The sequence below is a fragment of the Mucilaginibacter sp. P4_E8 genome (genome assembly GCF_056401495.1).
In genome coordinates, this window is sequence record NZ_JBFUJG010000014.1 from 1 (window position 1) to 57671 (window position 57671).

At 40.8% G+C, this 57671-nt stretch carries 50 protein-coding genes (1 of these 50 running past the window's edge); 23 read left to right on the forward strand and 27 right to left on the reverse strand.

From position 1 onward, the window contains the following. Both AC1DRQ_RS08455 and AC1DRQ_RS08460 read right to left on the reverse strand, forming a co-directional pair. A partial coding sequence (locus tag AC1DRQ_RS08455; RefSeq protein WP_477423590.1) for an NIPSNAP family protein occupies window positions 1-776 on the reverse strand: 776 nt, incomplete at its 3' end. Window positions 777-959: 183 nt separating this feature from the next. Continuing rightward, complete coding sequence (locus AC1DRQ_RS08460; RefSeq protein WP_477423592.1) at window positions 960-1313, reverse strand: winged helix-turn-helix transcriptional regulator; 354 nt, start codon at window positions 1311-1313, stop codon at window positions 960-962. A gap of 160 nt (window positions 1314-1473) precedes the next feature. On the opposite strand from AC1DRQ_RS08460, the gene AC1DRQ_RS08465 reads away from it, so the two are divergent. Both AC1DRQ_RS08465 and AC1DRQ_RS08470 read left to right on the forward strand, forming a co-directional pair. Continuing rightward, on the forward strand, window positions 1474-2472 hold the full coding sequence (locus tag AC1DRQ_RS08465) for an aldo/keto reductase (protein WP_477423593.1): 999 nt from the start codon (window positions 1474-1476) through the stop codon (window positions 2470-2472). Between the two features lie 128 nt (window positions 2473-2600). Beyond that, window positions 2601-3569: an alpha/beta hydrolase gene (locus AC1DRQ_RS08470; protein WP_477423594.1), complete on the forward strand. Its 969-nt coding sequence runs from the start codon at window positions 2601-2603 to the stop codon at window positions 3567-3569. Window positions 3570-3603: 34 nt separating this feature from the next. Here AC1DRQ_RS08470 and AC1DRQ_RS08475 read toward each other — a convergent pair whose 3' ends face one another. The 3 genes from AC1DRQ_RS08475 to AC1DRQ_RS08485 are packed head-to-tail and all read right to left on the reverse strand — an operon-like array spanning window position 3604 to window position 5932. After that, entirely contained in the window at window positions 3604-4176 is a 573-nt protein-coding gene (locus AC1DRQ_RS08475; protein ID WP_477423595.1) for a hypothetical protein, read from the reverse strand. A gap of 58 nt (window positions 4177-4234) precedes the next feature. Further along, on the reverse strand, window positions 4235-4684 hold the full coding sequence (locus AC1DRQ_RS08480; protein WP_429400048.1) for a c-type cytochrome: 450 nt from the start codon (window positions 4682-4684) through the stop codon (window positions 4235-4237). Between the two features lie 3 nt (window positions 4685-4687). Next, window positions 4688-5932 carry a PQQ-dependent sugar dehydrogenase gene (locus tag AC1DRQ_RS08485; RefSeq protein WP_429400049.1) on the reverse strand — a complete coding sequence of 415 codons (1245 nt, stop codon included), beginning with the start codon at window positions 5930-5932 and terminating at the stop codon, window positions 4688-4690. A gap of 587 nt (window positions 5933-6519) precedes the next feature. Here AC1DRQ_RS08485 and AC1DRQ_RS08490 point away from each other — a divergent pair. The 6 genes from AC1DRQ_RS08490 (at window position 6520) to AC1DRQ_RS08515 (ending at window position 19935) form a co-directional block, all read left to right on the forward strand. After that, window positions 6520-8130, forward strand: a complete 1611-nt coding sequence (locus AC1DRQ_RS08490) for a DUF6377 domain-containing protein (protein ID WP_477423598.1) — start codon at window positions 6520-6522, stop codon at window positions 8128-8130. A gap of 492 nt (window positions 8131-8622) precedes the next feature. Further along, a complete protein-coding gene (locus AC1DRQ_RS08495; RefSeq protein ID WP_477423600.1) occupies window positions 8623-11655 on the forward strand; it encodes a SusC/RagA family TonB-linked outer membrane protein in 3033 nt (1010 codons plus the stop codon). Between the two features lie 12 nt (window positions 11656-11667). Beyond that, on the forward strand, window positions 11668-13203 hold the full coding sequence (locus AC1DRQ_RS08500) for a RagB/SusD family nutrient uptake outer membrane protein (RefSeq protein WP_477423602.1): 1536 nt from the start codon (window positions 11668-11670) through the stop codon (window positions 13201-13203). Between the two features lie 68 nt (window positions 13204-13271). Then, window positions 13272-15998, forward strand: a complete 2727-nt coding sequence (locus AC1DRQ_RS08505; protein WP_477423604.1) for a VCBS repeat-containing protein — start codon at window positions 13272-13274, stop codon at window positions 15996-15998. A gap of 45 nt (window positions 15999-16043) precedes the next feature. After that, the gene (locus AC1DRQ_RS08510; protein WP_477423606.1) at window positions 16044-16580 is read left to right on the forward strand and encodes a hypothetical protein; all 537 of its coding nucleotides are present in this window, start codon (window positions 16044-16046) and stop codon (window positions 16578-16580) included. A gap of 40 nt (window positions 16581-16620) precedes the next feature. After that, a complete protein-coding gene (locus AC1DRQ_RS08515; RefSeq protein WP_477423608.1) occupies window positions 16621-19935 on the forward strand; it encodes an FG-GAP repeat domain-containing protein in 3315 nt (1104 codons plus the stop codon). A 10-nt stretch (window positions 19936-19945) separates the two neighbouring features. On the opposite strand, the gene AC1DRQ_RS08520 is transcribed toward AC1DRQ_RS08515, so the two are convergent. Next, complete coding sequence (locus tag AC1DRQ_RS08520) at window positions 19946-20878, reverse strand: GyrI-like domain-containing protein (protein WP_477423610.1); 933 nt, start codon at window positions 20876-20878, stop codon at window positions 19946-19948. A gap of 242 nt (window positions 20879-21120) precedes the next feature. Between AC1DRQ_RS08520 and AC1DRQ_RS08525 the strand changes: the two genes are divergently transcribed. Next, window positions 21121-22449 carry a vanadium-dependent haloperoxidase gene (locus tag AC1DRQ_RS08525; protein ID WP_477423612.1) on the forward strand — a complete coding sequence of 443 codons (1329 nt, stop codon included), beginning with the start codon at window positions 21121-21123 and terminating at the stop codon, window positions 22447-22449. 148 nt (window positions 22450-22597) lie between these two features. Here AC1DRQ_RS08525 and AC1DRQ_RS08530 read toward each other — a convergent pair whose 3' ends face one another. The 9 genes from AC1DRQ_RS08530 to AC1DRQ_RS08570 form a co-directional block, all read right to left on the reverse strand. Beyond that, complete coding sequence (locus AC1DRQ_RS08530) at window positions 22598-23653, reverse strand: alpha/beta fold hydrolase (RefSeq protein WP_477423614.1); 1056 nt, start codon at window positions 23651-23653, stop codon at window positions 22598-22600. A gap of 92 nt (window positions 23654-23745) precedes the next feature. Then, window positions 23746-24204 (reverse strand): organic hydroperoxide resistance protein, encoded by a 459-nt coding sequence (locus AC1DRQ_RS08535; protein ID WP_477423616.1) that lies wholly within the window; start codon window positions 24202-24204, stop codon window positions 23746-23748. Between the two features lie 191 nt (window positions 24205-24395). After that, a complete protein-coding gene (locus AC1DRQ_RS08540; protein WP_477423618.1) occupies window positions 24396-25685 on the reverse strand; it encodes an epoxide hydrolase family protein in 1290 nt (429 codons plus the stop codon). A 157-nt stretch (window positions 25686-25842) separates the two neighbouring features. Continuing rightward, window positions 25843-26298: a hypothetical protein gene (locus AC1DRQ_RS08545; protein ID WP_477423620.1), complete on the reverse strand. Its 456-nt coding sequence runs from the start codon at window positions 26296-26298 to the stop codon at window positions 25843-25845. Window positions 26299-26341: 43 nt separating this feature from the next. Beyond that, the gene (locus tag AC1DRQ_RS08550) at window positions 26342-26530 is read right to left on the reverse strand and encodes a hypothetical protein (protein ID WP_477423622.1); all 189 of its coding nucleotides are present in this window, start codon (window positions 26528-26530) and stop codon (window positions 26342-26344) included. Window positions 26531-26540: 10 nt separating this feature from the next. Beyond that, window positions 26541-27338 (reverse strand): DUF1223 domain-containing protein, encoded by a 798-nt coding sequence (locus tag AC1DRQ_RS08555; RefSeq protein ID WP_477423624.1) that lies wholly within the window; start codon window positions 27336-27338, stop codon window positions 26541-26543. 336 nt (window positions 27339-27674) lie between these two features. Beyond that, the gene (locus tag AC1DRQ_RS08560) at window positions 27675-28436 is read right to left on the reverse strand and encodes a LytR/AlgR family response regulator transcription factor (protein WP_429400063.1); all 762 of its coding nucleotides are present in this window, start codon (window positions 28434-28436) and stop codon (window positions 27675-27677) included. Continuing rightward, window positions 28417-29379, reverse strand: coding sequence for a sensor histidine kinase (locus AC1DRQ_RS08565; RefSeq protein WP_477423627.1), 963 nt, complete (start codon window positions 29377-29379; stop codon window positions 28417-28419). The genes AC1DRQ_RS08560 and AC1DRQ_RS08565 overlap by 20 nt, the downstream gene beginning before the upstream one ends. Before the next feature lie 362 nt (window positions 29380-29741). Then, window positions 29742-30947, reverse strand: coding sequence for a CehA/McbA family metallohydrolase (locus AC1DRQ_RS08570; protein ID WP_477423740.1), 1206 nt, complete (start codon window positions 30945-30947; stop codon window positions 29742-29744). Between the two features lie 212 nt (window positions 30948-31159). Between AC1DRQ_RS08570 and AC1DRQ_RS08575 the strand changes: the two genes are divergently transcribed. From AC1DRQ_RS08575 to AC1DRQ_RS08605, 7 genes are all read left to right on the forward strand, one after another. After that, window positions 31160-31858 (forward strand): formylglycine-generating enzyme family protein, encoded by a 699-nt coding sequence (locus AC1DRQ_RS08575; RefSeq protein ID WP_477423629.1) that lies wholly within the window; start codon window positions 31160-31162, stop codon window positions 31856-31858. A gap of 259 nt (window positions 31859-32117) precedes the next feature. Further along, complete coding sequence (locus AC1DRQ_RS08580) at window positions 32118-33146, forward strand: YncE family protein (RefSeq protein ID WP_477423631.1); 1029 nt, start codon at window positions 32118-32120, stop codon at window positions 33144-33146. A 95-nt stretch (window positions 33147-33241) separates the two neighbouring features. Continuing rightward, window positions 33242-34264: an SDR family NAD(P)-dependent oxidoreductase gene (locus AC1DRQ_RS08585; protein ID WP_477423633.1), complete on the forward strand. Its 1023-nt coding sequence runs from the start codon at window positions 33242-33244 to the stop codon at window positions 34262-34264. Window positions 34265-34347: 83 nt separating this feature from the next. Continuing rightward, a complete protein-coding gene (locus AC1DRQ_RS08590; RefSeq protein WP_477423635.1) occupies window positions 34348-35181 on the forward strand; it encodes an AraC family transcriptional regulator in 834 nt (277 codons plus the stop codon). Window positions 35182-35283: 102 nt separating this feature from the next. Continuing rightward, window positions 35284-35928, forward strand: coding sequence for a Crp/Fnr family transcriptional regulator (locus AC1DRQ_RS08595; protein WP_477423637.1), 645 nt, complete (start codon window positions 35284-35286; stop codon window positions 35926-35928). Between the two features lie 118 nt (window positions 35929-36046). Continuing rightward, window positions 36047-36463, forward strand: a complete 417-nt coding sequence (locus AC1DRQ_RS08600; RefSeq protein WP_477423639.1) for an ABA4-like family protein — start codon at window positions 36047-36049, stop codon at window positions 36461-36463. After that, the gene (locus tag AC1DRQ_RS08605; protein WP_477423641.1) at window positions 36460-37224 is read left to right on the forward strand and encodes a hypothetical protein; all 765 of its coding nucleotides are present in this window, start codon (window positions 36460-36462) and stop codon (window positions 37222-37224) included. Before AC1DRQ_RS08600 ends, AC1DRQ_RS08605 begins: the two co-directional genes overlap by 4 nt. Window positions 37225-37229: 5 nt before the next feature. Here the strand turns inward: AC1DRQ_RS08605 and AC1DRQ_RS08610 are convergent, their stop codons facing one another. The 8 genes from AC1DRQ_RS08610 to AC1DRQ_RS08645 all read right to left on the reverse strand — a co-directional run bounded on the left by AC1DRQ_RS08610 (window position 37230) and on the right by AC1DRQ_RS08645 (window position 43215). After that, window positions 37230-37811, reverse strand: a complete 582-nt coding sequence (locus tag AC1DRQ_RS08610; protein ID WP_477423643.1) for a YdeI/OmpD-associated family protein — start codon at window positions 37809-37811, stop codon at window positions 37230-37232. Between the two features lie 29 nt (window positions 37812-37840). Further along, a complete protein-coding gene (locus tag AC1DRQ_RS08615) occupies window positions 37841-38407 on the reverse strand; it encodes a DUF4256 domain-containing protein (RefSeq protein WP_477423645.1) in 567 nt (188 codons plus the stop codon). A gap of 29 nt (window positions 38408-38436) precedes the next feature. Then, window positions 38437-38838, reverse strand: a complete 402-nt coding sequence (locus AC1DRQ_RS08620) for a DoxX family protein (protein ID WP_477423647.1) — start codon at window positions 38836-38838, stop codon at window positions 38437-38439. A 79-nt stretch (window positions 38839-38917) separates the two neighbouring features. Then, a complete protein-coding gene (locus AC1DRQ_RS08625; RefSeq protein ID WP_477423649.1) occupies window positions 38918-39355 on the reverse strand; it encodes a VOC family protein in 438 nt (145 codons plus the stop codon). A gap of 26 nt (window positions 39356-39381) precedes the next feature. Beyond that, entirely contained in the window at window positions 39382-39849 is a 468-nt protein-coding gene (locus tag AC1DRQ_RS08630) for an SRPBCC family protein (protein ID WP_477423651.1), read from the reverse strand. Window positions 39850-39855: 6 nt separating this feature from the next. Beyond that, window positions 39856-40179: an ArsR/SmtB family transcription factor gene (locus tag AC1DRQ_RS08635; RefSeq protein WP_477423652.1), complete on the reverse strand. Its 324-nt coding sequence runs from the start codon at window positions 40177-40179 to the stop codon at window positions 39856-39858. A 163-nt stretch (window positions 40180-40342) separates the two neighbouring features. Beyond that, entirely contained in the window at window positions 40343-41086 is a 744-nt protein-coding gene (locus AC1DRQ_RS08640; RefSeq protein WP_477423654.1) for an adenylate/guanylate cyclase domain-containing protein, read from the reverse strand. A 512-nt stretch (window positions 41087-41598) separates the two neighbouring features. Then, on the reverse strand, window positions 41599-43215 hold the full coding sequence (locus AC1DRQ_RS08645) for a DUF6377 domain-containing protein (protein ID WP_477423656.1): 1617 nt from the start codon (window positions 43213-43215) through the stop codon (window positions 41599-41601). Window positions 43216-43740: 525 nt separating this feature from the next. Between AC1DRQ_RS08645 and AC1DRQ_RS08650 the strand changes: the two genes are divergently transcribed. Continuing rightward, entirely contained in the window at window positions 43741-46659 is a 2919-nt protein-coding gene (locus AC1DRQ_RS08650; RefSeq protein ID WP_477423658.1) for a SusC/RagA family TonB-linked outer membrane protein, read from the forward strand. Window positions 46660-46677: 18 nt separating this feature from the next. After that, a complete protein-coding gene (locus AC1DRQ_RS08655; protein WP_477423660.1) occupies window positions 46678-48420 on the forward strand; it encodes a RagB/SusD family nutrient uptake outer membrane protein in 1743 nt (580 codons plus the stop codon). A 250-nt stretch (window positions 48421-48670) separates the two neighbouring features. On the opposite strand, the gene AC1DRQ_RS08660 is transcribed toward AC1DRQ_RS08655, so the two are convergent. The 4 genes from AC1DRQ_RS08660 to AC1DRQ_RS08675 all read right to left on the reverse strand — a co-directional run bounded on the left by AC1DRQ_RS08660 (window position 48671) and on the right by AC1DRQ_RS08675 (window position 50931). Beyond that, window positions 48671-49105, reverse strand: a complete 435-nt coding sequence (locus tag AC1DRQ_RS08660; RefSeq protein ID WP_477423662.1) for a VOC family protein — start codon at window positions 49103-49105, stop codon at window positions 48671-48673. 45 nt (window positions 49106-49150) lie between these two features. Further along, window positions 49151-49642, reverse strand: coding sequence for an SRPBCC family protein (locus AC1DRQ_RS08665; RefSeq protein ID WP_477423664.1), 492 nt, complete (start codon window positions 49640-49642; stop codon window positions 49151-49153). Next, entirely contained in the window at window positions 49639-49959 is a 321-nt protein-coding gene (locus AC1DRQ_RS08670; protein ID WP_477423665.1) for an ArsR/SmtB family transcription factor, read from the reverse strand. The genes AC1DRQ_RS08665 and AC1DRQ_RS08670 overlap by 4 nt, the downstream gene beginning before the upstream one ends. A gap of 546 nt (window positions 49960-50505) precedes the next feature. Beyond that, a complete protein-coding gene (locus tag AC1DRQ_RS08675; protein ID WP_477423666.1) occupies window positions 50506-50931 on the reverse strand; it encodes an SRPBCC family protein in 426 nt (141 codons plus the stop codon). Between the two features lie 459 nt (window positions 50932-51390). On the opposite strand from AC1DRQ_RS08675, the gene AC1DRQ_RS08680 reads away from it, so the two are divergent. The 5 genes from AC1DRQ_RS08680 to AC1DRQ_RS08700 form a co-directional block, all read left to right on the forward strand. Beyond that, window positions 51391-51969, forward strand: a complete 579-nt coding sequence (locus tag AC1DRQ_RS08680; RefSeq protein ID WP_477423668.1) for a Crp/Fnr family transcriptional regulator — start codon at window positions 51391-51393, stop codon at window positions 51967-51969. Window positions 51970-52072: 103 nt separating this feature from the next. Further along, entirely contained in the window at window positions 52073-52669 is a 597-nt protein-coding gene (locus AC1DRQ_RS08685) for an isochorismatase family protein (protein WP_477423670.1), read from the forward strand. A gap of 50 nt (window positions 52670-52719) precedes the next feature. Continuing rightward, on the forward strand, window positions 52720-53457 hold the full coding sequence (locus AC1DRQ_RS08690) for a pirin family protein (protein ID WP_477423672.1): 738 nt from the start codon (window positions 52720-52722) through the stop codon (window positions 53455-53457). Between the two features lie 982 nt (window positions 53458-54439). Next, window positions 54440-56326 carry an SGNH/GDSL hydrolase family protein gene (locus AC1DRQ_RS08695; RefSeq protein ID WP_477423673.1) on the forward strand — a complete coding sequence of 629 codons (1887 nt, stop codon included), beginning with the start codon at window positions 54440-54442 and terminating at the stop codon, window positions 56324-56326. Window positions 56327-56355: 29 nt separating this feature from the next. After that, window positions 56356-57671 carry the 5' end (the start) of a glycoside hydrolase family 78 protein gene (locus AC1DRQ_RS08700; RefSeq protein WP_477423675.1) on the forward strand. 1399 nt of this gene lie beyond the right edge of the window, so only the first 1316 of its 2715 coding nucleotides appear in the window; the start codon lies at window positions 56356-56358; the stop codon falls past the right edge of the window.

Sequence of the window (57671 nt, forward strand, 5' to 3'; positions counted from 1 at the left end):
TACTCAGCAGGATGTAGGAAAATAATATCCGCGTGCGAAACATTATTTTTGAATTCAGCTTTTGCAGTAAGTGTTTTCCATTGCGCGTCATTGCTAAATGCTTCCCAATGTTTATCCCTGTCTTCTTTACTGTTAAAAGTTGTCATATACATTAGGTTAGGCATGTGGCTGCCGGCTATCACTTCCGAATAAAAAACGGCATTAAATCCTAATCTTTTAAAAAGCCCTATTTCATCACCAACGTTAAACATCCTTACTTTGTTAAAATTGTATTTTTCAGTAGCGCTCTCATAGCTGCGCAGTTCATAAACCCTGTCGGCCTTAGCTGCGGTAAGGTTTGGAACAGCAGGAGCTGGCATACCTGGGAAAGCTTGCAAGACAATGGTCTCTATACGGCTATATGGCGCATCCTTATAATCAGCATCAATATAATCTTTACCATCAGTCAGATATTGAGCATCTTCCTGTAATTTCTCGTTTATTCCGGCTAATTTATCCAACGAAGAAAACGGGGTGAAAACATAAATAAGTTTGGCAGTATCCTGTTGTGTAACTGGTTTAAATACCCCAATATTTTTAACACCTGCACGATGCAATGCCGGTATGTATGCTTGCTGCAAGTAATGCTCAATCTTACTTTCCTGCTCCTGCGTTTTATAATGATATATTTTTAATTGGTAGTAATTTTTGGCCGGCGCCTTAGCAAAAGCGGTTGAAGCGGCGGCTACTAAAAGGCAGGCACAATAAACCAGCCTTAATTGTTGGGATAACTTCATAATAGTCTTTTATTTATTATAAAAATGACGATTTATTGGTGAATACCTTTGCGATATTTTGCCATAAAAGTAAGTTAATGATACTTTAATAAATAAAATATGTTAACTAACAAATCAATTAGCTGCTTTGGGTATGCTTTGACAGGTAGAAGTTAATACTTGTAAGTTTGATTATGCCAGATATCAAAATTGCATTTGGGTTTCTGCGAAGTGGCATAAACCCTCTAATATCTGGCTAAGTTCTGTCCCTTTACCAGTTAAGGTATACTCAGTTCTTGGAGGATTGCCCGGTACAATGCTTTTATGAATCAGTTCATGCTGTTCCAAAAATTTCAGCCTGTCGGCCAGGATATGATCACTTATATGTTCCAAATCTTCCTTTAAACTTGTAAAACGGGTATTGCCCTCTTCAATACTAAACAGTACTTCAGTCATCCATCTTTTACTCAATAAATATATAAGTTCATTAAGCGCGCATTTTTCCTCCAGGAATGACTGGTTATGGTAATTGGTGGAGCTTAGTTTTCTTTCTGCCATGCTAACTGATTAATGAGTTACTAATTACTGGGTAAGTTATTGGTCTTCATGACCTTTTGTTGTTCCTTTGTGGCTGTTGCAACAATGTATAAAGTTAATAAAACGATTTAATTTGTTGTATGGTGCATAATAAACAAAAAAAGTAATTAAAAACAAAAGAATGATGAAGTATCGGAAATTAGCAAATACAGATTTATTACTCTCCGAAGTAACTTTTGGTGCATGGGCAGCCGGTGGCTGGATGTGGGGTGGTACCGAACGCAAAGAGGCTATTGATGCCATAAGGGTTTCATATTCGCTCGGCGTAACATCTATTGATACGGCCCCGATCTACGGCCAGGGTACAAGTGAGGAAATTGTTGGTGAAGCGATCAAAGGACTGCCCCGTGACAAATTTCAGATCCTTACTAAATACGGAATGCGCTGGGACCTTAAAAAAGGTGATTTTGGCTTTAGCAGTAAAAATAACAACGGGGTAGATATTGACATTTATAAGTATGCGGGTAAGGAAAGCATTATAAAAGAGTGCGAAGACAGTTTAAAACGCTTAGGGACTGATTACATTGACCTGTACCAAATACACTGGCCCGATTCAACAACGCAGATAGCAGAAAGTATGGAAGCTGTTTCGCGGTTAATTGAGCAGGGAAAAGTGCGTTACGCGGGCGTTTGTAATTATGACGCGGCACAAATGGCCGAAGCCGAAAAATATGTCGCGGTTGTATCTGATCAGGTACCTTATAGCATGGTTAAACGTTCAATTGAATCAGAATTAATTCCTTATTGCCTGGAGCACAATAAATCCATCCTGGCTTACAGCCCATTAGAGAGGGGACTTTTAACCGGTAAAATGAAACCGGGCTATGAGTTTTCAAAAGGTGATCACCGCAAAGAGGTGTCATTTTTTAAAGATGAAAATTTAAAAAGGACCAGTGAGTTCCTTAATCTGATAAAACCCATTGCCGATGAAAAACATTTGACATTAGGGCAATTGGTTATTTTATGGACCCTTGAGCAACCCGGTATAACCATAGCGCTGGTTGGTGCACGAAATAGTGAACAGGCCATTGAAAATGCCAAAGCTATTGACAGCAAATTAAGTATAGATGAAATAGAAGTTATAAAAGAATATCTTAATCGGCTTAAGTTAATAGCTTAATTGTTAAATGGAGTATAGCAAATTACCGCCCCTAATTTCCATATAATACCCAGGGATGCTGATTTATTTTTAGATCAGTATCCCTTTTATCTTTTTAGTAACCTATTTATTTATTCCCTATTTTTTGAATGTCACATAAAGTTCAATTGCATCCTGTGATCAATGAGCTTCTCAATACAAAATTTAATGAGGTTCATAAGCTTCCGTTAAATGTTACCGCATTCAGGTCATTGATCAGTGATTTTGCGCGTATTGCTACTTATTCTGCCGGGGGATGTGTACCGGTTATGGAGTTTAAACTTACGCCTGATAAAGTACCGGCTTTTAATTTCAGAGTATACCGCGGCGGGTCGTCAGGGTTGAAACCGGTTTTAGTTTATTTTCATGGTGGTAATTGGATTGGTGGCAATATGGAAACCTGTGATTCAATATGCGATACGCTTGCTGAGGGTAGTGATTGTGTAGTAATATCGGTTGATTATGCCCTTGCGCCCGAGTACCATTTTCCGGTTCCGTTATACCAGGGGCTGGCCGTGCTTGACTGGATCAAGGAAAAAGGGTTTAATTTTGATATGGATAGCGAAAAGATAATTGTTGGAGGAGATAACGCCGGAGGAAATATTGCAGCAGGGTTGGTACACTTAGTTGACCAGGTCAGAGAGTTCCAGCTGTTTGGCCAGATACTCGTATGCCCTGCCTTACATTACCGGTTTGATACACCTTCATATCATACTTATGAAAAGGGTTATCTGCTCTCGGGCGAAATAATGCGGTTGACCTGGAAAACCTACCTTAGTAATTTAGATGAAGCCTTTAACGAACTTGCCTCTCCATTTTTGACCGGGCATGTTAAGCATGTACCGCAAACATTAATTTACACGGCCGAACATGACCCATTACGTGATGAAGCCGAACATTATGCAGCACGTTTACAGAGGCAGGGTATAGAAGTGTCTTTTCGCAGGTTTACAGGAGTAACTCATTATTTCTGGCAGATGGATGCCATATTAGACACGGCCCGTGAGGCTCATCAGGAAGCCATAACATGGCTAAAAGCGATCCATAAATTTGTTGATGCGAATAAGATCGGTATTTAATCAACAATCCCCTTTCTTTTACCTGGGCAATGTATTATTTCCATGTTTTTAGTAGCCCACCTGCGTTTCCAAGAAGCGGATCAGTATCGGGAAAAGGAACCGCGGCAATATGCTTATCAGCCAGTGGCCTATCTCCCGGTTCTCCTTTAAGCAGGTCCCATTCATGGCCGTTGGGATAAGCGCCAACTACGCCAAACATTTCGTTATCCCCCAGGTTTTTATGCCCTACACCGGCTGGGATAATCAAAATATCGCCTGCATTAACTTTTAATTTCTTTCCCTTTTCGCCTCCAAGATGCAACGTAGCCGAACCCGAATATATACCTAAAACCTCATGTGATATGCTATGGTAGTGATGAAAGGGGTAAACGCCGTTACGCCATGAATTACTCCAGTTGTTTTTGGCAAACCTTTCCTCAAGCCAGGAAGCACCCTCACTTCCGGTTTCRGAAAAAGCCTTCCGGTAAATTATTAAGGGATATTTACTGTTGGGGATTACCCCGTCGTCCTGAAAATAAACAACCTCCATTAATGGAGGTTGTTGTTTGCTGAAAGCTTTTAAGCTTATAAAGGCTGATAAGCCCATTAAAAATCTTCTTCGCCTCATACACTCCCCGATTTAATATTTACACTACTTAAGGCATAATTATTAAGAAAATGCGCGCCTAACTTTTTTTAAGCGTTGCCCGCACTTTTGCTACCTCGGCAATTTTAACAGCGCTTGCCTTATTGCCAAAACTATTCCGCACATAGGTTAAAACATCAGCAATTTGTTGATCTTTTAAATCATCATGTGAGCTCATGGAGTTAGAATATCTCTGCCCGTTTATTTCTACATCTTCGTTAAATCCATTTAATACAATTTTGATTAAAGTGGTTTTATCTCCCAGTACATAACTTGTTTTAACCAAAGGCGGATTCATGTTTGGTACACCTCCGCCATCTGCCATATGACAGGGCAAGCATATACTTGTATATACAATTTTTCCGCGTGCAACAGATGTTGCTGAAACTGCACCGCTGCGCGGTGTTTGTTTACGTTTTACCTGAGCATGTAAATTGGTAATTGATAGTGAGCATAATGCCACCAATAAAACGGTTATTTTGATCTTCATTTATTATTTTTTATAGCTTATTTTATAAATAGTTCCTTTGTTGTCGTCACTTACATAAAGTGATCCATCTTGTGCCTGAGCAAGACCGCACGGGCGGTGTTCTGCACGACCTGAAGCTTCCTGCTCTGGTGTGCCTGCAAAACCATCGGCAAATATTTCCCATTTACCATCGGGCTTGCCATTTTTAAAAGGTTGAAAAACCACAAAATATCCTGCCTGAGGTTCGGGTGCCCTGTTCCATGATCCATGGAATGCTATAAAGGCCCCGTTTTTATATTTTTCAGGGAACTGGTTACCGGTGTAAAACAGCAAGCCATCAGGTGCCAAATGGCCAGGATAAGCAGCTACAGGATCAGCATACTTAGCATCAGCTTCTTTTACGCCATCGCCACCATATTCTGGGCCTTGCATCTTTTTTTGCTTTACGTCGTCATAATACATATATGGCCATCCGGCGTTATCACCTTCCTTAAGAGCGTACATACATTCGGCCGGTAAAATAGCAGATTGATGAACGGTATAAAGTTTTGGGAAAAGATCATGTAATGCATCGCGGCCATGCTGCATTACAAAAAGCTGGTTGTTCTGCTGGTTCCAATCAAGCCCTACAACGTTGCGTAAGCCGGTTGCATAACGTATACCATTGCCCTGGGTTTGATTTAGCTTATCGGCTTTAAACCTCCAGATACCTCCTGCCGAATCCAAAATCGGGCATCCCTTTTTTTGTGGATCTAACTCGCTGCAAATATTTGAATATGCGCCTATGTTCACATACAGATTTCCATCATTATCCAATGCTATGGCTTTGGGTCTGTGGGCTCTTTTAGTAACCAAATTACTAACTACTGTTTCAGGATGTTCRGGATCAGCAACTTCGTTATTGTTATTTAATTTATAACGATAAACAGCCTGGTCAGACGATGCATACAGGTATCCGTTTTTAATGCTGATCCCCGTACCGCTAAAGGTACCAAAAGTGGTTTTTACATCGGCTTTATCTCCATTGTCATGTAAAACAACAATGCCTTTCCCATTTTTGAGTCCTCCAAGGTGTACAAAAATATCACCCTGTGGTGTAGCAACAAGGTGCCTTGCACTACCTAAATTATCAGCAATTATACTTGCTTTAAAGTTCCCGGGTAATTTTAAGCCGGCATTTTCTACTTCATTCTTTATTAATTTGAATGATAGTAGTCCCCCCACCGCAATAACGGACAGGCAACATGCAAGAATTGTCTTTTTGTTCATAATACGCTCAATTGATTAGGCTAAATTAACTATAAGCTGCTTCAGTAAAAAGCATGCATTAGCTAATAAATAAGTTAGTTTCCTATTTTTTAGCTAAGCTGCTATCAGGAACTGTCCTCTTGTAACGAAGTTCTTACAGAAATTCAGGGGTGATTTCTATAACTAATATAACGTAATTTTTAAAGCAGGGTATTATAAAGCTTAAGAAATGCAAAATGAAGTATAAGAGAAGTAGTAAAGCCGAATTAGGTTACTTTTTTGCTGAGCAGGATAAATGTCCTCTAAAAAGGCGCTACGGACCCCAATTATTAAAATAAGTTTAGCAATAATGATTAAATTTATAATTACTTATTTAATATTTTTTAATAAGCGTTGATGGTGGATATTTCGCGAGTAGGTTATCCAAACACCGGATAGGGATTTGGAAAAAGTAGAATTTAAAAGTTAATTCCTTATTACAACGATTGTTTGATTTTTATGAGTTAAATTAGTAATGACTTAATTATGAATTTAAGAGAGCATGTAACCTGCCTGGGTAATTGCTTTTGTTAATGTAAATATTTACTAACCAGAATTAACCATAAAATATGAAACATTTTTTACTCATTATTTTTATTTCGTTGATAAGCGTTACAGCATATTCAAATGCAACCAGCGATTTGTTAGATAAATTAAAAAGTGAGATAAACAAAAAAAGCGAATATGATAAGAATAAAGAATTACGCATAAAAAGCTTAAAAGCCCAGCAAACGAAATTATCAAAAACAGACTATGATGGTCAGTTTGATGTTTTGAACAATTTATATAATGAATATAAATCATATCATTCTGATTCGGCTTATGTTTATGCACATAAAATGATTGCTGTTAGCCTAATAACAGGTAATAAAACACAACAGCATTATGGCTATGTTAAACTGGCCTATATCCTGCTATCATCCGGAATGTTTATGGAAACGTTAGACCTCCTGCATAACGTTGATTTGAATGCGCTGAGTAACCAAAACAAAGTTGACTACTATTTATCTTTAAGCAGGTGTAATTATGAACTTGCTAATTACAGCGATGATAATCACTTTAGCCCTGTTTATGTACAGGCAGCTAATAAATATATGGATTCGGCCATATTGTTTTGTGGTAAGGAAGAAATAAACCGCACCTATTTGCTTGGATTGCAAAAAATGCAGCATAACAACTTTAATGAGAGCCGGTTCCAGTTTGAAAACCTATTAAATCATGATAAACCCATCTCCATGCACATAAGCTCCATGGCATCCAGTTCTATAGCTGCCGTATGTTTAGCTAACGCGGAGAGAAAAGAAGGGCTTGACCTGATGATACATGCGGTTATTTCAGATATTAAATCGTCAACAAAAGAAACCGTGTCACTTTATACCCTTGCGCAGTTATTATACCAGGAAGGAAACATTGATGATGCTTATAATTTAATTAAGCTGGCTAAAGCCGATGCTGATTTTTACGGTGCACGCCAACGAAAACTTCAAATAGGCAAAATTTTGCCTTTAATTAGTGAAGCCAAGCTTGGTCATTTAGAGCATCAAAAAAATAAATTCTGGGTTTACCTGCTTGTGTTAGCAGCATTAGTATTATTGGGGTTATTTGTTTTCTTAATACTTGTTAAACGACTTAGAAAAATAAAGGACAGGCAACATAAGATCAGTGCAGATAACCTGCAGCTTAGCCAAATTAACGGACAACTTATAAAGGATGCTAAGATTAATGTTGAATATTTAGGGCAGTTCTTTAAAATAATATCTGATTATATATCAAAACTTGAAAACTTAAAGTTTTCTTTAAAAATAAAGCCCGCTGCTAATAGAAATGAGATTATTTACGATTTAATAAATAACCTAAACATCAAAAAAGAAAGAGAAAAAATGTACTTTAATTTTGATCATATTTTTACACAGCTATTTCCCAATTTTATCACGGTCTTTAACAGTATGTTCGATGAGAAGGACCAGATATGGCCCGTAAAGGATCAAACCTTAAATACCGACCTTCGGATATTTGCCTTAATAAGAATGGGTATTACGGATAATGAAACCATTGCCAAAATCTTAGAGTATTCTGACAGTACTATATATGTTTATAAAATGAAGATAAAAGCCAAATCCCATTGCCCTGATCAGTTTGAGCAACGGATAATGAATATTAAGGTTACAGATTTTAACTGAGGTTTTTCCCTAAAATCATACTCCTTTTTAATATTAAAAAATAATGTTTTAGTATTCAAAAGGTATTAAAAGTATTAAAAAATGGTAAAAATCGATTATATTTTTTATAGACCATTCTAACTTAAGTATTTGATTATCAAATAATTTAATTTAAAAATCAAATAAAAAAGTTATATAATTATTAAAATAACTTCAAACCGCCTTTTCAAAGGCATAATCAGTGGCTTTCTGGCTTGATAATAGTTAAATTGCATTAGATTTTAACACACAGTATTATAAACCAAATACAACCTGCGATCTCTCGATAATTACTTCGTTTTTTTAAGTTCTGAAGCTAAAAAGGCTTAGTGCTATTTCTGGTAGTGCACTGCTATTTAGCCGATTTAATAATCGAAAATTTACCAACAGCCCCGTAGGAAAGTTCAGGTTAATATGATTGTTGTTTAAAATTTAACCAAGTATAAATCTCAATATCAACTAAATCTCAACATTATGCAATTTAAACACTTACTCAACGTATGTTTCTTTGCTGTTATGCTCTTTTTTTCGATGCCCTCTATGGCTCAAAATAAAGTAATAACAGGAAAGGTAACTGACAAAAAAGATGGGTCTCCTTTAATAGGGGTTTCAGTGGTTACAGCCGTAGGAGCTTCCGGAGGCGCAATAACCAACACGGATGGCGCTTACCGCATATCGGTTCCGGCAAGCGTAACAAGCCTTACCTTTACTTATGTAGGGTATAACAACGTAACTGTTCCCATCGGCGGCCAATCAACCGTAAACGCAAGTTTAGAATCAATCAGCAAAGCGTTAAACGAAGTAGTTGTAATCGGTTACGGTTCGCAGCGGGTAAAAGATGCTACCGGCTCGGTGGCTTCGCTCGGTACTAAAGATTTCAACAAGGGCGTTATAGCAACTCCAGAGCAATTGCTGCAAGGCCGTATCGCGGGTGTGCAGGTAACCCCTGCAAGTGGTGAACCTGGTGCCGGTGCTACTATTAATATTCGTGGTGCCAGTTCTATCCGCGCAGGTAGTTCTCCTCTTTATGTAGTAGATGGTGTGCCATTGGACAACGGTGGTACAGCAGGTGGTTTTGACAGCGGTGCTGGTATGTCATCGGCCCGTAACCCTTTAGCATTTATTAATCCTTCTGATATAGAAAATATCAGTATTCTGAAAGATGCATCAGCATCTGCTATTTATGGTTCACGTGGTGCTAATGGTGTTATATTGATCACTACCCGTAAAGGTCGTAAAGGCCAGGGAATTCAATTTAGTGCTAATACCAGCGTTTCAAATGCAGCTAAACGGTATGACCTGCTTAACCGCGACCAGTTTTTAGCTGCTGTAGCCAGCGTAGGTGCTGATGCTGCTGCAGTTGATTATAAAGGTAATACAGACTGGCAAAAGGAAATTTTGAGAACTGCTGTTTCTCAAAATTATACGCTTGGTTTTGGCGGTGCATCTAACTCTGGTGGTACTTACCGTGCTTCCTTTGGTTATGACAATCAAAACKGTATTATTAAAAATACCAGCCTAAAGCGTATTTCCGCACGTATCAATGCATCGCAATCCTTGTTCGGCGACAGGTTGAAATTTGATCTTCAATCATCATATTCAAATGTTAAGGATCAGTTTGCGCCTATAACTAATAATGCGGGTTTTAATGGTAGTTTAATTGGAGCTGCAATACAGCTAAACCCTACCGCGCCTGTTTATGATGATCAGGGAAGGCTATTTAGCCTGAATGGTTATGATGATAATGGTTTTCCAAAAAATAACAGCTTCAGGAACCCGGTTTCTTTATTAACTCAATTAGACGATAGGGATAACATCAACCGTTATCTGAACAATATAACCGCTACAGTTAGATTATTTCAAGGCTTATCATATAAAGGAAATTTTGGTGCCGATATATCAAGAGGTTTGAGAAAAACATTTTATGACCCCAAGATCATAGGTTTTACCGATGCTACCAATATAAGGGATTATAATATTCCTTCGGCTACAGTAAATGGTCGTGCTATTTTGGTGCATACCGAATTAACCAATTTTACTACTGAGCATACTTTAAACTACGAAAAAAAATGGAATAATAACAGTTCCATTACCGCTTTATTAGGTTATTCATATCAAACCTTTAAACATTTTGACCGGGCTGATATTGCCTGGGGTACTTCTACCCCCGGTGTATTAAAAAAGGACTATAATGATTTTAAAAATCATTTAGCTTATCCTGTTGGTAACATTAATGGGCTTGATAGTAGCCGTTACCAATTGCAATCATATTTTGCCCGTGTTAATTATTCTTATAAAGACCGTTACATTTTAACAGGTACAATAAGAAGAGATGGTTCATCACGTTTTGGTAAAAACAATCAATATGCTAATTTCCCTGCTTTGGCGGCTAAATGGCGTATCAGTGGCGAAAGTTTTGCACCCAAAGGTATATTTGATGACTTGAGCTTAAGATTAAACTACGGTCAAACAGGTAACCAGGATTATCCATCTTATGCTTCTATAGCGCTTAGGCAACTAAACTACTTAGGTACTGCAAACCCACCTCAAAATGCTGCTAACCCAGATTTGAAATGGGAAACGCAAACGGCGTATGGTGCTGGTATTGATTTCACCATATTGAATGGGCGCTTAACCGGTACAATTGATTACTTTAATAAATCTCAAAAAGATCTTTTATTCTTCCAGGACATTGCGCAGCCTGCTGCAACTCCAAGATTTTGGACCAATCTGCCGGGTAATGTAAGAAATAAAGGTGTTGAAGTAGGGTTGAATTTACAGGCCATACAAGGCAGTATATTTTCCTGGGATGTTTCCTATAACATGACCTTTATTAAAAATAAGATCGAGAATTTTGGCTCACGTAACGTAATTACCGGTAATATTGATGGCCAGGGCTTATCTGGTGCTTATGCGCAGTTTTTTGCTAATAATTACCCGCTTTATAGTTTCAACGTGCCAAATTATGCAGGTTTAGATGCTAACGGTTTCGGTATCTATCCACAAGGTATTGACGTTTCAACTCCGCAAGGTAGTCCTCTCCCTAAATTTACTGCAGGGTTAACCAACAGCTTTACTTACAAAAACTTTAGCTTAAGCTTCTTTTTAACCGGAGCTACTGGTTTCTATCTATATAACAACACCGCCAACGCATTTTTTTACAAAGGCAACCTTGTTAGCGGTCGTAACGTAACTAAAGAAGTAGCAGCAACCAATGAAAATCCACTTAACTCCGCAGAGGTATCAACACGTTTCTTAGAGAAAGGCGATTTCCTTAGATTAAGCAATGCTACTGTTGGTTATACATTCCCGGTAAAAGGCAAAACAATTAAATCACTCAGAGTATCATTAACCGGACAGAATATATTTTTGATCACAAGCTACAGCGGTTTAGATCCTGAAATTAATACTGATAAACAAAGAGACAATGTACCTTCAAGAGGTATAGACTATACCGCTTATCCAAAGGCACGCACATTCACATTAGGATTAAATGCAGGTTTTTAAAAAAATATGATCATGAAAAAAATAACTTCAAGAGCAGTAATATGCGGCTTAATTTTTTTAATAGCTGCAGGCTGCAAAAAATTAACAGAAACCCCATACGGCTCAAAAACAATTGACGCGGGAGGTGCATCTTCATCGGCAGATCTTAATGGTGTTTACTCACAACTTTACGGGCAGGCCGATCAGGCAAACACATACGCTTTACAGGAGCATCCAACGGACGAAATGATGGGACCGACCCGTGGTACTGACTGGGGCGATTTTGGTACCTGGCGTAAATTACACACCCATACCTGGACACCTACACATAACCAGGTTAATGATACCTGGGATCAGTTAAATATTGGTGTATACCGGGCAACACAGGTTATAGTAAGGGCTACTGATACAAAGATCAAAGCAGAAGCCAGYTTTTTGCGCGCCTGGTATATGTTTCAGGTAATTGATTTGTATGGTCAGGCACCGTATCGTGACCCTAATGCACCAAACTCATCAATACCAATTGTTTACAACCGTAGTGAGGCAACCGATTTTATTATTAAGGATCTGGAATTTGCCGAGGCAAATTTAACCACATCTGCTAACATTGGTATTGCAAGCAAAGCGGCTGCACAAGCATTACTGGCTAAAATTTATTTAAATAAAGCGGTATACAAATCAGCAGTTGTGGGCGGTCCATTCACCTTTGTTAAAGCAGATATGGATAAGGTAATTGAATATGCCAATAAAGTAACTGCAGCTGGTTATACATTAGAGCCTGCAGGTAAATATTTTCAGGATTTTGCGTGGGATAATAGTGAGCAATCACATGAAAACATCTTTGGTATTTACAATACAACAACCAATGCGCCGGGATCAGCTAAAAACCGTTGGAGAATGGGCTTACATTACAACCAAACTCCTGATGGCTGGAATGGATTTACAACTTTAGCTGATTTTTATAAATCTTTTGAAGCTACGGACGAGCGCAGAGGTGTTGCTTATCCTGGTTTAACAGATAAGATTGGTTTAAGAGCTGGTTTTGCTGTAGGTCAGCAATTCGGCCCTGGTGGCGTGGCTTTAAAACAAAGAGGTGGTAAACCACTTATCTTTACTGAAGATGTTAACCTGAATTACTCTACCGAGGCCCAGGGTATAAGGGTGTTTAAGTACTTCCCTCAACCAACCGGTAATACCGTTAATGATGATAATTCATCTAATGACTATGTATTTTTGCGTTATGCTGATGTATTGCTTGAAAAAGCAGAAGCTATTATGCGTGGCGGTAGTGATCCAAACGGGCAAACAGCTTTGGCAATTGTAAATTCGTTACGTGTACCACGCGGTGCAACTCCATTAGCAAGTGTTGACGCTACTGCTATGCTTGCCGAAAGAGGGCGTGAACTTTATTACGAAGGCTGGAGAAGAAATGACCTGATCAGGTTTGAGAAATTTAATGATCCTGTTGATCAGCGACCAGCAAAAACCGACAAGTCAAAAACAATATATCCTATACCACAACGTGCTGTGGATACAAATCCTAACCTTAAACAAAACGCAGGTTATTAATATTGAGATTATTTGATTAAGAAAGAACGTAGCGGAAATTTTCCGCTACGTTTGTTTTTTCTAAGTATATGATGCTATTTAAAAAAACTAAGTTTTTTGTTTTTGCGGTAGGGATAATGTTAGGTGCCTGTAATGGAGGGGACAATAAGTCGGCTTTATTTACATTACAGTCAAATACAGATATAGGTATAAATTTTATTAACCAGCTAAATGAGCAGGACCGTACCAATGTATTTACCTTTCGCAACTATTATAACGGTGGAGGGGTAGCCATTGGCGATGTTAATAACGATGGGCTTAATGATGTTTATCTTACTTCAAACATGGGTGGTAACCAGCTTTATATTAATAAAGGTGGCTGGAAATTTGAAAATATTACTGATAAAGCAGGTGTAAAGGGTACAAAGTATTGGAGCACAGGTGTTACCATGGTTGATATTAACGGAGATGGCTGGCTTGATATTTATGTTTGCCACAGCGGTAACGCGCGCGGTAATGAAAAAGGAAATGAATTGTTTATTAACCAGCATGATGGCACATTTAAAGAAGAAGCCGAAAAATATGGACTGGTTGATAACGGGTTATCAACCCAGTCCATATTTTTTGATTATGATAACGATGGGGACCTGGATTGTTTCATACTAAACAACTCCTTTAGGCCCATTGGGTCATTTGACTTTAATCAGAACCTGAGGGCTGTAGTTGATGAATTGGGTGGCGCACGCCTATATCGTAATGATAATGGCCACTTTAACAATGTAACCAGGCAGGCAGGTATATTCTCCAGTGATATTGGCTTTGGTTTGGGTGTTTCAGTTGTTGATATCAACCAGGATGGTTACCCTGATATTTATGTGTCCAATGATTTTTTTGAACGCGATTACCTGTACATAAACCAAAAGAACGGAACTTTTAAAGAAGATATTCAGAGCGAAACCGGCCATTTGAGCCTGGCCTCAATGGGATCAGACATCGCGGATATTAACAACGATGGGCAATATGATATTTTTACTACCGAAATGCTGCCCGAAGGTGATAAGCGTCTGAAAAAAATGACCTCCTTTGAATCGTTTGATGTAATTAAAGCCAAACAACGCGATGGTTACTACAACCAGTTTATGCAAAACTGCCTGCAGATAAACAATGGCGACGGTACATTTTCTGAGACTGCATTTTACTCGGGTGTGGCTGCTACTGATTGGAGCTGGGGCGCACTAATGTTTGATATGGACAATGACGGTTGGAAGGACATTTTTGTATCAAATGGTATATATAAGGACTTAACCGACCAGGATTATATAGAGTTTTTGGGGAACCGGGACAATATGGCAAAAATTGCAGAGGGGCGAAAGAAGTTTGATTATAAGGATTTTACGGATAAAATGATCTCAACACCCTTGTCAAACTATGCTTATTTAAATAACCATAATCTTACCTTTTCTAATAAATCGGTTGATTTTGGCCTGGATAAGCCATCGTTCAGTAATGGCTCAATTTATGCCGATCTGGACAATGATGGTGATAATGACCTCATAGTTAATAACGTGAACTCACCGGTTTACGTTTATAAAAGCAATGCCGAAAAGAATGGCAACCATCATATACAAATAAAGTTGAGGGGGGCAGGTTTAAATACCTTTGGTATTGGCGCTACCGTAAAAGTATTTATGAAAGGCAGCTCGCTTATTTATTATAATCAGCCAACCCGTGGTTTTCAAAGCTGTACTTCGCCCAACCAGCTTCTTATTGGTTTAGGTAAGCATAAAAAAATTGATTCCTTGCAGGTTATTTGGCCCGGAGGCAATTATCAGCTTATAAAAAATGTAAATGGCGATAGTACATACACCTATAAACAGGCTGATGCAAACCTTAAATATAGTTGGGCTAAACCTGTAATTAAACCATTGTTTGCCGATGTAACAAAATCAGTTTTTGATAGTATACCTAAACATAAAGAGGACGATTTTATTGATTTTGATAATGAGCGCCTGATGTTGCAAATGTTGTCGACCGAAAATCCTTACATGGCACCGGGTGATGTGAATAATGATGGATTAACTGATTTTTATTTTGGAAGCTCAAAAAATAGTTTTGCAGCTATATATATTCAACAAAAGGATGGTAAGTTTAAGCAAACTATTCCCGAAGATTTGAAAAAGCAGGAATATCTTGAAAATGCCGGTGCCGCATTTGCCGATTTTGATGGCGACGGCGATCAGGATCTTATAATTGGGGTAGGAGGCAATGCCGATGAGGCTGAAACTCCGGTTTACAATCCGCGATTTTATGAAAACGATGGTAAGGGGCATTTTCACCGCGATCCTGACAGAACTTTACATGCCGCGGTTAACGCATCGGTAGTCATATCCTGCGATTATGATGGCGACGGTCACCCTGATTTGTTTATTGGTGGCAGGAGCGTACCGGGGCTTTATGGATGTTCGCCCCAGTCATATGTGTTGCATAATGAAGGAACCGGGCATTTTACGGATGTATCAACAGCCGTATTGGGTGGCAATGCAAAATTGGGAATGGTTACAACAGCTAAATGGGCCGATATTGATAAAAATGGCTATCCAGACCTGATTGTAGCCGGCAACTGGATGGGCATAAGGATATTTAAAAACAACAAGGGTAAATTTACAGAAGACAAACAACTAGCCAATTACAAAGGCTGGTGGAACAGCCTTGAAGTTGCTGATGTTGACGGCGACGGCAATCCGGATATTATAGGTGGTAACCTGGGCCTAAATTCCAAGTTCCGTGCATCATTTACCCAGCCTATGAAAGTTTAGGTTAAGGATTTTGATAATAACGGTACAAAAGAATGTGTAACGTCAATGTATAAAAGTGATGGAGTAGATTATGTTTTTCATATGAAACCTGACCTGGTTGGGCAGCTGCCTATATTGAAGAAACGCTTTTTACGATATATTGATTATGCCGGCAAATCGTTTAAAGAGGTGTTTACAGATGAAATGCTTGGAGGTGCCGAAACACATGAAATGAATTTTTTAGCCTCGGCTGTGTTTTTAAATAATGGCAAAAAGTTTAGCTGTAAGCCGCTCCCGGCAGATGCGCAATTATCAGCAATAAATACCATTTTATGTGATGATATAGATAATACGGGTGCCGAAAAGATAATATTAGCGGGTAATTTTTATGGTTTTAAACCAGAAGTTGGCCGGCTTGATGCCAGTCGCGGGCAGGTTTATCAATACCATAAAAATGGGTTTAACTACCTGCCGGCCTCAAAAACCGGATTTGATTTATACGGACAAGTACGGTCATCATTAGTGATCAAAAATGCCAGCGGCGGTAAATATTACCTGTTTGGCATTAATGACGAACCGCTTAAAGCTTATAAATTACGTTAACCCTTAACCTTAATTAATGCCGTTGCTTACCCAATATATTATGAGATCCTTTAGGGCCTTTTGCTGTCTGTTTTTTATCGGTATTGTTTGTTTAAGTGCTTGTAAACCCAAAAAAGCAGGCGAAGGTGTTTTTAAGTTACTGCCCGCAAATGAAACTGGTGTTGGCTTTGTAAACAGAAATATAGTGTCTGATTCAGTTAATATTCTTGATTACCTGTATTTCTACAACGGTGCTGGTGTGGCATCGGCCGATTTTAATAATGATGGACTGCAGGAGCTGTACTTTGTTTCAAACCAGGGGGCAAATAAGCTTTACCTTAATAAAGGCGGTTTAAAGTTTGATGATATAACCGCCAAAGCGGGTGTTGCTGGTACCGGCAACTGGAAAACCGGCGTTACCATTGTTGATATTAATGGTGATGGCTTAAAAGATATTTATGTAAACGTGGTATCCGGGTATAAGCATTTCAAAGGCAAAAATCAGCTGTATATTAATAATGGCGACCTTACGTTTACAGAAAGTGCCGCTAAATATGGGCTTGACTTTGCAGGGCTTTCAACCCAGGCCTCATTTTTTGATTATGATAAGGATGGCGACCTGGATATGTTCCTGCTCACGTCATCTGTACACAGCAATGATACTTATGGCGATTCGACCTTAAGGTTTAAATATAGCCATGATGCCGGCGATCATCTTTTCCGTAATGACGGTGGTCATTTTACCGATGTTACAACCAGTGCCGGTATTTACAGCGCGCCCATTGGCTATGGGTTGGGCTTAAGTGTTGGCGACTTGAATAACGACGGCTGGGACGATATTTATGTAAGTAATGATTTTTTTGAACAGGATTATTACTATATCAACCAGCACAACGGCACCTTTAAGGAGCAGCTGAAAAGCGCCTTTGGGCATACCAGCCTGTTCTCGATGGGGAATACGATCAGCGATATCAATAAGGACGGCCATCTTGATTTGCTTACTACTGATATGTTACCCGAAGACATAAAGGCGCTGAGATCAACCATTAACGATGAGCCTTTGGATATTTACAACCAGGAGGTAAATGCCGGGTATTACTACCAGTATTCAAAAAACTGCCTGCTACTGAATGTTGGCAACGGTAATAAATTTGTTGATATGAGTTTGTACAGCGGCGTATCAGCTACCGATTGGACATGGTCGCCCCTGGTGCAGGATTTTGATATGGATGGCCTCAAGGATATGTTTTTTTCCAACGGGATAAAAAAACGTCTTAATGATATGGATTATCTCAAATACCTGGGCGATCCGGGTGTTATGCAGGAATATAAAACAAGTCGGGTTTTTGATAAGGATAAGATCAACATGATGCCTGATGGCGCTGTGCACAACTTTTTTTATCATGGTGGCGATCAGCTAAAATTTACTGACCAGTCTTTAAGCAATGATATGCAGCAGCCATCTATTTCTGCCGGTTCGGTAGCGGTTGATCTGGATAACGACGGCGACCTTGATATTGTGACCAATAATATGGATGAATCGGCTTACATCTATAAAAATACCACCATGGAAACCCGCAAGGCTGATAAGCCGGGTTATTTAAAATACGCTGTAAAATATACAAAAGGCAACCCTGATGGTATTGGAACAAAGTTTTTCCTTAAATCAGGCAAGCAGCTTGATCATCAGGAAATACAAACCAGTACTGCTTATGAAAGCAGCCAAAGCACCGACCTGACTTTTACCTTTTTACCTGGTGATGCGCCTGCAGAACTATTAATAGTATGGCCGGATAATACATGGCAAACCATAAAGGATTTTAAAGCCGGACAAAAAGTTACAGTAACTTATAACGGCAAAAATGTTCAGCAGGCAGGTGATATATCATCAATAATAAATGCATTTATCAGCAGTAAAAAACAGTTTGATTATAAGCCGGTACAGGCGAGGCTTTTGGCCGCGGTAAAAACTTTTGATACGCCTGATTTTAACTATTATTCCCTGCTTCCGCATACCTATTTGCCACATACACCTGCCATTGCGGTTGCCGATGTTAATGGTGATAACATTGATGATATTTATGTAGGCGGCTTTGCGGCAGAAGAAAAGTATCTGCTTGCGGGTAATAAAACTGGTGGCTTCACAAAGGTTAGTGTTCCACAATTTGAACAGTTTCGTGAATATGGCGATGAGCAAGCTGTTTGGACTGATGTAAACAACGATGGCAGGCCCGATTTGATAGTAATAAGCAGCAATCACCCGTTTATTGAGGCTAATAAAAAATTGCCACCCCGCTTATATATCAACAAAGGGAATTTTAAATTTGAATATAAGGAATTGCCAAAATTGAATAGCCTGATATCAAAAATAGCTATGTTTGATTTTAATGGCGACGGGTTAAATGATATTTTATTTATCAGCAGTATATCCTACAAAAATTATACGGACAAAATCCCTTCGAGCGTATTAATAAATAAGGGGGACGGCAATTTTGTTATCAGTAATGATAAAATGTATAATGATATTACAGGTATCCCCTACATTACAAGTATAACCACTAGCGATATTGACCGCAATGGTAAACCTGATCTGCTGATTACTGCCGAGTGGCAGCCTGTTTACATTTTCTTAAATGATGGCAAAAAACTAAACAGGTTTTCGTCATCTGTTCTGGATAGTGAAAAAGGCTGGTGGCAATCGGCTATTATAACCGATATGGACGGTGATGGCAAGGCCGATCTTATAGCAGGTAACTGGGGCACAAACAATAAATATAATGTAACAGCCGATCAACCGCTATATGCCTACAATGATGATCTGGATAAGGATGGAAAAAATGACTTGATACTTTCCTATTGTTATAAAGGTCTATATTATCCGTTCAGGCCAAAAAATGATCTTGAACAAGAATTGCCTTACCTGAAAAAAGAATGGCTGAGCTACCAAAAAATGGCCGATAAAACAACTGACGAGATATTTAAGGATAAACTTGATGATAATACCCGCCTAAGCGCCAACCAGTTTAATAGTATTTTTGTAAGTGATGTGTTGCATGCTACCTCCTTTAAGGAGCTGCCTTACCTATACCAGCAGGCCCCTATACGTTCCATAATACAAGATCATGAACAACCAGGTAATATATTATTGAATGGGAATTTTTGGGGTGTAGTACCGTACGAGGGGAAATATGATGCATTGGGTTTAGTTGGTTTACGCTACAATAAACAGCAAAAGGAATTCGCAGCGCCATTATACTTTATAAGCCCGGCATTTAATTTTCAGGAGATACCCTATTTTTCGTCAATAAAACGGGCCGCATCAACAGATTACCTTATTGTTACTTACGATGGCAGGCTAATGCTGGTGTCAAAATAGTTTATAATAACTAAAATATAGGATAGTATATTTTAGTTATCCATTTTGCAGTATCTTTTTCAACATACCTATCGGTAATCAGGGATTCAAATGGCATGGCCGGCGATATAAGCCTGTGATCCTTCATGAAAATTTTAACCTGTGCTAAAGCATTGCTGATGGTATTGGGTCCTCCTTTTACGTCTGCTACCAACAAATTACCGCCCAGTACCATGTTATTAATGTATGATTTTCCGGTTGGGGTAATTGCTTTATCAATCGGAATGGCGAGACTTATTTCATATTGTTTATCGTCGGTTTTATGGATATTGAGCATTGGGAAGTTTTTTTCTATAGCCCCCTGTACTTTTGCCTGTTTCCTTAATTCTTTTATGGTTTCATACACATGCTGCATATCAGGATAGTTTTTTGAGGCCATGGTTGTGGTAAGTAAAATAGGATATTCTATCTTGTTTATATATATCTTATAGCCATATGCATTTTTTTCATCCTCTAAAAAAGTCTTTAGGTGATGTAAAATAATGGCTGTTTGATCTTTCAAATCATCTATTTTTATGTAATTCGTTACCTTTTGTATGGGATTTAGGTTGCTCTCTGTTGTGGCATACAGGGTTATCTTTACCATATAATCACTATTAGGTAAATAACTGATCTCGCCATTCAGCTTTAAATTATTTTTTTGAATTGACAGGTTTACACCGCTGTTAGTGGTTTTACTGATGTGATACTGTACCCCGTTATAGCTAAACTGATCATCAGCCATTTTGGTGCCGGGCCACCATTTATCCCATCCGTTTTTTTGGATCAGAAACCGGGATATAATTACATCAGATGTTTCAATGGTGACCTGATTTGTGACTTCTAATTTAGATGGAATTATAAAGTAAACGCCAACGGCAATAACTAAGGCAGAAGCTAAAATTATAAGGATGATCTTCTTCATTTGGGTTATAAATACAGAAATAACTGGAGGTTAAATCTAATAATATTGGCTCATTTGTTTAGCATATAGTAAGTAAAATAGTCAATAACATTTTCGCATTAAAAAAGGGAATTTTCATATAAAAACAAGTGATCATATGCTGCGGTGTTTCGTGAAAAAAGCTTATATTGGCTGTTGATCAATATAAAAACAAACGAATTTTGCCTTCATCACCGTTTGCTTTTTAACCTATATTTTAAGTTATGAGACCCTTTCTATTTTGTATTGCTGGATTATTGTTCTTAATGGCATCCTGCAAAGAAAAAGACTATCAAAAAGTTTTACATGATCCTGAGCTTTATCGTGTTACAGTAAAAAAACTAAATGATATTGTGTTGGAAAATAATTTTCCGCCGGTTACTGCATCACGTAATTATGCCTACGCTAACATTGCGGCTTATGAAGTTATTGCTGCCGGCGATCCTGAACACTTCAAATCATTATCGGGGCAAATAAAACATTTACCACCGGTACCCAGGGCCTCAAAAGATACAACTGTTGATTATCAGTTTGCCTCCCTGCTTGCCTTTTGCCATGTGGGGAATGCGGTAACTTTTCCGGAAGGCAGTATGGACCAGTATGTTGATGGCTTAAAGCAAAAGGCCAAAGATGCCGGGATGCCATCTGATGTGTTTGAAGGCTCGGTAAATTATGCTAATAAGGTGGCTAAATTTATCATGAAATGGAGCAAAGGCGATCATTATGCCCAAACCCGCTCTGCAAGTAAATACACAGTAAAACAGCAGGATGGTCGCTGGATACCAACACCACCCATGTATGCCCAGGCCCTGGAAGCACATTGGGGCGAGATAAGGCCTATGGTACTTGATTCAACCGCGCAATTTATACCGCCTGATCCGCCGGTGTTTAATGTAAAAGATAAAAACAGCGCGTTTTATAAACAAGCACTCGAAGTAAAACTTATAGTTGACAGCCTTACCAAAGAACAAAAACACCAGGCCGATTTTTGGGATGATAACGCTTTTAAGCTAAACGTTGTTGGCCATGCATCATTTGCCACAAAGAAATTTTCGCCGGGAGGCCATTGGATGAATATTACCGCTATCGCCACAAAAAGCAAAAAAATGGATTTTAATACCACAGTTAGCGTATATACTGAAACCGCTATTGCTTTATTTGATGGCTTTATTAATTGCTGGTACCTGAAATACCGGTCAAACTATGTACGGCCCGAAACGGTGATTACTAAACATATAAATGCCGATTGGCGGCCATATATTCAAACACCGCCTTTCCCCGAATACAGCAGCGGGCACGCGGTGATCTCATCTGCAGCAGCCGAGGTACTTACCATTAAAATCGGTGACGATTTTGCCTATACAGATTCATCCGAAATGGAATTCGGAATTGAACCGCTATCTTTTAAATCCTTCAGGGAAGCCGCTAAATCAGCTGCTATGTCAAGAGTTTACGGAGGCATACATTTTAAAAATGCCTGTGTGGTTGGTAATGAACAAGGCATGAAAATAGGGCAGCTGGTAGTAGAAAAATTGAAACTTAAAACTAATTAATACACTTTATTACTATATATAACCAAGTGTTTTGGTAAACCGAGCTACTTAGTTGTAGCCTGTGCCAAAACACCTGGTTTGTTTACGGAAATTCTTCATCATTTCAGGCTCCATTATATCACCCGGATAGCCTGTAATGTTATCAATATCAGTAGCTATCTACCTCGATGATAGCGTCCGCAAAGGCCTTAGGGGCTTCCTGAGGCAGATTATGACCAATGCCACCACTGATGTTCCGGTGTATATATTTGCCCGAAAATTTATTGTGATAGGATGCGGGATCGGGGTGCGGGGCTCCATTGGCATCACCTTCAAGCGTGATTGTGGGCACAGTAATCGCCGGACTTGCTGCAAGCCGTTTTTCCAAATCATCATATTGAGGCTCGCCTTCGGCCAAACCCAGCCTCCAGCGGTAATTATGGATCACGATGCTCACGTGATCAGGGTTGTTTAAGGATGCAACACTACGATCAAGCGTGGCCGCATCAAAGTGCCACTTTGGCGAAGCAAGCTCCCAAATGAGCTTCGCGAAATCGCGACGGTATTTATCGTAACCCGCACGGCCGCGTTCTGTGGCAAAATAATATTGGTACCACCAATCATGCTCAGCAGTTGGCGGCAGCGGGCGCTTGCCGGCTTCAAGATTGGTCATCAGATAGCCACTCACAGAAACCAGGGCCTTGCAACGTTCCGGCCATAAAGCCGCGATAATGCAGGCTGTCCGTGCTCCCCAGTCAAAACCGGCGAGAATTGCCTTCTGGATCTTGAGTGCATCCATCAAAGCGATAATGTCAAGAGCTACGACAGATTGCTGGCCGTTGCGGATAGTTGCACTTGAAAGAAAACGTGTAGTACCGTGGCCGCGCAAATGCGGAATGATAACCCTGTAACCCTTTGCCGCTAATAAAGGAGCTACATCAACAAAACTGTGAATATCATAGGGCCAACCATGCAGAAGAATTACCGGAGTACCGTTTGCTGGGCCAACTTCAGCATAGCCAACATTCAGTGCACCGGCATCAATTTGTTTCAGCGTGCCGAATGAGGTATTTGTTCCCGGTTTAATCCTGGCTGTAGTATCGGCCGGATTTATCTTGCTGGTTTGTGCATTTGCTGAACCGATCATAACAAGCGGACCGGCGGCAATGGTGATGGCTGCTGTACTCAAAAAGCGGCGGCGATCATATTTAAGTTCTTCTGACATATGCTATCTATTCAATTTTTCATTAATATTTTAACACTCTCCCTGATCATAAAATAGCCTGCCCGGGGAAACCAGGGCAGGCTATTTTGGGCTTAGATCAGGTTAATTTCAACGTTGATGTTACCGCGTGTAGATTTAGAATATGGACAGGTTTGGTGGGCAGCTTCTGTCAAGGCCTTTGCTACCTCAGGTTCCAAACCTGGCAGGCTAACGTTTAGGCGAGCCTGGAGGAAGTAACCTTCACCTATTTGGCCCAGGTCCACTTCGGCGTCAACTGCACCATCAGCAGGGAACCTTACTTTCATTTTACCGGCTGCTATCTTCATTGCACCRATAAAACAGGCTGACCAGCCAGCGGCAAACAGTTGTTCTGGATTGGTGCCGGTTCCAGAGGTGCCTGGAGTTGAAAGTTTAATGTCCAGATGGTTATCAGAGCTGCGTGATGAGCCGCCGTCACGGCCACCTGTGGTATGAGTTTTACCTGTGTATAATACTTTTTCAATTTGTGGTATGGTGATTTCTATTGAATCTCCGATTTTGTTATTTTCCATTATTTTAATTTTTAATTGTTTAAATTGTTAGTCAAATGTACCCTCACATTGGGCTTTGTCCAATCACTAAATATGTCAAGTGGACGATGTTGATCCTGAGTTAGACATTTTTTAACCTGACTAATACGCCGGTTAAATCATGTTTTACATTTTCTTTTAAACCCAGGATACGGTTTAAAGCCCTGCTCTGGTTAGCGTAGTGTTTTGAATGCCGCGCGAAGCTCTTCGGCAAAAATTTGTGGTTGTTCCCATTGGGCGAAATGACCACCATTGTTTGCCTCGTGGAAATAAATAAGCTTACGATAAGCACGTTCGGTCCAGCTTTTAGGCGCCTGATAGATCTCACCAGGAAACACGGTTACAGCAACAGGGATCGAGATCTCAGCTGTTCTTTGCTCCACAACGTTAAAGTTGTTGTTGTTATTTTCCCAGTAAAGCTGTGCTGAAGAAGCTCCGGTATTGGTTAACCAGTAAAGCGTGATATCATCCAGTATCTCATCTTTTGTAAGTACTTTCTCGGCGTTCCCTCCGCTATAGGTCCAGTCGTTGAATTTGTCTAAGAAAAATGAAGCAAGGCCAACAGGTGAGTCTGCCAAACTGTAACCCAGTGTTTGCGGGCGGGTCACCATTATGCCGGCATAACCAGCGCCTCGGGTGTATAAGTAATTAAGTGACTTATAGGCAGCTTTTTCCTTATCAGACAGCCCTGCCGGTGCGGGGGCACCACTGTTAAGCGCCTTCGCTATGTCTGCGGGTACTGTTGCTGGCATATTAACGTGGATACCTAATAAACCTGCAGGTTTTTGACGGGCCATCGCATCTGCAACTACCGAACCCCAGTCGCCACCCTGTGATACATAATGTGTATATCCAAGGCGTTTCATCAGCACATCCCAGGCGCGGCCAATGCGGTCAGGACCCCAGCCGGTAGCCTTTGGTTTTTCTGAAAAACCATAACCTGGCATCGACGGTATCACCACATCAAAGGCATCTTCCGCGCGGCCACCATAAGCTTCAGGATCGGTAAGCGGGCCAACGATTTTCAGAAGCTCAAATACAGAGCCTGGCCAGCCGTGGGTGATGATGATTGGCAGGGCTTTTGGATTTTTGGAGCGGATGTGCAGGAAATGAATGTCGAGCCCATCTATATTAGTTACAAACTGCGGTAAAGCATTTAACCTGGCCTCCGCTTTACGCCAGTCATAGTCAGTGCCCCAATATTTTACAAGGTTTTGAATCTGATCCAGCTTTACACCCTGTGAGCGGTCGGTAACAGTTTCTTTGTCGGGCCACCTTGTTGCCAGCACACGCTGGCGAAGATCACTCAGGGCCGCTTCGGGAATGTTGACGTGGAAGGGACGGATGGCATCAGATGCCTGGCTGCCGGCAGCAGGAGTGGTTTGGGCAAAACTGGAACCGGTTAGCAGGATAAGTGCTCCAGTAATAAATTTACTGACAAGCATGTGTTTGTTCTTTTTCATTGTTTTTAAGTTGATTCGTTTAAGTGCGTGTGATGGTTATTTATATGAATTATTAAAACTATACCTATTGCCATGTTGACCACTGAATTTCATTTTTAGCTGAAATGGAATTCATTTATGGAGATAGAGATAATTCCTTCTTGTTTTTTAAAGGAAGTTATTTGTCTGCAGGAATTATGAAGTCAATAGTTGGTGGTGGTGGTAGTTTTTTATTGTCCCAGGGTATGTAATTAAGCTTATCAGACACATTGATCGCTTTTGGCGATTTCCATGTTATCCCAGGTTTTAAGACTGCTTGTCCTTCAAAATAAGTAACGGTGGAGTTGAACGCGTTTTCGAATTTAGAAAACGAGGCCGGCTCTATAACAGTGCCCTTTGTTCTGTATTGGTTTGGTTGTGAAAGCTCAAATGAGGTTTTATAAGGCGCAGTATTACCAACATGAAGTGAATTGATGTGCCAGCCAGATCGTATAGATATATTTAAAGATACAGCTTCTTCTGTGCAATTTAGTGTCCTGGTGTTATTAGAATACCATTTCACTGGTGTTTCGGTCTGAGCATAAGCTCCAGCTCCTAAAAATGATGCTATTGCAATTAAAAACAGTTTTTTCATGATGGTAATTACAAATGGTTATTGTTTAATTAATGCCTTGTTATTAATTCTGCAGAAACTTTTCATCATCCTCTGCCGGGTATGCATCCTTATTCTTTTTTCCTGCAGAGCTTATCATCCCGCAAGCTTGTGGATTGCTTTCAAAAGGCGCACTGGTAAGAAATGACATGGACATTAAGGATATTAATCCGATAATTAACCTGTTCTGCCCGTACTTGCTAAGTTTGTTCATGATGTTAATTTTATTTTAGAGCACTGGTGTTCAGGTCGGCTTTGGCAACCGCTAAAATTTCGCCCCTGGTCTGATCCTGTACCATACCTAATACTTCCCAGTTTTGAGCATTGAAACCCTTTGGTAATGTGATTGTACTGCTACCATTTCCTGTAGCATTTAACGCATCACTTTGTAGTTTGCGAACGATCTGTACATGTGATAGTGTGCGTCCGGCGTTTTCGCCGCTCTCTACTTTGCTTTGGGCTGTTTTTTGTACTATGGCAATTAGGAAATCACTACCCTTGAGCGCCCCGGCAGACTGGTATTGTACCACGAGCTTTTCTCCGTCCTGGTGAGCCTGGAGTGCCAGGGTTGCATTTGGTTTAGTTGTCAGCTCGCCCGAGATGGCATTACGAAGTGCTGACTCATCCGACCCTACAAATTCGGCTTTTCCGTTTACAACAACCTGCGGTGTATAAATCTGTGATCCGCCAAACCAGCGTCCGTACTGAATTTGCCTGTTTGAAAAATCGGCGCTGCTAAAAACATCTTTCCAGCCCTGGCGGTTCCAATAATCAACATGATAAGCCAATAAATAAACATCCTTGCCTTGTGCCTCTTGCTGTATTTTTGCCAGCAGCTCGTCGGCAGGAGGACAGCTTGAACAACCTTCAGATGTAAATAACTCTAATACCGCGAAACCTTTTCCATCAACTTTAGCAGTAGCTTTTTTAGCTGGTGTTTTATCAATGCCTATAAATGCTGCAAGGGATAACGCACTGATAATAAAGCTTGTGGTTAGTCCCCAGATTTTAATATTTTTCATAATTTTTTCTTGTTTGTTACTCAAAATTATCTCAAAAGCGCGCGACCCGTTAGTTAAAACTGGTCCAGTTAGGCATAATTTAGGGTGAGTTAGACCTTTTTAATCCCGAAGACGTATTGATGAAGACGTTTAAAGTGCGCTTTGTAAGTGCTGCCAATAAACAGGCGCAATCAATAGGCCGGAGGCTTGTTTGCCGCTCCTGTAATAGCGCAATACATCGGCATACAAAAAGGGATTTGAGGAAGGCATTTCGCGCGGATTACGCGGCCCATGGAGTAAGCAGAGAACAGATTTTATGAACGCTTCGCAAAATCTGTTCCCGCGCTATGTGCAAGATTAACGGTTTTCAAGCCAGCTTAAAAAGCTGTTTATTTTTTCCTTGTTAACCAATAATTTATCGGGTGTGGGGATAACCAGCCTTACGAACAGTTTGCGGGCGAAATACCGTTCTATTTCCTTTACAGCTGCAAAGTTTATGAGGTATTGCCTGTTTAACCTGTAAAACTGGTTTGGTGAAAGAAGGCTGTGTACATGATCCATAGATTGAGCGACAGCATATTCCTGCTGATCAAAACTCATGATTGTAGTTGTTTCGTTCCTGATATAAAAAAAAGCAATATTATCAGTTGGTACCGTTATATATTTATTGAGCTTAGAAACCAAAAAGCTTTTTTTTCCCTCCGGGTTGCCTAATTTTGCCAGCAGGTCGCTGATATTTGGGGTGAGGCTTTGCTGAAAAAAGTTTTTAAGCTCGTCAACCTTTTTAAAAGCAGTTACAATATTTTCTTTTGAAATGGGCTTAACCACGTAATCAATCCCATTTGATTTGAAGGCCTCCAATGAATATTCATCAAAAGCGGTACAAAAAATAACCGGGCAGGTAATTTTAACCGCCTTGAAAATTTCAAAACATATCCCATCGGCTAATTGAACATCCATGAAAATCAGGTCGGGCTGTTCGTTTTCAGAAAAATAACTTACCGCACGTTCAATACTTTGAATTTGTGCTAAGATTTTAGCGGCCGGCTTAATTTCTGTTATCATGGCAGCCAGTGATTTAGCGGCCTTGATCTCGTCTTCAATGATTATAATATTCATAGATTACAGGAAGTTTTACTTTAAATATCTTTTCGTTAGCCTCAATATCAATTTTCTGATTTAACAGGTGAATATAGCGCTGATTGATGTTTTCAAGACCTACTTTGGTCGAAAACTCCTGGCTTTTTTTAAGCTGTATCGGGTTTTCGACAATTATTTTTTCGTTCTCGGTATAAAGTCTAATTTCAAGCGGATGATCAAGGGATACAATATTATGTTTGATACAATTTTCAATCAGCAGCTGTATCGTAAATGGTGGTATAAGTGACGAATTATACTTGGATTTGACAGTATTTACAAGATTTATCCCATCCTCAAACCGCGCTTTCAATAAAAACATGTAAGCGTTTAATATTTCAATCTCTTCTGAAATATGAATCAGATCGTGCTTGCGGCTTTCTAATGTAAATCTATAAAAATCAGATAGTTTAAGAATAAAATCAACCGTATGTTCATCATTGGTTTCAACCATTGCTTTCAGTGTGTTCATATTATTGAACAAAAAGTGAGGGTTTACCTGTTGTTTAAGCATTTCGTATTGCGCGCCAAGATTGTCAGCCTTTGTTCGTTCCAACTCTATGCCAACCTGCTGGTTTTGGTGACTTTGGTACAGCAAATGAAGAAACATATAGAATGTGAGGTTTATGAGTATACCGCGTACTTCTATCATTAGCATATTTGGTCCAAAATCTAAATGGGAGAGCAGTAATTGCTGCACATAAGCCAGCAGGAACATAACCGCCAGTCCGAGCAGCAAACTGCGCATAAGCCGGAACAGGGAAAGCCCTTTGCTTTTATCATGTGCAATGTAAGCGGGAAGGGTATAGATATTGTAATACCAGGCAAATAATGCAAATAAAAATGTGACGCCCGAGTTAACCAACGCCTCCGAAGCACTAAAGTGCCGCTCGGCAATTTTAGGTACAGAAGCTAATACACCCATGAAAAACGAGCTTAGCCAAATGAGCCAGGGAGATACCCGATATGTAATTTTAGTTGTTGAACTATACATCATGTTTATGAAAATACTGATAGTTTCTGGTTAAGGATAAAGCTAATTCTAATTTCGTGACTTTGCCTGATTATTACACTAAGCTATATCAAAATAGATGTGGAGAGGTAGTAATAACAAGTTTAATTAGACAATGGAGTTGCTCAAATAGACATTTTCAATGCTGACCTGCCATATAAATAATATTTTCAATTTTCGACAGGCCAGTACTTGAAACAAAAATGCCGCTTATAAAGCGGCATTTTTTGTTTTATAGGAAAGCCTTAATTAAGCAATTGCCGGACAACAAACTATCAAAAGTTCGGGTCGAAATTAAAGCAGATAGGATTTGATAACCCAACCATTTTGCCGCTGAGTGCCATTGATTCAGGAACCTGCGGATAAGGTGTAGGCGGCCCTTCAACCACAACACGGTAGTAAGTGCGGCCCTGTGTTGCCGGTGTATCGGTGAATTCGATAGCGGCTGTTTTACCATTGGTTTTAAAAGTGCCGAATGGATTGCCATTCTTCACAACGCTAACCGTATAATCTCCCTCCGGAACAGTATTTCCGGTTAATTGAACACGGAATTTAACGGGTTTGCCCGTTGATTTTGCATTGTCGCCCATCATCATGTCCATCTTGCCATCCTGATTGAGATCAGCATAGAATTCCACCCGGGGGGCGTATGGGTTTGAGCTAATGGAAACCCGTCCGTTGGTAAGGGCGTCTATGACCGCTTGCGAGGTCCGCGCAGTAGCAAACACCCAGGTTGTGGGGGTGCCCACATAGTTGGCCTTTGCCTGGTAGCTGTTTCTTGTTGCCTTGTCTGGTGTTTCCGGAACGCCATGGTGCGCGTCGCTTCCACCCCTGCCGGTCAGCTTGCGGCCCGATGAAAGCATATCGTCCCAAATCATGATCGCATTGGCATTTTTAGGCCATACCGCAGAATTCCATACTTCGATAGAGTTGACCATATCATAGGAGTATCCAAAATGGTCTTTTCCGCTGGGGTGATTAGCCGACAGATGAATTCCAAGCTCCTTTTTTACTGATCCTACCACCACGTCGCGCTGATCGCGAACGTCATATAGCCGCTGGTGATCATAAGGTTTGGCCGAAAACGCATTGCCATGTCCACGGGTTGTTGTCCATTCTGCACCATACAATAACAATACAGAATCTGACTTAAACTCTGGATCTGTCCAGGTGTTATGCGCAACATCGCCATCTACATGGTTGTCGTGGTCGGTGATGCAGAGATAATCCATACCTACAGAATTAGAAAAAGCTATAATTTTTGCAACAGGATTGTTTGATGATTCTGTGCTGTGCCGGGAGTGCACATGGAGCTCGCCCTTTAGCCACACGCCGTTAGTAAGGCTGGCGATAGGTGGCAGCGTTCCTACATCCTTTGTAGCCCAGGGATTTTTGTGAGCTGACTGGCCCAATGCAGAACCGCTGATGCAGCAAGCTGTAATCAACAGTAATCCTGTACAGGCCCTGCTCATAAGTAGCATCAATTTTTTGTTATTTTTGATTGTCATACCAAATTTTAATGAGTTATATATTTTGGCAAGCAACATACCTCATTGATATTAGTAAATTGTTAACATCAGTAAAATGAAGTAAAAATGTGACAATCTTTGTCTCCGCCCAATCAAGCAAAAAGGGGGCGACAAATTAATTTTGTCAAATCAGCATTGGAAGCTGTGAACAAATCATCAACTTAATGGAAACAAAAAATAACAATATTGATATTGCCCAATTACTTAACAGCCAAATGATACAAATTCCAAATGGAAAAATAACGTTAAGAGATGATAGGATAAAACATAGCTGGGAGGTTGAAATACAAACATTCAGTATTGCAAAATTTCCAGTGACTCAAGACCTTTATTTTGAAATCACACAAGAATGTCCCAGCTTTTTCAAAGGCAAGAAAAAGCCTGTTGAAGGCGTGTCGTGGAAAGATGCCTTATGTTTTTGTAATCTACTCTCTATTAAAGCTGATTTAAAGCCATGCTATGAACTAAATAACGATAATGTATTATTTGATTCGATGGCTAATGGCTATCGGCTTCCCTCGGAAGCCGAATGGCAATACGCTTGCCAGGCAGGCACAAACAAAATCAGATACGGTGAACTTGATGATATTGCCTGGTATAAAGAAAATTCCAATAATGAAACGCAGGAAGTAGGAAGAAAAGCCCCAAATGAATGGGGACTTTATGATATGTTAGGAAATGTTTGGGAGTGGTGCTCAGACTTGTATGACACGGAAGTTTATGGTTCATATAGAATTTTCCGTGGTGGGGGTTGGTGCGATGAAGAAAGGGGCTGTATAGCAACCAACCGCAGACGTAGCCACCCAACCTTTAAAATTGATGACCTTGGATTTCGCATTGCAAAATCTCTTAACCAGGAGTAGTTGAATATTAAAAGATCGGGTACTGCTTAAAGGTTAATCATTCGGCCTAAAACAAATTAAGCTTTGGGGTATTCAGGAGGTAAAATAATGCAAAAAAGATAAAACAAGCTGAGGTTCAGTATATTTGTTTTAGAGAATGGTCATTGCTTATGATCGGCTTCTGTAGTTATATATAAACCAATATTACCTGTTTCTCTAATCTGTGAATAATATGGACAAAGCCTCGTACAACCAAATCTTTAAAGCTAAAAAAATCAGCTTGATCAAATTACTTGCTTTGAGCTTTTTATGCATACCATTAGTTTTTGCGGCAACAGGATGCGCCGCGCAGTCAACACCAAAGCGTTCCCTGCTTGCGCTTTCAAAAAGCGATCATATTCTGGCGATCATTGACCCGGTTACGCTGAAGGTTCTCGCACGTGTTCCTGTGGGTTCCGATCCTCATGAGGTTATCGCGTCGGCTGACGGAAAGACAGCCTATGTTTCGATCTACGGCGGTGGGAGTTTGCACGAGCTTAGTGTGATCGACCTTGTAGCGCAAAAACCTTTACCCACTATTGATACCAGGCCACTGATGGGACCGCATGGGCTAACGTTTGCCGATGGTAAGGTGTGGTTTAGTGCCGAAGGTTCTAAAGCCGTTGGCCGTTATGACCCGGCAACGGGTAAACTCGATTGGAACATGGGAACAGGCCAGGCCAGAACGCACATGATTTACGTAACCAGCGATGGGAAAAAGGTATACACCACAAACGTTACGGCAGGAACAGTAAGCATTTTGACAGATAGCCTGATCAAGCCTGCCACCTCTCCGACGGGGGTTGTGCCTCCGGCGCGTCATGACTGGGCACAGACCGTTATTCCGGTGGCTAAAGGTTCTGAGGGGATTGATGTATCGCCTGATGGCCGTGAATTGTGGACCGCAGGTGCTGACGAAGGGATCATTTCCATCATCGATATCGCCGCCAAAAAGTTAACCGGTAAAATTGACGCGAAGGCTGTGGGGGCCAACCGGCTCAAATTTACGCCGGATGGCAAGCGTGTGCTGATTACGAGCCTGAGAACCGGCGATCTGTTTATTTATGATGCGGTATCGCACAAGGAATTGAAACGCTTGAATACTGGTCGTGGCGCGGCAGGCATCCTGGTAGACGATGATGGAGCACGTGCGTTTATTGGCTGCACCGGCGATAACTATGTGGCTGTAATAAACCTAAAGACATTAGAAGTAACCGGGCATATCGCTATACGCGGAGCAGACGGGTTGGCCTGGGCTGTTCGACCTTAGATTGAAAATTGACGTTTTAAACAAAGTAAATTGACGTTTTAAACAAAGTAACTTTATTATAGTGTCGTTAGTTTTGTCTTTTAAAAATTTAAAAGATGAAATTGAAAGATAATTACAACGGAATTTTACAGAAACCTGTTAATTCCGGGTTTGGCACAACGTCGACCGTTCACGATGTTATAAAAGGAATTGATCTTCATGGTAAAACAGTTATTGTTACCGGAGGGTATGCGGGTATAGGATTTGAAACTGTGAAAGCTTTTGTAGCTGCAGGGGCGAAAGTGATCATACCGGCGCGTGATATCCATAAGGCCGCAAACAACTTAAAGGATGTGAATAATGTGACGATTGAGGAAATGGACCTTATGGATCCGGAATCTATAAATACTTTTGCAGATAAATTTCTTGCTGCAAATAACACCCTTCACATCCTTGTTAATAATGCCGGTATTATGTGGGTGCCATTGCAGCGCGATAAACGCGGTTATGAATCGCAGCTTGCTACCAACCATTTGGGACATTTTCAACTAACGGCAAAACTTTGGCCGGCGTTAAAGAAAGCAAATGGCGCCCGGGTGATCAATGTATCTTCATTCGGTCATCAGATGGCTCCATTTAATTTTGATGACCCAAATTTCATGAACCGGGAGTACGAAACACTGCAAGGTTACGGACAATCCAAAACAGCCAATAATCTTTTCGMGGTAGAACTTGACTATCGCGGCAAAGCTTTTGGTGTACGGGCTTTTTCTTTGCATCCCGGATCAGTAATTGGTACCGACCTGGGGCGTGTTGCTCCCATGGCTTTATTTCAGCAAATGGGCACTCATGATGAAAAAGGAAATATAAAACCAGAAGTAGCTGCCAAACTCAAAAATGTAGAGCAGGGTGCAGCCACATCGGTTTGGTGTGCTACCAGTCCTCAGTTAAACGGCATTGGCGGTGTTTACTGCGAGAATGCAGATGTGGCCGAATTGGACGAAGGAAATATTGAACATAATTATGATGATCCTTCATCCCTGAGAGGAGTAAAACCGTATTCGGTTGATGCTGAAAATGCGAAAAAATTATGGGCATTAACCGAAGAAATGACGGGTGTGCCATTTCCCGCCAACTGATATACATGATAATACAGATTTGTTATGACAAGCCGAACACATTTATTCGGCTTGTTTTATTTTGTAAATTTACTATTGAATAAATGGAGTTTGAAACAAAATATATTACCGCTGACATTAAGCTTTCTGAATTTAAAGGTAAGGTCTTTAAAACAGAAGTAATGTTTGAACATCACATGCTGGTTTGGTTCATTTCGGGCGAAACGAAAATTATCCAGGCTGATGCAACCTTTATTTTCAATGCTGGCGATATTTTTCTTATCCCCCGTAACCAACTGGCTACAATTATTAATTATCCAAAGGATGGATACCCACACAAGGCTGTTGCGATGCATCTCACCAAAGAAAGGTTAAAAGATTTTTACTCCAGACATAAAGCTATTGGCAAGGTACAACCGCTTAAAAAAGTGTATAGTTTTTCAAAGCATCCATTATTGGAAAGTTGCCTTGCATCGCTAATTCCCTATTTCGACTTAGGCGAAAACCTGCCTCCGGATATAGCCACTATTAAAATTGAAGAAGCCATCAGCATATTAAGATCAATTGATAAAAGTGTGGACGGTTTGCTGGCTAACTTCGAGGAACCAGGCAAAATAAATCTTACCGACTTTATGGAGCGGCATTATATGTTCAACATGACATTGGATAGGTTCGGTTACCTTACCGGCCGCAGCCTGGCAACTTTTAGACGGGATTTTAAAAAGGCCTTTAATACCACACCCCAAAAATGGCTGACAGAAAAACGGCTGGAACTGGCGTATTATCAGCTAACAGAAAAGCAACGAAAACCCATTGATGTGTATGTTGAAGCAGGCTTTGAGAATCTTTCCCATTTTTCGTACGCGTTTAAAAGCCACTTCGGATATTCGCCCAAGGCCTTGCTTAATAAGATACCAGTGCCAAATAAAAAGCCTTGATTAACATCATGTATACAGGGATAGGTGGTATTAACCATTCTGAAGCCGAAGGCGTGACCATGCACAAACTCAGGTAATGGTCTATTTCTAAATTCACAAATCGTGAATTGGTTTTACGATTATCCATGTATATTTGATATAGCTGCTATTGCCTGCCCATTCAATATGTACGAAGTTATCACGCAATCATTACGTAGCCTTGTTGATTTTACCGATGAGGAGCTTTTTTTGTTTATGCAAAGGCTTAAACCAGTAACTTTAAAAAAATATTCTTTTTACCTAAAAGAAGGCCAGGTTTGTAAAGGTATGGCCATTGTAAATAAAGGAGGATTAAGATATTTTTCGCGGAGCGAAAAGGGCGACCACACCATTGGGTTTGCTTTTGAAGGCGAATGGATTGGCGATTACGAAAGCTTTTTATTGCAGGTTCCATCCCCCGATTTTATTGAAGCCCTTGAAGATTGTGAGCTGTTTACCTTGAGCTATGCTGATATGCAGGCTTTATACCAGCACAGCCAGCGCTTTGAAAAGTTTGGGCGCATTATTGCCGAAAGCCTTTTTATTAGTGCTGCCAAACAAAAGCGCAATTTAATGATGCAATCGGCCGAAGACAGATACCTTGAATTGTTAAGCTCCCAGCCACATATATTTGAAAGATTACCCCAGCATTTGATCGCATCATACTTAGGCATCCAGCCTCAAAGCCTCAGCCGCATCCGGGCTAAGCTTTTCAATACCAAAAATTAACTTAAGTTAATAAAACCGTTTCCTTTTTTAACCTCATAACATTTTGTAGCTGTGCGGGTTTCCCTAGTTTTATGTTGTACATTTTACGGGCATACCAGGTATAATCAAATTAAATAATATGGGTACAGAACAAGTTTTTTCGACCGTTGGTGCAGTGGCTGCTTTGCAGTGGTTGTTATTAATAGTACTTCCAAAATGGAAAGTAACGCATTGGTTAATTGATCATGCTATTGTGCCCTTACTGTTATCATTGGTTTATTGTATTTATATCGCCGGTTTTTTCAAGATAGATGGCGGCGGCTTTGGCTCCTTGCAGGAGGTTCGCATACTTTTTACTAATGACAACCTGTTGCTTGCAGGCTGGGTGCATTACCTGGCTTTCGATCTGCTGATAGGTTTTACCATTATCAGGTCGGCACAAACAAAGCTGGTTTCGCATTGGCTAGTAATTCCCTGCCTGGTACTCACATTTATGTTTGGGCCATGCGGCTACCTGCTTTATCAAAGCATCATTAAAATTAAAACTACCAAATGAAACGCTTATTCACCCGGATCAGGAATATAAGTCCTGCTTTTTATTATTGCGGTTTGGCGCATTTTGCATTGTTTGCGCTACTGCTCATCATTTCTCAATTTGATCAGCGGCAGCTGATGGGGATCAATTTATGGATAAAGCCAATGAAGTTTGCTTTATCCATAGCTATTTACAGCTTAACGTGGCCTTTGTTTTTGCAATACCTGCCTTTTGAGCGGATCAGAAAACGGTTCATTAACTTTAGCGTATTTGCCCTCACATTCGAGATGTTTTGTATTGCCACACAGGCCGCAAGAGGGCAGCTATCACATTACAACGTTGCCGGGCTTTATAACAGCCTGGTATTTAGTTTGATGGGGATAGTTATTGCTTTGCAAACACTATTTGCGCTTTACATTGGGCTCCTGTTTTTTAAAGTGAAAGCTGTGCAAATACCTGCGGCTTTATTGTGGAGTATCCGTTTAGGGATAATTATGGCTGGCATTTTTGCTTTTGAAGGTGGTGTTATGGCATCCCGGCTGGCGCACACTGTTGGCGCCAGCGACGGCGGACAGGGCCTGCCTTTTTTTAACTGGAGCCGGATAGCCGGGGACTTACGGATAGCTCATTTTATGGGTATACACGCTTTACAAATTGTGCCCTTATTTGCATTTTTTACCGGATTTAAAAATGCGCGGGCGGTCATCATTTTTGCAGCAGTATATTTTGTATTGGTATCCCTGCTTTTGTACAATGCCATGCAGGGCAGGCCGTTGTTTTAAAGAAATTACTGATCATCCAATCCCTTTCCGCTGAGGATTTGCGGTATATACTTTTCAACCCTTGCCTCTCGGGTTTTAGATTGTTTGGGTGAAGAAAAATGCAGCATGTATGCTCTTTGCCTTCCCGGTGTTAATGCCTCAAAAGCAGTTTTCAAGGCAGGTATTTTATCTAATTTATGTTGAAACTCTTCGGAAACGGCGAATTCTGCGGTCTTTTTAAGAATCACTTTCAAACCGGCTTTTTCAACCTCAATGGCTTCAAAAATATAGGCTTTCAGGATGGGTTTCATCTCCACTATTTCATGCACATTGGTGAACCTGATCTGGCGCGCCGCCTGCACATTTTCCGTTTGCTGGATCAGAATACCATGGGCATTATTTAACAAAGCACCTTTGAAAAACAGAAGCGCGCAGTATTCTTTAAATACATGTATTAAAACGATGTTACTTTCCTGAAAAGTGTAACAAGGACAACCCCACTTCAATTCTTCGGTGAGCCCGCAATCAAGAATGATTATTCTCAATTGCTCCAATTCTTCCTGCCACTTACCGGCTTTATTAAAATAAAAATCAACCTTTGGATTCATGTTATTCTATTTAGCTGTGCGTGCAAAATTCAGACCCGTAACGATCCACGGAACCCCCTGGCGGCATAGTAAGATTCTGCACCGTTGTGATACAAAAAGACCGTATCGTAGCGACGGTCACAAAAAATGGCTCCGCCAAGTTTTCTAATATCGGCAGGTGTTTTTACCCAGCTTGATGTTTTCAAATCGAAATTTCCAAGTTTCTGCAGCTCCCGGTATTGTTCTTCCGTTAAAAGCTCGATGCCCATGTCACCTGCCATCTCAACTGCGCTATTTTCTGGTTTATGTTCTTTCCTTGCCTCCAGCGCTTCGTGGTCGTAACAAWCACTTCTGCGGCCTTTAGGGCTTTCTGCCGAACAATCATAAAAAATGTATTCGTCCGTTTTTTTATCGTAACCAACAACATCCGGTTCGCCGCCGGTTATTTCCATTTCATCAAGCGACCGCAGTTTTTCAGTATTAGCTTCCAGCTTTGCCTGTACTTTAGCCCATTCAATACCTTTATGGCGGTTCATGTTTTTCTCAAAACGGGCTTTCAATGTGTTGAGTAGTTCTTCGTGTTGCTCTGCCGACAACTTCTTTTTATTGCTCTTCATATTTTATCAACTTTTATCAACATTAGGATTCATACTATTGTTGCATTAGCTAAAATAACTTTTCTATCGGCAGGCCTGAAATACCATGATACTATGGTAAGGATCAGCAATAGCAACGACGGAAATATTTCATTAACCGAATCGCCCGTTGCGATATGCGAAAATATTGCTCCCGTCATAGCAAAGAAAAAGCCTGCATAAGCCCATTCCTTTAGTAAAGGAAATTTAGGAATAAGTACTGTTAAAACTCCCAAAAACTTCCAAATACCCATTATTGTCAGAAAATAAACTGGGTAACCCAAATGTATAATACTGTCTACCCCTCCCTGTCCTGCTTTCGCTCTGAATAATTGTACTACCCCAGTCGACAGCATTCCTAATGCAAGCCAGATGGTAGCGATCCAATAGATAATTTTATTTCTCTTCGTCATAAGATAATATTTTTATTAGATTGTATGATTTATAATCAGTGCCTGCAAGGTCAAACCTGCAGACACTGAGAATGACAGATTATTGCTGCTGTTTAATAATATTGAACATCCAGCGGATGCCAAAGCGGTCTTTGCAAGTGCCCCAGTATCCCCAGAATTCATCATGTGGCGCTACTGCTTCTGTTCCGCCTTCCGATAGCTCTTTGTACAATCTGTCGGCTTCTTCTCCGGTGTCTGGGTTTAAACTGATGGTAAAATTGTTTCCTTCTATCAGTTTTTGTCCCATGCTTTCCAGCATATCGGTTGCCATTATTTGTAAGCCGCCAAGTATGGGTAGCGCAACATGCATTACTTTGTTTTTGTCGGCCTCTGGTAATGGTGGTGCTCCATCCTGAGGCGGCATGTCTTTAAACCGCATTACCGGATTTGAAAATTCTGTTCCGAAAACCTTTTTGTAATGGTTAAATGCTTCTTCGGCATTGCCCATAAAATTTAAATAAATTGATACGTGTGCCATTGTTATAGTTTGTTTTTAATGATGCCTTATTTTAATTTACCTGCAATGTCTTGTAACCGGTTATGCGCCATGTTTATGCCCTGAGCAAAAGGCAACTTCAGCAACTGGTCTCTTTTTGCAGCCGATTCATATATTACGTGTATGCTGAGTTTGCTGGTATCGTCAGTAAGTTTTTCAAATTGAAGCAGCTCCAGCTGTACGCCAAAAGGCGTATTCTCCATTTCAAATGTCCGGGTGATTTTCCGGTTCGGGCTAAACTCATGGATTGTCCCATTTGCCCGGAGTACCACATTTCCTTTAGCATCTGATGTTTCAAACCGGTAACCGCCGTGCTGTTTATTCTCAAGTTTCAGCACTTTAGTTCCCATCCATTGCTCAACAATTTCGGCCTCTTCATATGCTTTAAAAAGTAATTCCAACGACAAATCAAATTCCCTTGTAATCACTAAATCCTGTTTGCCCTCTTCGGCATTAATCTTTGTTTTTCTTTCCATAGCAGGTTATTTTTTTGACTGGTATTTTTTCATTATGGATTCCAATTTGTTAAACCTATCATCCCACATTTCGCGGAATGGTTCAATAAAGTCTGCTATTTCTTTCATTTTTTTTGCATTAATATGGTAGTGAATTTCCCTGCCGTTTTGCTCTTGTTTAAGTAATTCGCACTCGGTAAGTATTTGAAGGTGTTTTGAAACTGTTGGTCTTGCGGTGTCAAAGTTTGAGGCTATTGCGCCTGCTGTCATCGAATGCGCTGCAACCAACAGCAGTATAGCCCTTCTTGTTGGGTCGGCTATGGCTTGAAATACGTCTCGTCTTAAGTTCATCGTGTAGCTATTTGGCTACAAATATAAATGTAGTTATTTAACTACGCAAATTTTTCTCCGATTTTTCTAAAATGACTTCGATCTTAGCCAAACTGACCAGGTATCTCTAAACCCTCTGATGGGTATCTTTCGCAATGATTGTTTCCATAGTTATTTCGGTATTTTATGTGACCGAAAATAATTCAACTTTCTCGCCCCTGCCTCTTAGTTTATTTTCTCCCAGCGATTTTATTTGAAATAAAGGATAAAGCGCAAGTCTTTTTAAGAGGTCGTTAGAAATAAGAATATCAACATTCAATTGATTACACAGCCCTTGTATACGGGCTGTTGTATTTAATACATCACCGGTAAAAATAATTTCTTTTTTCAGGACTCCAATCTCCCCGGTGGTTACCTTCCCATAATGAAATCCGGCTTTGAATTTTGGTAACAATCCAAATTTTTCTTTGTACTTCTCAGCCTGACCATTTAAGGATTTTTTCATTGCAAAAAAACAGCGAATGCAATTATTATTTTTCAAGCCGTTTTTTAGTTTCCACGACACGATCATCTCATCCCCCGCATATTGATAGATCTCGCCCTCATGATCGATCACCGGCCCAGATAAATCATAAAAATATTCTTTCAGCATTTCAAAGTATTTAATATGACCCAGATTTTCGGCGATTTGGGTAGAAGACTTCATGTCAAGAAACATAAATATCCTTTCTTCTTCCACCGGCCTGTGATATTTCCCTAAAAAGAAATTACTCAATACCCCCGGACCAATGCTTTCACTTACTTCCGTATAAAATTGTGTAACCACAATGATGGAAGCAATGTAAACCGAAACACTCACTATAGAATAGTCAGTAAAGAAAGCCCACGCATCAGACCAGAAATCTTTATGGGTAATTGCAGCAGGCATATCATTCGCTGTAATGATGAATGTTGTGATGAGAAACAATAAAATGATCACCAGGTAGATGAGAGACTTGTACAGGATTTTTTTAGTGAAGCTTTTTTTGATGAACCATTTGCTGAAATAAACAATTTCAAGTGTGCCAATCAATATGCCGGTTATTAAAGCGGAGAGTGGTGTCGTGAAAATATTCCTTGTAAAAACGTATGTGTTCCCTGTTGAAGGGTAATAATTAAGGTTGCCAAGTAAACCTCTTTCCAGCAGTGTATAAACGATGCTGAATACCAGCCACATCATACCGAAAGGAATGATACGAAAGATATTCCTTCTGGCTTTTGGTGATAGCATTTAATATAAAATTGGTTAACAACAGCAATATACTATTCTTTTCAGAAGATTTATAACTGCCTTATATCCTATGCTTTAAAGGGTGACTGCTAAGGTGAAGTATAGTCTCATATGAATTAGTTAAAACATTTTTGCAATTCGCCGTTTCCCTTAAATCAAAGCGTACTTTATTAATTAGTGCCCCTGTTATCAATAAACTTGATATCCATGATCTTCTGTTCAAAATCATCTGCAGGAACCAATGCTTTTGCTTTAATGCGCATTTTATAGGTGTAAACTGTGCTAACGCTGTAATCCAATATTTTGGCAATTGCCTCAAGATCATTTATCCCTAGCCGCATTAACGCGAATATTCTGAGCGTTGCATTGAGTGTTTCACCAGATTTTGRCCAAATTTGATCTTCTTTTTTTAACAGCCCATTAAAAGCGGCAATGAAATTGGGGAACATCGTTAAAAAGACGGTATCAAGTGTATTGTATAATTGCCCTTTCTCTTCTTCGATGTGAATATTATTTAGAATTGTATTTACATCATTATATTTCCCAAGTTTAATATTGTGCTGCGTTTTGCGCTTTACTTTATCGAGTGTTCTGATATATGACGAACACGTTTTAAAGAACAGTCCGATAAGTTCCTCTTTTATTTTCGATGACTCCCAAAGCTTTCCGTTTACGTTTTCCAGTTCCTTATTTTTTTCCTTTATCACCACTTCATTAGCTTTTATCCGCAGCATTTGTTTTCGGTAAATAACAAGCAGGAAAAACAACAAAACGGCAACAATCACAAAAATCAGAAACCCGATGAGCAGCTTGTCTTTTTCATGTTGTTTCTCGTCAATCAGCTTACTTGCAACAAGGGGCAGAATAGACTCTATCTGTACAGCTCGGTTTCTTGCCCCATAAAATTTGGCATTCTTTGCTGCTTCCTGCATAAAAATATAGGCATCAGCAGTGCTATTCATTTTAAATAATTCCTGCCCGAGTAAAAATACGGCCAGGGTTTCTTTGGTTGAGGAGCGAATGTCATTGATGGCAGCAAGTGCAAGAAAAAGTATTTTATTCTGACCTGTATATGCATAACTGATCCGGGTAGCAACCATAGCTACGCTATGTTCAGGCATACGACGCTTCATAATTAAGTTGTAGAAAAACTGCGGAGTCAGCTTATTGTTTTTCATCGAATCAGGAAGAAAAGCCAGGTTAATGGTTTTTTCGAATTCATTTGGAGGCGTTGAAATTTCAGCATTTTTAAAATCATCTGCTGATTGTTTGTAATATATCCTTGAAAAATGAGCGTCGTTGTCATAATCGCCTATCCCTGCATTTAATCGGGCATGTAAAACCAGGTAATCGGTTTTAAGCGCATTAGTTAAACCGCTGGTATCAATTTTTTCCGTTACGTCAAAGGCCTCTTTATAAAACCCCGAATTTAATAAGGTGATTCCCAACAGGATTTCGCTCTGAATCAGATTTTTCTTTTTTTTAAATTTCACGGAAAGATCAATCATCTTTTTGACGTAAGTATATGCTGAGTCAAATTTAAAGGAATGGTATTCGTCGGATATCCTGGAATAAAGATCATATTGAGCATCAAAGTTGGCGGTATCGGTATGAAGCAAACGATACTGCAACAGGCTTATTCGCTTTTTTTTGTTGAGGTCGTGAAAGTTTTCTCTGGCCAGCTCAAACTTTAAAACTTTTAAAAGACTATCTGATTTTACGTCTTGCGAATAACCACCAGAGCTGGCAAGCAAAAAAAAGTTAATAAAAAGTATTTTAATTTTCATCGCAGATCAGGTTTTTGAATTCAGGCTGTGCGCAAATTTTGTGTAATAGTATCGGGCAATGTTTAACCATCTTTCTCCCTCCGAATTTAATTCAACCATTTGGAAAAATCACCATTTATTGCCGGGTAGAACTGTACTGAAAACATTTTAACAAATGATTAAGGCATTCTAATCATTTCACAAGGCGGGTTTGATAGCCTTTTTTGGCTAAAATCTGTTGAAATTGCTTAGATTTTTCGCCCCGATTAAAAATATATATTATTAATTATCAATTATATAGCTACTTATTTTTTTAGATTTTTAGCCTCAAGGCATATGCCTGCTGAGTAACATGCCCAATTCATGTTTTACTTTGACCTGCCAATTTAAAAGCGCCACGATGGTGCCAGCATTACCAATAGTCGGCTGCAGCGATGAATGGTAAATGCTTGTGTTTATAAACCAATTAACCAAACAATTATGCAAGTAAAAATTTTACGATTATTAAGTTGCTTTGCCTTGTTATGCTTTTTTGTGCTACCCACCATGGCACAAAACAAAATGGTTACAGGTAAAGTAACAGACTTAGAAACCGGTTCGCCACTTCCCGGCGTAACTGTTGCAGCCAAAGGATTAACGATTGGCACCAATACCGATACCAATGGTAATTTTAAACTTTCCATCCCTGGGTCAGTAAACACTCTGGTAGTTTCTTTTATTGGCTACAAACGCCAGGAAGTGGGGGTAACTGATGCTACAGCTTTAAATATAAAGCTGGAAACTGATCAGAAAACGCTGAAAGAAGTAGTTGTGGTAAGTGTAGGCTACGGAACCCTTGATAAGAAAGAGGTTTCCAGCGCTATTACGCACGTATCTTCAAAAGAGCTGCTTTCTGTTGCCAGCAATAGCCCTTTAATGTCATTACAAGGCAAAGTGCCGGGACTTACAATTTCAAATACTGCGGCTGCCGATCCAAACTCAACACCCAGCGTTCAGTTGCGAGGGGTTTCATCCCGTAATGCAGGTTTGGGGCCTTTGTATGTTATTAATAATGTGCCTGGCGGTAACATTGATAATATCAATCAAAACGATATTGAATCAATTGATGTGTTGAAAGGCGGTGCGGCATCGGCCATTTATGGTACCCGGGGCAGTAATGGTGTTATTATAATTACTACTAAAAAGGGGACATCTCAGTCGAGTTTATTTTATGATGGCTATACCAGTTTTGATTATATTACCAATAAATTACAGATGCTTTCTAAAGATGATTTCATCAAAAACAGGGTTGATAATAAGCAGGGGCAGGATTACGGGGGAAATACCGATTGGCTAAAATCGGTAAGCAATTCGCCTTCATTTAGTCAAAAGCACACCCTTCAATTTTCAGGAGGCTCGGGTAAAACCAACTTTTTTGCATCAGCCGATTACAGGAATGCTGACGGAATTGACCTCAGGGCTAATAAAAAGGAATATGGTGCCAGGGTTAATGTTAATCATACCTCGGCAGATGATGTTTTTACCGTGAGCCTGAATGTTGCTCCGAGATATGCCAATACAAACACCGCCGATTACGGTGGTTTTAATAATGCCCTAACACTTAACCCTACATTGCCAATATATAACAGTACAGGTCAGTATAACTTTATAAATACGGGTTTCTTTTCTAATAACCCGGTTGAAAATGCCAAACTCATTCAGGCACAACAGGAGATTAAAGAGCTGGATATGAACGGTACTTTTAAAGTGAATATTTTAAAGAACTTAAATACCGCTGTTACAGTTTCGGAAGTAAGTTCTTCTTTTAAAAATCTCAACTTCAGCCCCTCCACACTTAGCACTATTTTGCATTCAAACCCTGTTAATAAAACAAATTATGCTTCACAAGAGCAGATTGAAAATGATGTGAAGAATGTGGAATGGACAGCTAACTATTTTGCAAGTTTTGGTAAGCATGATATTAAGCTGTTGGGCGGATATTCATATGCTTTATATGACTACCAACAGTTTAAGGCCAGTAATTATGATTTTCCATTCGACTCTTTTCTGTGGAATAATTTAGGTTCAGGTGCCTATAACGGGGGCGATAAAGGTAACGGGCAAGGGGCTGTTTCTTCAACCAGGAACGGCTCTACGCTCATTGCTTTTTTTGGCAGGGTAAACTATACTTATGATAATAAATATATTGTAACCGCGAGCTTAAGACGCGAAGGTTCTTCCAAATTTGGTCCTAATAATAAATGGGGAAATTTCCCGGCTGCATCGGCAGCCTGGAGAATTTCGGACGAAGGTTTTTTGAAAGATAAAATCTCGTGGCTCAATGACCTGAAATTAAGGGCAGATTACGGCGTAACCGGTAACCAGGATTTCGCAAGCTATCAGTCGTTACTTTTGTATGGTGGCTATGGTTATTTCCCTTTTGATGGTACCTCGTACCAGGTATTTGGCCCGTCGCAGAATATTAACCCCAATTTAAGATGGGAAAAAGCCGTAAACTTTAACGTAGGGCTCGATTTTGATTTATTTAATAGCCGGCTTTCAGGGTCGTTGAATTATTATATCCGTACCAATAAAGATCTGTTGGGCAGTTATAACGTACCCGTACCGCCAAATCCTCAGTCACAAACCTATGCAAATGTAGGCACCTTAAAAAACTCAGGTTTTGAAATACAATTGAATGCAAGTGCCGTGAAGGGGCCGAAGTTTAAATATGACATCTCTTTTGCAGCTGCATTAAATAATAATAAGTTTGTTTCATTCTCCAATGATATTTATCAGGGAGCTCCATTTCAGGATGTAGCTGGCTTACCGTCACCTGGAAGTCCCGGTAATATTCAACGTATTCAGGAGGGCGAAAGGATCGGGGAGTTTTACACCTTTAAATCGGCAGGGGTTGATAATACCGGGGCGCTGCTGGTTTATAAAAAAGATGGGAGTATAGTAACTGCCAATAAGGCCAGTAATGATGATAAGCAGTTTGTGGGTAATGGACTGCCTAAATGGACTGCCTCACTGGGTAATACTTTCAGATATGATAATTGGGATCTGGGTATATTTTTACGGGGGAATTTTGGATATAAAGTATTTAATACTCCTGCTTTTTATATCGGGACACCATCTACCCAGGCAGATGCCAATGTGCTTACTTCTGCCTATAACAATAGTAAATATGCTAAGCTTACTAATTCTTCTACCACTTCCATAGCCTCCGATTATTTTCTTGAATCAGGTTCTTTCGTAAAAATTGATAATGTTTCATTAGGGTATTCGCATCCGGTGTCATCTAAATATATACACCGTTTCAGAATATATGCTACCGGAAGAAATCTCCACACATTTACAAAATACACAGGCGGCGATCCAGACCTTGTTCCTGTAAATGGACTAACACCAGGAGTAAATACCACCTTGAATTATTATCCATCAACGCTTCAATTGCTGTTAGGTGTTCAGGTAACTTTTTAACCTTTAACTTTTGTAAAGATGAAACGCATAAAAAATTTAAGATATATAAGCGCGGGCACAATGCTCATTGTACTGTTATTGGCAGGCAGTTGTACCAAGCTTGATGAGAAAGTGTATGATAAAGTTGCTGTTAATCAGTTTCTGACCCGCAGAGACGATGTGATCCGTGATTTTTTAAGGCCCTTTGAACATGCATATTGGAGCATACAGGGTAATGATATTTATGCAGCCAGCGAAGATTGTACTGATGAACTTGCCACTATAAACCGGCAGGGCGACTGGCAGGATGGTGGTTATTACCAGCGCATGCATTACCATACCTGGACCATTAACGACGGGTTTACAAGCGGCGCGTGGACAGCCTTTTATCAGGGTATTTCACTGGCTACCAATTCTCTGCAGGATATGGAGGGCATCAAAGATCCGGCTAAACTAAATGTTACTCCTGTTGAGTTAGCTGATTTTAAGGCCGAATTAAAAACACTGCGTGCCTGGTTTAATTTAAGGGCGCTTGACTTTTACAGAAATATTGAGATTGTTACCGATGTAAAAAGCTCAACACAGGGTAATAAGCAAGTGCCCCCGCAAGAGGCCTTTAACTTTATAGAATCGGAACTGAAAGCAGCCATTCCTGATTTGCCAACACGTGAGAGTTTGGGCGACAAGGGCATTGGAAGATGGACCAAAGCCGGAGCGGCCGCATTGCTTGTACGTTTGTATTTAAATTCAAAAGTATATACCGGGGTTGATAAGTTTGCCGAATGTGCTGCAGTTTGCCAGGACATTATTAACGGAAAGTATGGGGCGTACGCGTTAGATACTCGCTGGGATGCGCCCTTTGATTATACCAACAGCACAACGGCGTCCGAAACCATATATGGTTTCCCGGGCAGCTTGTCACGTACACACTGGCAATACGATGGCGGCATGTTCTTTTTCGCTATGACCTATGATGCAGCACCCCTTTATTGCGGATTTACCGATTTTGGTCAGGCTAATCCAAAATATGCGCTGCAACCAGGCAGAGATGTGGATAGTGTGGAATATAATTTTACTTTAGGAAAGCCACTGATCAAATTTCAAAAATACGCTGATGACTATCGCCTCAAACTGTATAAGAATCTGGGTAACAGCAAAAGAGAAGGTATGTTCTTATTCGGTTATCTGCCTTATCAACATAATGTTAACGGGAAAATAGTAACCGATACTGTAAAAGGAAATAAAGGAGATTACCCCTTGTTTATCCGCGATCAGGTGGGCATGTTCCTGGATACCAAGCCCGGCAAAAAAATGGCCGATAAGGAATCTGACATGAACCATGGGGATCATAACTCAGGAGTATTCTTTTTAAAGTATCCTCTTTACCCAACTCCTGATCCTAACAGGATAACATCGGCTTATGCAGAAATCAGGCTGTCGGAGATCTATTACTCGCTTGCAGAGTGTAAATACAGGTCGGGCGACAAGGCTGGGGCCGCGGCATTATTAAACGCGGTGAGGAAGCGTAACTATCCTGCAAATTCTGCAAGTTTATATAAAAGCGACGGAAGCCAGTTAACAGATCAGGAAATGCTTGATGAGTGGGGGCGTGAGTTTTTGGGAGAAAACCGTCGCCGTACCGACCTGATACGCTGGGGGGTATTCAGCACAGGCACCTGGTGGGATAAAAAGCCCGATGGAGATAAACACACAGAAATATTTCCTATTGGTAAAGATATTTTGGGTGTGAATCCTCAGCTGGTGCAAAATCCTGGATATTAATCGAATCAACTGCCGCTCCGGATCCGTATAGGCGGTTTGATGGGAAAAAAAGCAGTATGATAAGATTTCCCCAAAACAAAAGCCTGCAATGGTTATTTGCAGGTTTTTGTTAGTTTGGTATCATTTACCTGGCGGAGATGGAGGGATTCCAATCGAACACTTGATACCATTTTTGACGTTTTTAGAAACTTTTAAAATTTAAATTGGATTTAAAGAGCATGTAAGGTGCCACTTTTTTCTTCGGTTAAACTTACCCGTTATAATTGGGGTCAAATTCCACAATCCATTCAATACCATATTTGTCTCTAAACATGCCGGCGTAGGTACCCCATGGGCCGTCGCCAATGGGCCCTTCAACATCTCCGCCTGCCGATAGTCCGTTAAATATTTTGTCTGCTTCTTCACGGCTTTCGGCAGCCACTGCTATTTTAGACCTGTTTTCGTTTTCGTTTACCCGCCCCATAAACTCGGGAACATCGTTGGCTATCAATACATTGTGTTTGCCAATAGGTAAAGCAATGTGCATTATTTTGTTGGCTTCATTTTCGGCGACCGGAAATTCAGCGCTCGCCAGGTCTTTGAAACGAATGATCTTTGCGAACTCGCCGCCAAAAACTGATTTGTAAAAAGTAAACGCTTCTTCGGCATTTCCGTTGAAGTTGATCCAGGGGTTAATTGTTCTCATAATTTTTAATCTTAAAAGTGATTGTAAATTTTCTTTTTATGTTTTCTACGATAAGGTGGCCAACAGTTCTTCCAGGTTTTTCAAGGTCATGGTGAAGCCTATTTTGAAGCCTTCCAATAATTTCTCCAATCGCTCAAACGATTCATTGAAAATGGTAATGTCCACTTTGGTTATGCCATTTTGTTCGCTGAAATTGTAATCCCATTCAGAACCCGGCAGTTCGCGATTTTCGTCTTTATCTGCAAACGCGTTGTACATCTTAAAATTGGTTTTCGGGGTAATCGATGTAAATTCCTGCACCGCCCAGAGCTCCTGCCCATCGGGACTTATCATCGCGTAAAATCGCCTCCCGCCAACTTCAAAATTCATATACTTGGTTTTGGCGCGCATAGGTGCAGGTGCCCCCCATTGGTCCAGTAGTTCGGCTTTGGTAAAGGCATCCCATACTAAAGATTGCCCGGCATTAAATTCCCTGGTTATATAAACCGTTTTCGCTGTTTTGTCAACGTTAAAATCAAATAGCAAATCGTTGTTCATTTTTTCTGTTCTTTAATTGTTGTTAATAATTGGTCGAGTTGGTTAAATTGAATTTCCCAGCTTTGCCTGAATTGGGCTAACCAATGGTCAAACTCCTGCATCTTTTTGGCGTTAAAGTGATAATAGATCTCTCGGCCACTCTGCTCGGGTTTAATCAATTCGCATTCGTGCAATACTTTAATATGTTTTGATACTGCTTGGCGGGTCATATCAAATTTTTCGGCCATTACATTTGGCGTCAAAGCCTGAATGGCCAGTAAGGTCAAAATAGCTCGGCGTGTAGGGTCGGCTATGGCCTGAAATATATCTTGTTTCATCTTAATAATACTAAATAAGCAACCTTCAGGTTGCAAATATATATGCAACTTTTGAGTTGCGCAAATATATTTGCATTTTTTTTGTCGGGTATAATGACGGGAAGTTTAATGGTAATTGTGGTATGCGTTACAATAACTAACCAAACCATGCCTTACTTTACATGAAGAAAGGATTCGAACTTGCAAACATTCATAACCATATCTTTTTCAACTATTTATATTGAATTATATAGGTTATTTATGCACAGAAGATAGTTCAAAAAGAAATAGCCTGCTAAGAATCAATGCTTTAGCAGGCTATTGTATGACAAGGCGGGGTGAATGGCAATCTATTAGAACACCTGCAGGAACTTTTCAGAATAATCAGGGAAATATATAAGAATAAGAAGCGTGTGTATGATGGCGAAGTTGGATGATTTGAATCAGATAGTTTCATAAATGCCTTAGGGAAAAAGCCGTGCTTTTTTAAAAGAATGCAACTTTGAAACTTCTAACCAATTTAGATTTATGCGATGGTTATTGGAGTCCATATAATGGATGAAAGAGTTAAATTTGACGGTTTTCAGTTTGTTGTCTGATGAGTTCAAGGGTTGCGCCCCAATACAGTTCCAGGTGTTTGCGGATTACTTCGTCGGGAAAATTGCTAATGGTGAGGTCTAGTCTGGTTTGGTTCTTTTTAAATGTCAAATTAAATTCCAATATACAGTAACTTTCATCAACATCAGGTAGGTTGGAGAGGGAACTTAAAAAGCTATAAATGAGTTTGGTATCGGGATCAAAGGCCAAGATCGTTCCTGAGTTATTGAATGGGATTCCATGTAGATCTCCACTAATGATTATTGTACTGCCCACTTTCCAATCCGTTTGTATTTCAACAGGGGTATCGTATGTCCACTGCCGGATAAACAGAGGGAGAGTAAGAGTATCCCAAACCGCATATGCTGGAGCGCTGATAAGAATGTTTCTTCGCATTATTTCAATAGCTTCTAAAATACAAATAGAAGAAATTTATAGTTAACGAAGAAGTCCTTTTCTCCCGAAAGGGATGTAATTCATTGCATTTAAATTAAATAGGGTGCTCGATTTCGAGCACCCCTGTCATTTTGAGAAATCATTCTCCTTATGCGGAGAGGGAGGTAACGGAATATATCCCTGTATATTATTGATTATCAGCGCTTTATTTTAACTTTTTGTCACCACTCTACGAATCACGCAATGAGGCGAATAACTCTAATTGTAAGCCTAAATTAAGTATAATTTATTAAAAAACAAGCTTAAATAAAACTCCACATTACCTGCAATCATCATATTGGTCGAGAACTTCGGTCATTGATAATAAATAGTTCTGCAGACCCTGTTGACCTGAATTTTGTCTTAATTACAGAATGCAGGTTTGAAATGTTATTTTTGGGTTAAGGAGATGAATCATCGATGTACGAACCGCTTTTTAACTATATCCAGCATTACGGTAAGCAATTGCTAACCAATCAGGAGAAAGAACTGATCCGCGAAGTCGTGTTGCCCAAACGTTTGCGGCGAAAACAATATTTTCTGGAAGAAGGAAAAGTATGCACTTATACGGGTTTTATTCTCAAGGGCGCAACCCGGCAGTTCAGCGTAGATGAGCAGGGCGATGAACACATTCTGCAACTGGCCATCGAGAATTGGTGGATCACTGACCGCGACAGTTACATGAACGGCATTCCCTCTAAATATTTTATCGAAGCCTGGGAAGATACGGAGCTGTTACTGATGCCCCGTGAGCAATTGGATACCTTGCTGGAAATACAGGCCATTAAGGCCATGTTCTGGCAGATGAGCGAGAACAACCATATTGCTTCGCAAAAACGGGTTGACGATACTATCAGTCTGCCGGCCATCAAGCGCTACGAGAACTTTGAGCGGTTGTATCCGCAGATCGTCCAACGCTTCCCTGCTCACCAGATCGCCTCTTACCTGGGCATCGCCAGAGAAACGCTGAGCCGCGCCCGGTCACGCTCCCTTCGATAGTTCAGACCGTGACTTTTGTCACCAACCATTCGTGACAAAGGTCATCGTCCGGCGGTCGCTTCGCCCGGTACATTTGCTTTGTAATCTTTAAAAATACAAAGCAATGAAAAAGTTCAAAATCGAAGATACAGTGATATTACTGATCGACCACCAGCAAGGAACCATCAATTTTTCAGCCAATCGCCCGCATGAAGTGATAATTTCACGGGCCCGCGCTTTAGCCAGACTGGCCAAAGGGCTACATATCCCAGTTGTGCTGACCACCAGTCAGGAAGAAATGCAGCAAGGCCCGCTGATTAGCGACCTGCAGGAAATTCTACCGCAGGAGTACGCGGAGCGTGTAAAACGCCAGGGTATCACCAACGCCTGGGACGATCCGGAGTTTAAAGCTGCGGTGTTGAAAGCCGCCAGCGGTAGGAAAAATATCATTATGGCCGGCCTGACCAATGATGTCTGCATCGTATGGCCGGCGATCGATATGCAGGCAGATGGCTTTGACGTACAGGTGGTAATCGATGGCGGTGGTTCACCGACACAGATAGCCGAGGACGTGGCGCGCAACACCTGGGAAAGCGAGGGTGTACGTACCACCACCATCAGCCAGTTCTTTTCCGAACTGATCGGCAGCTGGGCTTCGCCGGAAGGCGAGATCGCCAAACCGATCGTCATTGAGGAGATCTATTCCCTGTTATTCAAATAATATATATCTGCAGCGCCGTCAATAGCGGCGCTGCTCTAAAGCAACCCATCATGTTAGAGAAAATACACAGCAACGTTTTCCGCGGTCACGGCCCTATAAAAGTGCTCTATCCGGGCTTGGTCAACGGGAAAGGCGATAGCGGACTTGGCAGTATTGGCCGTATCGACCATGCCACATTCCGGGGCAGGCATCATATTGCCATGCATCCCCATGTCAATGATGAGATCCTTTCCTATTTCCGGTCGGGAAAGGTAGAACATCTCGATTCCGAAGGCTTTCAGGAACAAATCAGCAGCGGCCGCCTGATGCTGATGAAAGCCGGTAAATTCTTTCAGCACGAAGAATATATCGACGGAACGGTAGAACCGCATGAGGGTCTGCAGATCTTTATCCGGCCGGGCGAAAAGGATCTGCAACCGCAGGTGATCTTCAATGAACTAAAAAAAATTTATAGTGACAACAATTGGCGTCTGCTGGCCTCACCTGTGTCGGACAGCGCCTTTCAGTTCAGCAGCCGCACCTGGATCTATGACAATAGGCTGTCCCCGGGGACGGATGCCGCGTTGCCGGCATTCCCTGCCCCGGGTCTGACCGGACTTTTATATGTTTACCAGGGCGAAGTGACGATCAATGGTGATATGTATCTGCAGAAGCAGGAAGGGCTGATCTTCCGGGATGAGGCTATACGTATCGATACTGGCAGCGGCGCTGAACTCGTTCTGTTTTTGACGGATGAACAGGCGTCCATTTACAAAGGCGGCATGTACAGCGGCAATCAGTTCAGCTGATTGAAAACAAGCATGGAAAAGAATGATCATATCCCTGAACAAAATCAAGGCCGACTCTTTAGTGTCGGCTATCGAAATGCTTGCGCCACCTAGCGCGGTTCGCCACAACACGTACATTATTCGTTAAAAGGTAAAGATGCCTAATTATTCGTACCAGCGAGAGCTTATTTACGTAATTCAAATGATTCATGCAGGCAACCGATTCTTTAGCGATTCATAACAGTAGTATTAGCTTCAAAGGTAAAGTCGATCAAATTACGGCCACGTATTTGATAATTAATGATTATGGCAGGCATTAGCTCGGAGACGCAAATGCTATTATATTAGATCTTGAGCGAGATCGATCGACATTACCAGACCTGATTCTATGAATAACGCAATTTTAGAAGGAATAGCCATTGAACACCGATATCACAAACTTCATTTTTATGCCTTCAAATTCCCGCGCAGTGCCGATATGACAATGATCGGTTGGGCCATCAATTAATTAGATAAGGTTAAACAGACACTATTCAACCAAAGAATAAGACAAAGAAAGGAACTTGCATCCGAGGAAAGCAACATTAAAAAGACCGCAGGCTTTAAATTTGCGCTCATATAATTTTTATCTAACGACGCCTAACCGCATTTAAACATGCCTCTCAGTTCATTTTTTAACAACAGAAATAGTTATGTCGTGGTAATTTACCAATGTACAATTTTGAGTAAATCATAATGTCCGGTAAACACCGAGGCTGTGTTCTGTCCACTTAAACACCGCAGCACAGTTAATTAATATTTGTCATTTACATTTGTTTTTAAAGAACGAATCAGAAAATCGGTTGATAGTAAATTTGCGTGCCGTCAAATACTGTCTTTCGCTTTTTTTCCTTGGGAATAAGGCTTGCGATAATTTTTTTTATTACGCTATCTGAAGTAGCCCATATATCAGCCATTAACAAGAGACTCGCCTTGGTAAGTTCAGCAATTAATTAATGCCAAAATGAAAAAGTATCTGTTTATATTGTTCGTCATATTTATCTTCAGTTCTTTTAAAGAAAAAGCACTGACCTGGGTTGCCGTCGGAGATTCCATTACCTACTTGAACGATCATCTGGATGAAACCGGAAACAGGGTAAAAAAAGGCTACCTGACAAGAGTAACGGAACTATTACCCAATCTGCGCTATATCAACCAGGGGCATAACGGATGGACATCCGGCGGCATTGCGCGGGATATCGAGCGCCTTGGCTTGGTTAAAGCTGACGTTTACTCGGTATTTTTAGGCACGAATGACTGGTGGCAAGGCAGGCCTGTGGGAAAGATGGAGGATTATCAGCATGATAACGGTAATACAACGGCGTACGGCTCCTTCCGGATCATCATCAACAAAATCCGCCAACTGAACCCGGAAGCTAAGATCGTGCTGATCACCCCTATGCAGCGAAATGACTTTGTTTATATCGCTGACGCCAATAATAATGCCTTTGGCTCCTATCAAAAGAAAAACGGGCAATCACTGGAAGAATTCGCCAATGCGGTTATCGCTATCGGTCAATATGAGCATGTGCCTGTTGTCGACCTGTATCATCATCCATTACTAAAAATAGAGAACCTGGTTAGATTTAAGCGTCTTAAAGACCCCAAGAGCGGCAAATACGTTAATTATACCTATCCTCAATCAACTGGCATACCCTTTGATTCAAAAAATGATGAATATCCTTATCCTCCGGCGGCGGTAAATCTTACCTACGACGGACTACACCCTTCAGATAAAGGAAATGCGATCATTGCAACCGCTCTTTCAGATGCGTTTAAACAAATTGGCCTGGCACCGCGATGGGATAAGTTTGTCAAACTGGAGAAGTATAACCAGCCTTTTTGGAAAGCAGATACGATTACCGATGAATGCCTGCAGATGATTAATGATCATGGCCGGGCAAGCGGCACGCTCCTTTTTAATGCGCGGAAGATTCTCTCAGTAACCTCTGCAGATCACAGTGTGGCTTTTGTAAAAGGCAGGGACTGGAAATATGCAAATGGCCAAATCAGCGCGGGCAGACAATCAAAGATCCCGTTTCTGAAAAAAGAGGACCTTGTCTTTGCAGAGAAGAAGCCTGGTTTGTCGATGGCCGGTAAGGTACCCGGTACTTATGTGCTGTTTAGTGAAAACGCTTACTTCAGCTCGCGGCAGATCTCCGTCACCTACATTCCTGAACAAAGCAAAACATGGAACGGTCCCGTTCCGGCGTATCGGGAAGACAATCTTCCGCTTACGCTCCGTAAACTAGCCACCAGGAAGCCGGTCAATATCGTATTTTATGGCAACAGCATCGAAACCGGCTATAATGCAAGCGGCTTCGAAAACGTCGCGCCCTATATGCCGACCTGGCCCGAACTTATCGTTTACCGGCTGCGAAGTGCTTACGGTGCGCCGGTTACGTATACCAACACTTCTGTGCCGGGTAAACTCGCCAAATGGGGGCTTGATTCCGTTTCAACACGTGTAACAGCTTATCACCCGGACCTCGTAGTCATTGGTTTCGGTATGAATGACGGCAGCGAGAATGTTAAGCCAGAGCAGTTCCGCGACCAGATCGAGGGTATCATCAATTCGGTTTCGGCCGATAATCCCCAGACGGAGTTTATCCTAATCGCGCCGATGCTGCCTAATCCGGATGCTGTACAATCTGGGTTGCAGAGCAGTTACAAGGCGGAGTTGTCCAAGCTTGTAAAAAAGGGCGTTGTGTTAGCCGACCTGACTGGTGTCCATGAAGAATTGCTCAAGCGCAAAAGATACCAGGATATGACCGGCAATAACGTTAATCATCCCAATGACTACCTTGCGCGCTGGTATGCGCAGGTAATCAGCGGCCTCCTGGTCAAATAATCTATTTCATTCATATTTAAAATTAAAAAATGCCATTCCGCTGTTTCCCACGCATTCATCTAATACTATCCATTTTAGTGCTATCGTGCTTTAATTATTCCCTGGCCAATGCCCAAGCAGGCGCTTTCAGGCTGAAATGTGAACATCTACACTCACCCATGGGTGTTGACGAGCCGCATCCAAGGCTCTCCTGGCAGATGAATGATCGCAGACAGGATGCCGCCCAAACTAATTATATGGTTATCGTATCGAAAGATAGTACCCAGTTAAGCAAAGGTCCGGGGATTGTCTGGAACTCCGGCAAAATAAGATCTTCAGCAAGCCTGGTCACGTATGAAGGTAAGACGCTGGAACCCTTTACACGTTACTATTGGAAGGTTCGTACCTGGGACAAGAACGGTGTTTTAATGGCCGACAGTAAACCCACGTATTTTGAAACCGGTATGATCAATATAACTAACTGGACAGGTGCCTGGATAAGTGATGGCGGCAGTATCAGCAAATTAGAGGCACCCTATTTTCGGAAGACATTTAAAGCTATTAAAAAGATACGTTCGGCGAGAGCCTACATCGCCGTGGCCGGATTATATGAACTTTTCATTAACGGCCATAAAATCGGTAACCATAGGCTAGACCCTATGTACACGCGGTTCGACAGGCGAAACCTCTATGTGACATATGATGTTACCGCGCAGCTGCAAAATGGTGAAAATGCCATTGGTGTCGTTTTGGGCAATGGCTGGTATAATCACCAATCTCTCGCGGTATGGAATTTTGACCGCGCACCCTGGCGGCAGCGGCCAACTTTCTGCCTTGATCTTAGAATAACTTATGATGATGGCACTATGCAAACCATCTTTACCGACGAAAGTTGGAAAACACACAGCGGCCCTATTGTGTTTAACAGCATATATACCGGCGAACATTATGACAGCCGTCAGGAAATGCCGGGCTGGAACGCAATAAATTTCGATGACAGTAAATGGAACGGCAGCGGCTTTAGGGCAGCTCCATCAAAAAAAATCGTGAGCCAGGTCATGGTACCCATCAGAAATGTTGAAGAAATCCCAGCGAAATCCATTGTTAAATTCAGCGACACCAATTATGTAGTTGATCTAGGACGAAATATCGCGGGCGTAACCCGCGTGCACTTAAATGGCGATAGTGGAACAATTGTGCGCCTCACCCATGGGGAACGCCTTTTTAAAACGGATGCAGCAAAAAAGGGCCATGTAGATATGTCCAATATTGACGTTTACTATCGCCCGAAGGATACCAGCGATCCGTACCAAACCGACATAGTTATACTTAACGGAAAAGGTCCTGTAAACTTCATGCCGAGCTT

Excerpts from the sequence above, each read along its gene's own strand:
- AC1DRQ_RS08460 (WP_477423592.1), bottom strand. The coding sequence starts at position 1,313 with ATGGCAGAAAGAAAACTAAGCTCCACCAATTACCATAACCAGTCATTC.
- AC1DRQ_RS08465 (WP_477423593.1), top strand. The coding sequence starts at position 1,474 with ATGATGAAGTATCGGAAATTAGCAAATACAGATTTATTACTCTCCGAA.
- AC1DRQ_RS08470 (WP_477423594.1), top strand. The coding sequence starts at position 2,601 with ATGTCACATAAAGTTCAATTGCATCCTGTGATCAATGAGCTTCTCAAT.
- AC1DRQ_RS08480 (WP_429400048.1), bottom strand. The coding sequence starts at position 4,684 with ATGAAGATCAAAATAACCGTTTTATTGGTGGCATTATGCTCACTATCA.
- AC1DRQ_RS08490 (WP_477423598.1), top strand. The coding sequence starts at position 6,520 with ATGAAACATTTTTTACTCATTATTTTTATTTCGTTGATAAGCGTTACA.
- AC1DRQ_RS08505 (WP_477423604.1), top strand. The coding sequence starts at position 13,272 with ATGATGCTATTTAAAAAAACTAAGTTTTTTGTTTTTGCGGTAGGGATA.
- AC1DRQ_RS08510 (WP_477423606.1), top strand. The coding sequence starts at position 16,044 with ATGTATAAAAGTGATGGAGTAGATTATGTTTTTCATATGAAACCTGAC.
- AC1DRQ_RS08515 (WP_477423608.1), top strand. The coding sequence starts at position 16,621 with ATGAGATCCTTTAGGGCCTTTTGCTGTCTGTTTTTTATCGGTATTGTT.
- AC1DRQ_RS08520 (WP_477423610.1), bottom strand. The coding sequence starts at position 20,878 with ATGAAGAAGATCATCCTTATAATTTTAGCTTCTGCCTTAGTTATTGCC.
- AC1DRQ_RS08525 (WP_477423612.1), top strand. The coding sequence starts at position 21,121 with ATGAGACCCTTTCTATTTTGTATTGCTGGATTATTGTTCTTAATGGCA.
- AC1DRQ_RS08530 (WP_477423614.1), bottom strand. The coding sequence starts at position 23,653 with ATGTCAGAAGAACTTAAATATGATCGCCGCCGCTTTTTGAGTACAGCA.
- AC1DRQ_RS08540 (WP_477423618.1), bottom strand. The coding sequence starts at position 25,685 with ATGAAAAAGAACAAACACATGCTTGTCAGTAAATTTATTACTGGAGCA.
- AC1DRQ_RS08545 (WP_477423620.1), bottom strand. The coding sequence starts at position 26,298 with ATGAAAAAACTGTTTTTAATTGCAATAGCATCATTTTTAGGAGCTGGA.
- AC1DRQ_RS08550 (WP_477423622.1), bottom strand. The coding sequence starts at position 26,530 with ATGAACAAACTTAGCAAGTACGGGCAGAACAGGTTAATTATCGGATTA.
- AC1DRQ_RS08555 (WP_477423624.1), bottom strand. The coding sequence starts at position 27,338 with ATGAAAAATATTAAAATCTGGGGACTAACCACAAGCTTTATTATCAGT.
- AC1DRQ_RS08560 (WP_429400063.1), bottom strand. The coding sequence starts at position 28,436 with ATGAATATTATAATCATTGAAGACGAGATCAAGGCCGCTAAATCACTG.
- AC1DRQ_RS08565 (WP_477423627.1), bottom strand. The coding sequence starts at position 29,379 with ATGGGTGTATTAGCTTCTGTACCTAAAATTGCCGAGCGGCACTTTAGT.
- AC1DRQ_RS08570 (WP_477423740.1), bottom strand. The coding sequence starts at position 30,947 with ATGCTACTTATGAGCAGGGCCTGTACAGGATTACTGTTGATTACAGCT.
- AC1DRQ_RS08575 (WP_477423629.1), top strand. The coding sequence starts at position 31,160 with ATGGAAACAAAAAATAACAATATTGATATTGCCCAATTACTTAACAGC.
- AC1DRQ_RS08590 (WP_477423635.1), top strand. The coding sequence starts at position 34,348 with ATGGAGTTTGAAACAAAATATATTACCGCTGACATTAAGCTTTCTGAA.
- AC1DRQ_RS08600 (WP_477423639.1), top strand. The coding sequence starts at position 36,047 with ATGGGTACAGAACAAGTTTTTTCGACCGTTGGTGCAGTGGCTGCTTTG.
- AC1DRQ_RS08605 (WP_477423641.1), top strand. The coding sequence starts at position 36,460 with ATGAAACGCTTATTCACCCGGATCAGGAATATAAGTCCTGCTTTTTAT.
- AC1DRQ_RS08610 (WP_477423643.1), bottom strand. The coding sequence starts at position 37,811 with ATGAATCCAAAGGTTGATTTTTATTTTAATAAAGCCGGTAAGTGGCAG.
- AC1DRQ_RS08620 (WP_477423647.1), bottom strand. The coding sequence starts at position 38,838 with ATGACGAAGAGAAATAAAATTATCTATTGGATCGCTACCATCTGGCTT.
- AC1DRQ_RS08625 (WP_477423649.1), bottom strand. The coding sequence starts at position 39,355 with ATGGCACACGTATCAATTTATTTAAATTTTATGGGCAATGCCGAAGAA.
- AC1DRQ_RS08630 (WP_477423651.1), bottom strand. The coding sequence starts at position 39,849 with ATGGAAAGAAAAACAAAGATTAATGCCGAAGAGGGCAAACAGGATTTA.
- AC1DRQ_RS08635 (WP_477423652.1), bottom strand. The coding sequence starts at position 40,179 with ATGAACTTAAGACGAGACGTATTTCAAGCCATAGCCGACCCAACAAGA.
- AC1DRQ_RS08640 (WP_477423654.1), bottom strand. The coding sequence starts at position 41,086 with ATGCCTGCTGCAATTACCCATAAAGATTTCTGGTCTGATGCGTGGGCT.
- AC1DRQ_RS08650 (WP_477423658.1), top strand. The coding sequence starts at position 43,741 with ATGGCACAAAACAAAATGGTTACAGGTAAAGTAACAGACTTAGAAACC.
- AC1DRQ_RS08655 (WP_477423660.1), top strand. The coding sequence starts at position 46,678 with ATGAAACGCATAAAAAATTTAAGATATATAAGCGCGGGCACAATGCTC.
- AC1DRQ_RS08660 (WP_477423662.1), bottom strand. The coding sequence starts at position 49,105 with ATGAGAACAATTAACCCCTGGATCAACTTCAACGGAAATGCCGAAGAA.
- AC1DRQ_RS08665 (WP_477423664.1), bottom strand. The coding sequence starts at position 49,642 with ATGAACAACGATTTGCTATTTGATTTTAACGTTGACAAAACAGCGAAA.
- AC1DRQ_RS08670 (WP_477423665.1), bottom strand. The coding sequence starts at position 49,959 with ATGAAACAAGATATATTTCAGGCCATAGCCGACCCTACACGCCGAGCT.
- AC1DRQ_RS08675 (WP_477423666.1), bottom strand. The coding sequence starts at position 50,931 with ATGCGAAGAAACATTCTTATCAGCGCTCCAGCATATGCGGTTTGGGAT.
- AC1DRQ_RS08680 (WP_477423668.1), top strand. The coding sequence starts at position 51,391 with ATGTACGAACCGCTTTTTAACTATATCCAGCATTACGGTAAGCAATTG.
- AC1DRQ_RS08685 (WP_477423670.1), top strand. The coding sequence starts at position 52,073 with ATGAAAAAGTTCAAAATCGAAGATACAGTGATATTACTGATCGACCAC.
- AC1DRQ_RS08690 (WP_477423672.1), top strand. The coding sequence starts at position 52,720 with ATGTTAGAGAAAATACACAGCAACGTTTTCCGCGGTCACGGCCCTATA.
- AC1DRQ_RS08695 (WP_477423673.1), top strand. The coding sequence starts at position 54,440 with ATGAAAAAGTATCTGTTTATATTGTTCGTCATATTTATCTTCAGTTCT.